55 protein-coding genes (2 of these 55 cut by a window edge) are annotated in these 55,647 nt (G+C 67.3%); 37 read left to right on the forward strand and 18 right to left on the reverse strand.

Translation table 11 applies throughout. The features are described 5' to 3' along the window. From adeC to Tchl_RS06410, 3 genes are all read left to right on the forward strand, one after another. On the forward strand, nt 1-828 hold the 3' portion of the coding sequence (adeC, locus tag Tchl_RS06400) for an AdeC/AdeK/OprM family multidrug efflux complex outer membrane factor (RefSeq protein WP_232311715.1). Its footprint begins 531 nt before the window's first position; 828 of the gene's 1,359 nt are visible here — the last part of the coding sequence; the start codon falls outside the window, past its left edge; it ends in the stop codon at nt 826-828. An 88-nt stretch (nt 829-916) separates the two neighbouring features. After that, complete coding sequence (locus Tchl_RS06405) at nt 917-1,690, forward strand: EAL domain-containing protein (protein WP_075147666.1); 774 nt, start codon at nt 917-919, stop codon at nt 1,688-1,690. A 101-nt stretch (nt 1,691-1,791) separates the two neighbouring features. Next, nucleotides 1,792-2,862, forward strand: a complete 1,071-nt coding sequence (locus Tchl_RS06410) for a CobW family GTP-binding protein (protein WP_075147667.1) — start codon at nt 1,792-1,794, stop codon at nt 2,860-2,862. 51 nt (nt 2,863-2,913) lie between these two features. Here the strand turns inward: Tchl_RS06410 and Tchl_RS06415 are convergent, their stop codons facing one another. Beyond that, nucleotides 2,914-3,387, reverse strand: coding sequence for a hypothetical protein (locus Tchl_RS06415; protein WP_075147668.1), 474 nt, complete (start codon nt 3,385-3,387; stop codon nt 2,914-2,916). A gap of 224 nt (nt 3,388-3,611) precedes the next feature. On the opposite strand from Tchl_RS06415, the gene Tchl_RS06420 reads away from it, so the two are divergent. From Tchl_RS06420 to Tchl_RS06430, 3 genes are all read left to right on the forward strand, one after another. Then, on the forward strand, nt 3,612-6,062 hold the full coding sequence (locus Tchl_RS06420) for a sensor domain-containing protein (protein WP_075147669.1): 2,451 nt from the start codon (nt 3,612-3,614) through the stop codon (nt 6,060-6,062). A gap of 87 nt (nt 6,063-6,149) precedes the next feature. Further along, nucleotides 6,150-7,628, forward strand: coding sequence for a DUF2868 domain-containing protein (locus Tchl_RS06425; RefSeq protein WP_232311672.1), 1,479 nt, complete (start codon nt 6,150-6,152; stop codon nt 7,626-7,628). Continuing rightward, complete coding sequence (locus Tchl_RS06430) at nt 7,625-9,025, forward strand: GTPase/DUF3482 domain-containing protein (RefSeq protein ID WP_075147670.1); 1,401 nt, start codon at nt 7,625-7,627, stop codon at nt 9,023-9,025. The genes Tchl_RS06425 and Tchl_RS06430 overlap by 4 nt, the downstream gene beginning before the upstream one ends. A gap of 22 nt (nt 9,026-9,047) precedes the next feature. Here Tchl_RS06430 and Tchl_RS06435 read toward each other — a convergent pair whose 3' ends face one another. The 4 genes from Tchl_RS06435 to Tchl_RS06450 are packed head-to-tail and all read right to left on the reverse strand — an operon-like array spanning nt 9,048 to nt 12,982. Then, nucleotides 9,048-9,419 (reverse strand): thiol-disulfide oxidoreductase DCC family protein, encoded by a 372-nt coding sequence (locus tag Tchl_RS06435; RefSeq protein ID WP_075147671.1) that lies wholly within the window; start codon nt 9,417-9,419, stop codon nt 9,048-9,050. Nucleotides 9,420-9,441: 22 nt separating this feature from the next. Next, nucleotides 9,442-9,735: a type II toxin-antitoxin system HicA family toxin gene (locus Tchl_RS06440; RefSeq protein ID WP_075147672.1), complete on the reverse strand. Its 294-nt coding sequence runs from the start codon at nt 9,733-9,735 to the stop codon at nt 9,442-9,444. Then, nucleotides 9,732-11,438 carry an ATP-binding domain-containing protein gene (locus tag Tchl_RS06445; RefSeq protein WP_075147673.1) on the reverse strand — a complete coding sequence of 569 codons (1,707 nt, stop codon included), beginning with the start codon at nt 11,436-11,438 and terminating at the stop codon, nt 9,732-9,734. The genes Tchl_RS06440 and Tchl_RS06445 overlap by 4 nt, the downstream gene beginning before the upstream one ends. Before the next feature lie 8 nt (nt 11,439-11,446). Beyond that, complete coding sequence (locus Tchl_RS06450; RefSeq protein WP_075147674.1) at nt 11,447-12,982, reverse strand: IS1096 element passenger TnpR family protein; 1,536 nt, start codon at nt 12,980-12,982, stop codon at nt 11,447-11,449. Between the two features lie 860 nt (nt 12,983-13,842). Between Tchl_RS06450 and Tchl_RS18435 the strand changes: the two genes are divergently transcribed. The 9 genes from Tchl_RS18435 (at nt 13,843) to Tchl_RS06500 (ending at nt 21,801) form a co-directional block, all read left to right on the forward strand. After that, nucleotides 13,843-14,904: a TetR/AcrR family transcriptional regulator gene (locus Tchl_RS18435; RefSeq protein WP_232311673.1), complete on the forward strand. Its 1,062-nt coding sequence runs from the start codon at nt 13,843-13,845 to the stop codon at nt 14,902-14,904. 8 nt (nt 14,905-14,912) lie between these two features. Further along, on the forward strand, nt 14,913-15,332 hold the full coding sequence (locus tag Tchl_RS06465; RefSeq protein WP_075149613.1) for a hypothetical protein: 420 nt from the start codon (nt 14,913-14,915) through the stop codon (nt 15,330-15,332). Continuing rightward, nucleotides 15,329-16,186: a hypothetical protein gene (locus Tchl_RS17935; RefSeq protein WP_198158995.1), complete on the forward strand. Its 858-nt coding sequence runs from the start codon at nt 15,329-15,331 to the stop codon at nt 16,184-16,186. Before Tchl_RS06465 ends, Tchl_RS17935 begins: the two co-directional genes overlap by 4 nt. Beyond that, nucleotides 16,183-16,557 carry a hypothetical protein gene (locus Tchl_RS06475; RefSeq protein ID WP_075147676.1) on the forward strand — a complete coding sequence of 125 codons (375 nt, stop codon included), beginning with the start codon at nt 16,183-16,185 and terminating at the stop codon, nt 16,555-16,557. Before Tchl_RS17935 ends, Tchl_RS06475 begins: the two co-directional genes overlap by 4 nt. Further along, nucleotides 16,554-17,990 (forward strand): MBL fold metallo-hydrolase RNA specificity domain-containing protein, encoded by a 1,437-nt coding sequence (locus tag Tchl_RS06480; RefSeq protein ID WP_075147677.1) that lies wholly within the window; start codon nt 16,554-16,556, stop codon nt 17,988-17,990. Before Tchl_RS06475 ends, Tchl_RS06480 begins: the two co-directional genes overlap by 4 nt. Then, entirely contained in the window at nt 17,977-18,615 is a 639-nt protein-coding gene (locus Tchl_RS06485) for an LOG family protein (protein ID WP_160113120.1), read from the forward strand. Before Tchl_RS06480 ends, Tchl_RS06485 begins: the two co-directional genes overlap by 14 nt. An 80-nt stretch (nt 18,616-18,695) precedes the next feature. After that, entirely contained in the window at nt 18,696-19,823 is a 1,128-nt protein-coding gene (locus Tchl_RS06490) for a lipid A deacylase LpxR family protein (protein ID WP_232311674.1), read from the forward strand. A gap of 122 nt (nt 19,824-19,945) precedes the next feature. Then, complete coding sequence (locus Tchl_RS06495) at nt 19,946-21,211, forward strand: IS256 family transposase (RefSeq protein ID WP_075147678.1); 1,266 nt, start codon at nt 19,946-19,948, stop codon at nt 21,209-21,211. A gap of 125 nt (nt 21,212-21,336) precedes the next feature. Then, on the forward strand, nt 21,337-21,801 hold the full coding sequence (locus tag Tchl_RS06500; protein WP_075147679.1) for a cytochrome c: 465 nt from the start codon (nt 21,337-21,339) through the stop codon (nt 21,799-21,801). Nucleotides 21,802-22,098: 297 nt separating this feature from the next. On the opposite strand, the gene Tchl_RS06505 is transcribed toward Tchl_RS06500, so the two are convergent. The 6 genes from Tchl_RS06505 to Tchl_RS06530 all read right to left on the reverse strand — a co-directional run bounded on the left by Tchl_RS06505 (nt 22,099) and on the right by Tchl_RS06530 (nt 29,591). Further along, nucleotides 22,099-23,766: an efflux transporter outer membrane subunit gene (locus Tchl_RS06505; protein ID WP_232311675.1), complete on the reverse strand. Its 1,668-nt coding sequence runs from the start codon at nt 23,764-23,766 to the stop codon at nt 22,099-22,101. After that, nucleotides 23,763-24,890 carry an ABC transporter permease gene (locus Tchl_RS06510; RefSeq protein ID WP_232311676.1) on the reverse strand — a complete coding sequence of 376 codons (1,128 nt, stop codon included), beginning with the start codon at nt 24,888-24,890 and terminating at the stop codon, nt 23,763-23,765. Before Tchl_RS06510 ends, Tchl_RS06505 begins: the two co-directional genes overlap by 4 nt. Then, nucleotides 24,890-26,062 carry an ABC transporter permease gene (locus Tchl_RS06515; protein WP_075147680.1) on the reverse strand — a complete coding sequence of 391 codons (1,173 nt, stop codon included), beginning with the start codon at nt 26,060-26,062 and terminating at the stop codon, nt 24,890-24,892. Before Tchl_RS06515 ends, Tchl_RS06510 begins: the two co-directional genes overlap by 1 nt. Then, nucleotides 26,059-27,825 carry an ATP-binding cassette domain-containing protein gene (locus Tchl_RS06520; protein ID WP_075147681.1) on the reverse strand — a complete coding sequence of 589 codons (1,767 nt, stop codon included), beginning with the start codon at nt 27,823-27,825 and terminating at the stop codon, nt 26,059-26,061. The genes Tchl_RS06515 and Tchl_RS06520 overlap by 4 nt, the downstream gene beginning before the upstream one ends. A 1-nt stretch (nt 27,826) precedes the next feature. After that, complete coding sequence (hlyD, locus tag Tchl_RS06525) at nt 27,827-28,879, reverse strand: secretion protein HlyD (protein ID WP_075147682.1); 1,053 nt, start codon at nt 28,877-28,879, stop codon at nt 27,827-27,829. Nucleotides 28,880-28,967: 88 nt separating this feature from the next. Beyond that, on the reverse strand, nt 28,968-29,591 hold the full coding sequence (locus Tchl_RS06530; RefSeq protein ID WP_408646122.1) for a TetR/AcrR family transcriptional regulator: 624 nt from the start codon (nt 29,589-29,591) through the stop codon (nt 28,968-28,970). Nucleotides 29,592-29,891: 300 nt separating this feature from the next. On the opposite strand from Tchl_RS06530, the gene Tchl_RS06535 reads away from it, so the two are divergent. The 7 genes from Tchl_RS06535 (at nt 29,892) to Tchl_RS06565 (ending at nt 36,402) form a co-directional block, all read left to right on the forward strand. Continuing rightward, nucleotides 29,892-31,661: a PHA/PHB synthase family protein gene (locus Tchl_RS06535; RefSeq protein ID WP_075149618.1), complete on the forward strand. Its 1,770-nt coding sequence runs from the start codon at nt 29,892-29,894 to the stop codon at nt 31,659-31,661. Nucleotides 31,662-31,823: 162 nt separating this feature from the next. Beyond that, nucleotides 31,824-32,429 (forward strand): IMPACT family protein, encoded by a 606-nt coding sequence (locus Tchl_RS06540; RefSeq protein ID WP_075147683.1) that lies wholly within the window; start codon nt 31,824-31,826, stop codon nt 32,427-32,429. 205 nt (nt 32,430-32,634) lie between these two features. Next, nucleotides 32,635-32,970 (forward strand): hypothetical protein, encoded by a 336-nt coding sequence (locus Tchl_RS06545; protein WP_075147684.1) that lies wholly within the window; start codon nt 32,635-32,637, stop codon nt 32,968-32,970. 167 nt (nt 32,971-33,137) lie between these two features. After that, nucleotides 33,138-33,674: a cupredoxin domain-containing protein gene (locus Tchl_RS06550; protein WP_075147685.1), complete on the forward strand. Its 537-nt coding sequence runs from the start codon at nt 33,138-33,140 to the stop codon at nt 33,672-33,674. 3 nt (nt 33,675-33,677) lie between these two features. Beyond that, complete coding sequence (locus Tchl_RS06555) at nt 33,678-35,177, forward strand: cbb3-type cytochrome c oxidase subunit I (RefSeq protein WP_075147686.1); 1,500 nt, start codon at nt 33,678-33,680, stop codon at nt 35,175-35,177. After that, entirely contained in the window at nt 35,174-35,788 is a 615-nt protein-coding gene (locus Tchl_RS06560; RefSeq protein WP_075147687.1) for an SCO family protein, read from the forward strand. Before Tchl_RS06555 ends, Tchl_RS06560 begins: the two co-directional genes overlap by 4 nt. Further along, a complete protein-coding gene (locus tag Tchl_RS06565; protein WP_232311677.1) occupies nt 35,785-36,402 on the forward strand; it encodes a hypothetical protein in 618 nt (205 codons plus the stop codon). The genes Tchl_RS06560 and Tchl_RS06565 overlap by 4 nt, the downstream gene beginning before the upstream one ends. A 67-nt stretch (nt 36,403-36,469) precedes the next feature. Here the strand turns inward: Tchl_RS06565 and Tchl_RS06570 are convergent, their stop codons facing one another. Continuing rightward, entirely contained in the window at nt 36,470-37,861 is a 1,392-nt protein-coding gene (locus tag Tchl_RS06570; protein WP_075147688.1) for a sigma-54 interaction domain-containing protein, read from the reverse strand. A 267-nt stretch (nt 37,862-38,128) separates the two neighbouring features. On the opposite strand from Tchl_RS06570, the gene Tchl_RS06575 reads away from it, so the two are divergent. From Tchl_RS06575 to Tchl_RS06605, 7 genes are all read left to right on the forward strand, one after another. Continuing rightward, a complete protein-coding gene (locus Tchl_RS06575; RefSeq protein ID WP_075147689.1) occupies nt 38,129-38,965 on the forward strand; it encodes a formate/nitrite transporter family protein in 837 nt (278 codons plus the stop codon). Nucleotides 38,966-39,056: 91 nt separating this feature from the next. After that, the gene (locus tag Tchl_RS06580; protein WP_075147690.1) at nt 39,057-39,809 is read left to right on the forward strand and encodes an SDR family NAD(P)-dependent oxidoreductase; all 753 of its coding nucleotides are present in this window, start codon (nt 39,057-39,059) and stop codon (nt 39,807-39,809) included. Nucleotides 39,810-39,965: 156 nt separating this feature from the next. Beyond that, nucleotides 39,966-40,721, forward strand: a complete 756-nt coding sequence (gene modA / locus Tchl_RS06585) for a molybdate ABC transporter substrate-binding protein (RefSeq protein ID WP_075147691.1) — start codon at nt 39,966-39,968, stop codon at nt 40,719-40,721. A gap of 4 nt (nt 40,722-40,725) precedes the next feature. Next, nucleotides 40,726-41,403: a molybdate ABC transporter permease subunit gene (modB, locus tag Tchl_RS06590; protein WP_075147692.1), complete on the forward strand. Its 678-nt coding sequence runs from the start codon at nt 40,726-40,728 to the stop codon at nt 41,401-41,403. Between the two features lies 1 nt (nt 41,404). Continuing rightward, nucleotides 41,405-42,490, forward strand: coding sequence for a molybdenum ABC transporter ATP-binding protein (gene modC / locus Tchl_RS06595; RefSeq protein ID WP_075147693.1), 1,086 nt, complete (start codon nt 41,405-41,407; stop codon nt 42,488-42,490). 58 nt (nt 42,491-42,548) lie between these two features. After that, nucleotides 42,549-43,448, forward strand: coding sequence for an LOG family protein (locus Tchl_RS06600; protein WP_075147694.1), 900 nt, complete (start codon nt 42,549-42,551; stop codon nt 43,446-43,448). Nucleotides 43,449-43,491: 43 nt separating this feature from the next. After that, nucleotides 43,492-44,145, forward strand: a complete 654-nt coding sequence (locus Tchl_RS06605; protein ID WP_075147695.1) for an esterase/lipase family protein — start codon at nt 43,492-43,494, stop codon at nt 44,143-44,145. A gap of 28 nt (nt 44,146-44,173) precedes the next feature. On the opposite strand, the gene Tchl_RS06610 is transcribed toward Tchl_RS06605, so the two are convergent. Further along, nucleotides 44,174-44,611 (reverse strand): YchJ family protein, encoded by a 438-nt coding sequence (locus Tchl_RS06610; RefSeq protein WP_075147696.1) that lies wholly within the window; start codon nt 44,609-44,611, stop codon nt 44,174-44,176. Between the two features lie 192 nt (nt 44,612-44,803). On the opposite strand from Tchl_RS06610, the gene Tchl_RS06615 reads away from it, so the two are divergent. After that, nucleotides 44,804-45,754, forward strand: coding sequence for an MBL fold metallo-hydrolase (locus Tchl_RS06615; protein ID WP_232311678.1), 951 nt, complete (start codon nt 44,804-44,806; stop codon nt 45,752-45,754). A 75-nt stretch (nt 45,755-45,829) separates the two neighbouring features. Then, nucleotides 45,830-46,783 carry a GlxA family transcriptional regulator gene (locus Tchl_RS06620; RefSeq protein ID WP_075147698.1) on the forward strand — a complete coding sequence of 318 codons (954 nt, stop codon included), beginning with the start codon at nt 45,830-45,832 and terminating at the stop codon, nt 46,781-46,783. A 10-nt stretch (nt 46,784-46,793) separates the two neighbouring features. Here Tchl_RS06620 and Tchl_RS06625 read toward each other — a convergent pair whose 3' ends face one another. Both Tchl_RS06625 and Tchl_RS06630 read right to left on the reverse strand, forming a co-directional pair. Then, nucleotides 46,794-47,177 (reverse strand): type II toxin-antitoxin system VapC family toxin, encoded by a 384-nt coding sequence (locus tag Tchl_RS06625; RefSeq protein WP_075147699.1) that lies wholly within the window; start codon nt 47,175-47,177, stop codon nt 46,794-46,796. Further along, nucleotides 47,174-47,446, reverse strand: a complete 273-nt coding sequence (locus Tchl_RS06630; RefSeq protein WP_075147700.1) for a type II toxin-antitoxin system Phd/YefM family antitoxin — start codon at nt 47,444-47,446, stop codon at nt 47,174-47,176. Before Tchl_RS06630 ends, Tchl_RS06625 begins: the two co-directional genes overlap by 4 nt. 130 nt (nt 47,447-47,576) lie before the next feature. Between Tchl_RS06630 and Tchl_RS06635 the strand changes: the two genes are divergently transcribed. From Tchl_RS06635 to Tchl_RS17940, 6 genes are all read left to right on the forward strand, one after another. Next, entirely contained in the window at nt 47,577-48,473 is an 897-nt protein-coding gene (locus Tchl_RS06635; RefSeq protein ID WP_075147701.1) for a ketopantoate reductase family protein, read from the forward strand. Between the two features lie 111 nt (nt 48,474-48,584). Further along, nucleotides 48,585-49,175, forward strand: a complete 591-nt coding sequence (locus Tchl_RS06640) for an RNA polymerase sigma factor (RefSeq protein ID WP_075147702.1) — start codon at nt 48,585-48,587, stop codon at nt 49,173-49,175. Further along, complete coding sequence (locus Tchl_RS06645) at nt 49,162-50,013, forward strand: FecR family protein (RefSeq protein WP_075147703.1); 852 nt, start codon at nt 49,162-49,164, stop codon at nt 50,011-50,013. The genes Tchl_RS06640 and Tchl_RS06645 overlap by 14 nt, the downstream gene beginning before the upstream one ends. A 99-nt stretch (nt 50,014-50,112) precedes the next feature. Next, on the forward strand, nt 50,113-52,536 hold the full coding sequence (locus tag Tchl_RS06650; RefSeq protein WP_198158996.1) for a TonB-dependent receptor: 2,424 nt from the start codon (nt 50,113-50,115) through the stop codon (nt 52,534-52,536). After that, nucleotides 52,536-53,666, forward strand: coding sequence for a PepSY-associated TM helix domain-containing protein (locus Tchl_RS06655; protein WP_075147704.1), 1,131 nt, complete (start codon nt 52,536-52,538; stop codon nt 53,664-53,666). The genes Tchl_RS06650 and Tchl_RS06655 overlap by 1 nt, the downstream gene beginning before the upstream one ends. Further along, nucleotides 53,663-53,815 (forward strand): hypothetical protein, encoded by a 153-nt coding sequence (locus Tchl_RS17940; protein WP_198158997.1) that lies wholly within the window; start codon nt 53,663-53,665, stop codon nt 53,813-53,815. Before Tchl_RS06655 ends, Tchl_RS17940 begins: the two co-directional genes overlap by 4 nt. A gap of 65 nt (nt 53,816-53,880) precedes the next feature. On the opposite strand, the gene Tchl_RS06660 is transcribed toward Tchl_RS17940, so the two are convergent. The 3 genes in view from Tchl_RS06660 to cysK are tightly spaced (at most 21 nt apart) and all read right to left on the reverse strand, a layout consistent with a single transcriptional unit that may run on beyond the window. Continuing rightward, nucleotides 53,881-54,558 (reverse strand): DUF2238 domain-containing protein, encoded by a 678-nt coding sequence (locus Tchl_RS06660; protein ID WP_075147705.1) that lies wholly within the window; start codon nt 54,556-54,558, stop codon nt 53,881-53,883. Continuing rightward, the gene (locus tag Tchl_RS06665; protein WP_075147706.1) at nt 54,555-54,935 is read right to left on the reverse strand and encodes a DUF488 domain-containing protein; all 381 of its coding nucleotides are present in this window, start codon (nt 54,933-54,935) and stop codon (nt 54,555-54,557) included. Before Tchl_RS06665 ends, Tchl_RS06660 begins: the two co-directional genes overlap by 4 nt. 21 nt (nt 54,936-54,956) lie before the next feature. Then, on the reverse strand, nt 54,957-55,647 hold the 3' portion of the coding sequence (cysK, locus tag Tchl_RS06670; protein ID WP_075147707.1) for a cysteine synthase A. It continues 287 nt past the right edge of the window; the window shows 691 of its 978 coding nt (coding positions 288-978); the start codon falls outside the window, past its right edge — the gene reads right to left on this strand; it ends in the stop codon at nt 54,957-54,959.

Below are 55,647 nucleotides of genomic sequence, written 5' to 3' on the forward strand. Positions count from 1 at the left end.
GCGCGCAACACGGTCGAAACCCGGCAGAAGTCCTACGAGCTGACCCGGCGCAGCTTCGAGCTCGGCGCGGTGTCGGCGCTCGACCTGCACCAGGCCGAGACCCTGCTCCAGGGCGCGCGCGCCGACGCCGCGCGCTACACGGCGCAGGTGGCGCAGGACGAGAATGCGCTCGCCCTCGTGGTCGGCGTCGCGGTGCCGGCCGCACTGCTGCCGCAGGCGCTCGGCGGGGACGTCGCCGCGGTCGCCGAGCTGCCCGCCGGGCTGCCGTCCGAAGTGCTGGCCCGTCGCCCCGACATCCTTCAGGCCGAACGTGCGCTGCAGGCGGCCAACGCCAGCATCGGCGCGGCGCGCGCGGCCTTCTTCCCGCGCATCAGCCTCACCGCCAGCGCCGGCAGCGCCAGCACCGCGCTCGACGGCCTATTCGAGAGCGGCTCGCGGGCGTGGAGCTTCGTGCCGCAGATCCGCCTGCCGATTTTCGAGGCCGGCCGCCTGCAGGCCAGCCTCGACGTGGCCGAAATCCAGCGCGACATCCAGGTCGCCGAGTACGAAAAGGCGATCCAGTCCGCCTTCCGCGAGGTCGCCGACGCCCTTGCCGAGCGCGCCACTCTGGCCGAGCAGCTCGACGCCCGGCGCCGGCTGGCGGCGGCGGCGAGGCGCAGCTTCGAACTGTCCGAGGCGCGTTACCGGGGCGGGGTGGACAGTTACCTGAGCCTGCTCGACGCCCAACGCAGCCTGTATGCCGCCGAGCTGGAACTGATCGCCACCCGCTTGTCGGATGCGACCAACCGCGTCGCACTGTACAAGGCGCTCGGCGGTGGCTGGCAGTAGAACCGTCGTCATCGGCAGGCACCGAATTCGACGCCGATCGTAGTCGGCTGGTATAAAATGCGAAGCATTCTCATTACTAGAGGTGCCCATGCATCCGCGACTGCCTGCCCAGGCGCTGCTCGAACTGATCGAGCAGCGCCGTTTCGGTGTCGAGTACCAGCCCGTCCTTGCGCTCGCCGATGGGGCGATCATCGGCTACGAGGCGCTGGCGCGCTTTTATGACGCGCACGGGCGCGCGCTCGCTCCGCAGCAGGTGTTCGATTCGCTCCACAGCAGCCCGCTGAGCCTGTTCCAGGTCGAGTACGAAATGAAGCGCCTGCAGCTCGCCCACGCGCCGCGGGAGGCGGGGCGCCTGTTCGTCAATCTCGACCCCGACGCCTTCCAGGTCGCCGCCGCCGACGAGTCCCACCCGCTGGTGGCGCTGCTCGCCGCCCGCCCCGGCGTGGTGGTCGAGATCATCGAGAACAGCAGCATCAACGATGCCGATCTCAGCGACGCGATGGTCGCCGCCTTCGCCGGCACCCCGGTCGAGCTCGCCCTCGACGACATCGGCGCGCCGCGCACGATGCTGTCGCTGCCGATCCTGCTCGCGGTCGATTTCCTCAAGTTCGACCGCTCGTGGACCCTGCACCCGGACGATCCGGTGCGCGTCGCCGCACTGCGCCACCTGGTCGCCTTCGCCCGCGAGTGCGGCAAGCAGACGGTGCTGGAAGGCATCGAGCACGAATGGCAGCGCGCGTTCGCCGCCGCGATCGGCTTCGACCACGTCCAGGGCTTCCTCTACCGTCACCTGTTCCGCCGCACCGCTTGCCTGGCCGGCGTGGCGGGGGACGGCGCAGCCGCGCTGCCGGCCGCAGCCTGATACCCTGGCGCTCGCCGGCGCATCGCCCGGAGTGTGAAAATGGCTCTGCGCTCCGCCGGGCCGCCCACCTGGCCTTTGTGCGCACCACCAGGACCCCGGACATGAACGACAACGCCCCCCGCCCCGACGACCGCCGCATTCCCGTCACCGTGCTCACCGGCTTTCTCGGCGCGGGCAAGACCACGCTGCTCAACCACCTGGTGCGCCAGCCGCGGATGGAAGGCTGCGCGGTGCTGATCAACGAGTTCGGCGAAGTCGCCGTCGACCACCATCTGGTGGAAAAGGTCGACGAGACCCTGATCGTGCTCGATTCGGGCTGCCTTTGCTGCAGCGTCCGCGGCGATCTGGTGCGGGCGCTGAAAGGGCTGTTCATGCGCGCGCTGCGGCGCGAGCTGAAAAGCCTGCGCCGGGTGCTGATCGAGACCACCGGACTGGCCGACCCGGCGCCGCTGATCCACACTCTGATGGCCGAGCCCTTCCTCGCCGAGCGCTACCGCATCGACGGCGTGGTCGCCGCGGTGGATGTGACCCATGCCCTGGCCCAGCTCGCCGTGCACAACGAGGCGGTGCGCCAGGTGGCGATGGCCGACCGCCTGCTGCTCACCAAGTGCGACCTCGCCGATGCGGCGGCGCGCGCGGCGGTGGCCGCTCGCCTCGCCCTGCTCAACCCCGGGGCACGCCAGGTGGACGTGCGCGGCGGTGCGGTCGCCGCCGCCGAGCTGTTCGACTGTGGCCTGTACGATGCCGCCGGCAAGGCGCCGGACGTCACCGCCTGGCTGGGGGAGGCGGCGGTGCATGGCGCGCTTCCGGTGCCGGGCGGCGAGGCCGTGTCGCGCCACGGCGGCGGGGTGCACAGCTTCGTCCTGCGCTTCGACGCGCCGCTGCCGTGGTACGAATTTTCCGACGCCCTGGCGCTGCTCCTCCAGCTCCATGGCGGGCGCATCCTGCGCATCAAGGGCCTGCTCGACGTCGCCGGCGACCCGCTGCCGCGGGTGCTGCAGTGCGTGCAGCACAGCGTCTATCCCGCCGCCAGCCTGCCGGCGTGGCCCTCGCAGCCGCCCTACGACGAGCGCTGCAGCCGCCTCGTCTTCATCGTCCGCGACCTGGCGCGGGACGAGGTCGCGGCGATGCTGGCCGCCTTCATCGGGCAGCAGCCGGCGACACCGGGCTGAACCGGTTCCGGCGGGCGGCGGCAGGGGCACCCGCGCCGGTGGCGGCGGTGCTCACTCGCAGGTCGCGCGGCAGGCTCCGGTGCTGCAATCGGCGGCCTGCACGGTGCAGGCCGCCTTGCTGCGCTGCTCCAGGCGGTGGTCGTTGTCGTAGTCGCAGATCAGCCGGGTCAGGTTCTTCTGGCGCTCCACTTTCATGCGCAGCGCCGGCGAGGCGCGGATCTGCTCCGGCGGAACGTTGCACGACAGATAGCCGCTGAAGCCGCCGTCGGCCGATTCCCACAGCGCGATGTTCTTCACCGCGCGGTAATTCTCGAAACTGGCACAGGTCAGCACGTCGCGGCCGTACAGGCGGGCGTTGTCCGAGCAATACCCCATGAAGGTGAAGCGGAGTTCGGCATCGGTCGGGCAGGCGGCGACCTGCACCGCCTCCTTCAGATCGGGGCAGGACAGCTCCGCGGCGTGGACGGCTGTGCCCAGGGCGGCGAACAGCAGCGGGAGGAAGGACGTTTTCAGTCGGGTGCGCATGGCGTCTCGGCAAAGGGCGGGGGTGAGGACAGGGCGTCCGAATCCGGGAGACTAGCCTCTGTTGCCGGCCGAAGAATGATCTCGATCAAGTTCTTTGCGGGCGCTGGCTGTCGCTGCCCGAGCGCGTCCTTCCTGCGCCCCTGTGGCCGCCATCCGTAGTTCGATCGCCGGATCGAATTCTGGTAGCGTAGTACCCCGTCCATCGATTTCTCCGTCGCCCGCCTATGAGTCGTCCGCACCCAGATCGGGGCCAGAGTGAGGCCGAGGTTCTCCGCCTGCGCAAGGCTCTCGACCATGTCGGGGCGCATGTCTTCATCAAGGACCTGGATGGGCGCTACACCTACGTCAACCGGATGGTGTCCGAGCTGTTCGGCGCCGCTGCGGAAGACATCCTCGGCCGCACCGACGAGCGGTTTTTCGACCTTTCGCTCTCGAAAGACCTCCGCGACCACGACCGCCGGGTGATCGAGGAGGCGGTCCGGATCGAAGGCGAGGAGCGCAACGTCGTCGCCCGCAGCGGCGAAACCCGCTATTTCCAGGCCGTCAAGCAGCCCCTGTTCGATGACGACGGCACCGTCGTCGGCGTCCTCGGCGTGTCCACCGACATCACCGCGCGCAAGCGTGTCGAGATCGCGCTCCGGGAGCGCGAATCGCTGCTGAGCGACATCCTCGACACCGCCAGCGTCGCGATCTTCCTCGTCGATCGGGACGGCGTCATCACCCATGCCAACCGCCGGATGGCGGAAATGTTCGGCCATCCGCTGGCGCAGATCATCGGCAGCGAGTATGTCGCCCATATTCATCCGGCCGAGCGCGACACCGGGCGCGAACGGATGCGGGCGTTGCTCGCGAGCAAGATCGCTGCGGTGGACCTCGAGCGGCTCTACCTGCGCGCCGACGGCAGCGAATTCTGGGGGCACCTGACCGGGCGCCGTTTTCAGGATGGGCAGGGGGCGGAGCGCGGCCTCGTCGGCGTGATCGCCGATATCTCCGCCGCCAGGCGTGCCATCGAGCGCCATGCAAGCGTGATCAATCTGGCGATGGATGGATTTCTCGCCGTCGGCGCGGACGGACGGGTGCGCGAATGCAATGCCGCTTTGTGCACGCTGACCGGCTACCTCCGCGAGGAAATCCTCGGCAGCAGCCTGAGCCGCTTCGAGGCGCAGGAGTCCGCGGATGAAGCCGCCGCTCACACCCGGCGCATCTTCGCCACCGGCAACGACCGCTTCGAGACGCACTGGCGGCGCAAGGACGGCAGCGTCGTCGAAGTCGAGGTGACGGCGACCTGCCTGCGCCGTGATGAGGAAATCGGCGTCTTCGTGCGCGACATCGCCCAGCGCAAGGCGCACCAGGACGAACTGCGCTACATCGCCAGCCACGACCTGCTCACCGGTCTGCCCAACCGCGCGCTGCTCTTCGACCGCATGCGGCAGGCCGTGGCCCAGGCCGACCGTGCCGGCACCCTGCTCGCGGTCTGCTATCTGGATCTGGACGGCTTCAAGCCGGTCAACGACCGCTTCGGCCACCAGGAAGGGGATGGCGTGCTGATCGAGGTCGCCCGCCGCCTGAAGGGCTGTGTGCGCGGTGACGACACCGTGGCCCGCATCGGCGGCGACGAGTTCGTGCTGCTGCTGCAGGGGCTGGGCGACACCGGCGCGGTCGAGGCCGCGCTGCGGCGGGTCCTCGTCGCCGTGGCGCAGCCGCTGCGGGTGGGCGGCAGCGAAGTCGCGGTTTCGGCCAGCCTGGGGGCGGCGCTGTATCCGCGCGACGACGCCGATACCGACACCCTGCTGCGCCATGCCGACCAGGCGATGTACCTGGCCAAGCAGGGCGGGCGCAACCGCTTCCACGTCTTCGACACCGAGCACGACCGCTGCGTGCGCGAGCGCACCGAGCGCCAGGCGCGGATTGCCCAGGCCCTGCGCGACCAGGAACTCGTCCTCCACTACCAGCCCCAGGTCGACATGCGTTCCGGGCGCGTGCTCGGCGCCGAAGCGCTGGTGCGCTGGCTGCATCCGCAGCGCGGCCTGCTCGCGCCGGCCGAGTTCCTCCCCCTGATCGAGGACAGCGACCTGATCGTCGAACTCGGCGACTGGGTGATCGCGACCGCGCTTGCCCAGCTCGAAGCCTGGCGGCGCGAGGGGCTCGAGCTGCAGGTCAGCGTCAACATCGCCGCCCGCCACCTGCTGCGCACCGACTTCGTTTCCCGGCTGTGCGCACATCTGGACACCTGCCCGCAGCTGCCGCGCCATGCGCTCAAGCTCGAAGTCGTCGAGACCGCGGCGCTGGAGGATCTGGCGCACGTCTCCGCGCTCATCCGCGAGTGCCGCGAGCTGGGGGTGGCGTTCGCGGTCGACGACTTCGGCACCGGCTATTCCTCGCTGTCCTACCTCAAGGCCTTGCCGGCGCAGGTGCTGAAAATCGACCAGAGCTTCGTGCGCGACATGCTGGTCGATGCCGAGGACCGCGCCATCGTCGAGGGCGTCATCGGCCTGGCGCGGGTGTTCGGCCGCACGGTGATCGCCGAAGGGGTCGAGACCGTCGAGCACGGCACGATGCTGCTGGCGCTGGGGTGCGAACAGGCGCAGGGCTACGGCATCGCCCGGCCGATGCCCGGCGCCGAACTGCAGGCCTGGGTCGGGCACTGGCGCCCCGACCGGGCATGGGAGGGGTGACGCCGGGGCGCACCGCCTGGCGCGCTGGCGCTGCAGCGCAGGGCGCAGGTTGTTATCCTGTCGCCATTGCCCTGCCGCCGTATTGCCTTGACCTTGCCTGCCTCCCCCTCGCCGCCCCTCTCCCCGTTCGAAGCCCGCTGGCTGGCTGAAGTCGTCCGTCGGCACGAAGAACAGCATGGCCTGCTCGAAGATGCGGCCGAGCCGACGGCGGCGCCCGCTGCGGCGCCCGATTTCGAAGGCCGCATCCTGCTCCGCGCCGACCGGATCGGCGCGCGCGAGGGCTGGCGGGCGGCCCTGCTGGCCTGGCAGCGGCGCGCCCGGCTGCTGTTGCTGGCCGCGCTGGCGCTGGCGCTGGTGCTGGGCTTCGGTACTGCGGCGGGCGTGCTCGGGGACGGCTCGCGCCCGGTCAATGTGGTGTGGACGCTGGGCGGGTTGCTCGGGGTGCATGGCCTGAGCCTGCTGTTGTGGCTGTCCGGCATGCTGCTGTCGGGGCGGATGCGGGGAGGCAGCGGCATCCATGCCGGCGGCGTGCTCGGGCGGGGCTGGCTGCGCCTGGTGGCCGTCCTCGACCGCAGCCGGGCGGCGGCGGAGCTGCCGCTGGCGCTCGCCGGCCTGCTCGGGCGCGGCCGGCTGGCGGCCTGGGGCGTCAGCGCGGTCAGCCATGCACTGTGGCTGGCGGCGCTGCTCGGCGCCACGCTCGGCGTGCTGCTGCTGCTGGCGACGCGGCGCTACGGTTTCGTCTGGGAAACGACGATCCTGCCCGCGGACAGCTTCGTCGGCCTGAGCGCGGCGCTCGGCGCCCTGCCCGCGGCGCTCGGCTTTCCGGTGCCGGATGCGGCGATGGTGGCGGCCAGCGGCGAGGCCCCGTTGCTCGAAGAGGGCGGCCGGCGGGCCTGGGCGGGCTGGCTGCTGGGGGCGCTGGTGGTGTATGGCGTGCTGCCGCGGCTGCTGTTCGCCCTCGGCTGCGCCGCGCTGTGGCGCCGCGGCCTGCGCCGGCTGCGGCTGGACCTGTCGCGCCCCGGCTATGCCCGCTTGCGTGCGGTGCTGATGCCCGACAGCGCGCGCATCGGGGTCAGCGACCCCGCGCCCGCGGCCCTGCCCTGTCCGCATCGTCCGCCGCCGCCGGCAGGCCACGGTGCCGCTGCCGTGGCGGTGGCGATCGAGCTCGGCGACGACCTCGCCTGGCCGCCGGCCGTTGCCGAGGCGGCGGAGACGGGGGCCGGGCGCATGCCCGGCGGTGGCTGGGAGGATGGCGGGCGGCTCGACAGCCGCGAGCAGCGCCGCGCCGCCCTCGGCCGGCTGGCGGCGCGGCCGCCGGCGCGCCTGCTGGTTGCGGTCGATGCGCGCCAGACCCCCGATCGCGGCACCCTCGGCCTGGTCGCGGAGCTCGCCGAGCGGGCGGTGGCGACGCGGGTGTGGCTGTGCGCCGGCACAGGCGCGCCGGCCGGGCGTGCCGCGCAGTGGCGTGCGGGGCTCGGCCGCATCGGGCTGGATGCGGCGGCGCTGTTCGAGGACGCGGCCCGCGTGCGAGCCTGGCTGGAGAATCCGGAGGCGGACGAGGCATGAGCGAAATCCTGCGCGTGGCCGTGGTCGGCCACACCAATACCGGCAAGACTTCGCTGTTGCGCACCCTGGCGCGCGACGTCGGCTTCGGTGAAGTGTCCGATGCCGCCGGCACCACCCGCCATGTCGAGGGCCTGCAGCTGATCGCCGACGGGATGCCGGCGCTCGCCCTGTTCGACACCCCGGGCATGGAGGACGCGATCGCCCTGCTCGAATTCATCGACGGCCTGGTGGCCCCCGGCGAGCGCGTCGACGGCCCCGAGCGCATCGCCCGTTTCCTCGCCACCGCGCAGGCCGGCACCCGCTTCGAGCAGGAAGCCAAGGTGCTGCGCCAGCTGCTGGCGAGCGACGCCGCGCTCTACGTGGTCGATGCGCGCGACCCGGTGCTGCCCAAGCACCGCGACGAACTGGAACTGCTCGCCGCCTGTGCCCGGCCATTGCTGCCGGTGCTCAACTTTGTCGCCGCCCCCGCCACCCGGGCCGCCGACTGGCGCGCAGCGCTCGCCCGCCTCGGCCTGCATGCGGTGCTCGGCTTCGACACCGTGGCGCCGCCGCTCGACGGCGAGCGCGAGCTGTTCGACACCCTCGCCACCCTCGTCCACGGCCACCGTGACGCGCTGCAGCGTCTGGTCGAGGCGCGTGCGCGCGAGGCCGGCGAGCGCCGCAGCGCCGCCCGCCGGCTGGTGGCCGAACTGCTGGTGGAGCTCGCGGCGCGGCGCGAGCCGGTCGCCGGCGACCACGAGGCCGCCCTGCAGCAGGCGGTGGCCGCGCTGCGCGACGAGGTCCGCGCGCGCGAGCAGGGCTGTGTCGATGCGCTGCTGCGCCTGTACCGCTTCCGCGCCGACGACGCGCGCGCCGGCGAGCTGCCGCTCACCGACGGGCGCTGGGACGACGACCTGTTCAACCCCGAGGCCCTGCGCCAGATGGGCATCCGCCTGGGCACCGGAGCGGCAGCGGGCGCGGCGGCCGGGCTCGGCATCGACCTGGTGGCCGGCGGCCTGACCCTGGGGGCCGCTGCCGCCCTCGGTGCAGTGGCGGGTGGCCTGTGGCAGGCTTTCGGCCACTACGGCGAGCGCATCGCGGCGAAACTGCGGGGCCATCGTGAGCTCACCGTGGACGACGCCATCCTGCGCCTGGTCGCGCTGCGCCAGCGCACGCTGCTGATCGCGCTCGAAGGGCGGGGCCATGCGGCGATGACGCCGATCGCCCTGGCGCTGCCGAGCGCAGGCAACGCCGCCGCCGGCCCCGGTGCCGTGCAGCGCTGGCGCAGCGGAGCGCTGCCCCCGGCGCTGGTGCGCGCGCGCGCCCACCCGGAGTGGAGCGCGCGCGCGGGCCGCCCCGGCGAGGGCGGCGGGGAACGGGACGCGGCGGTCGAAGCGGTCGCCGAGGTGCTGTGCTGAGCGAGTTGCGCCCGCCGCCGTGCTACAGCCGCCCGCTCGCGCGCAGGCGGTGGAGCACGGCCGTGCGGTACAGCCACGACAGCAGCGGGCGGATCACCGGCAGGCCGATCAGCCAGGCCAGCGGGCGCAGCTGCGGCGTGCGTGCCATCAGCACGATGTAGGCATCGAGCTCGCGGTGGACGCGGCCGTCGGCGTCGGCCACGTGCAGCTCCCGCAGCGCCGCCCGCGGATCGATGCCGCGGCGGCGCAGCTCGTCGTCGCGGCCGCTGATGTCCACCCAGCAGGTGTCTGCGGCGTGCTCGCCGGCCAGCCGTTCGTAGCGCGCGCGGTCGCGCACGCAGCGCGGGCAGGCGCCGTCGTAATAGACGGTGAGCGGGTTCCGCTCGGCAGCCATCGAACGCTCCTCCCCGCCGTGCTCAGGAACCAGTCTCGTGCGCGCGCTCGGCGTCATAGCGCGCGGGCGTGACTCCGGCGTCGGCGAGGAACTCGCGCAGCTGCTTGACCGCCTGGCGGTTGAACTCGTTGCCGTGATGCGGGTGGTGGAGGAGGAACTCGTGGCGGTTGAGGACGACGCGAAAGCGGGCGCCGTGGCCGGGCTCGACGAGGGCGCCGAGGTGGTGGAGGAGGGATTCGACCTCGCGCCACTGGATCCCGGCCGGCGGCGGCTCGCGGAACAGCGCCTCCAGGACATTGCGGTGCTTGTTGCTCATGATGGGCCTCGGTGCGGGAGTTCCGATGCTTCCATCTTAGCTGCTGCGGCGGCGTCCGGCGCGAGCCGGGCGGCGGCGCGCTCCGACGCGACCAGGATCAGCTTCAGCGTCGCCCGGGTGGCGCCGACGAAGAGCTTGCGCAGGGTGGGCTCGTCGATCGCCTCGAAGTCGATTTCGGTGAACAGGATGCAGGGCGCGGACTGGCCCTTGAAGCGGTATACCGAATCGATCCGCAGTTCGCCCGGCGAGTGCTCGGGCTCGCCGAGGAGGTCGTAGCGCCCGGTGAAGGCACGCAGGCGATGCGGGCCGAGCTGCGCGAGCGTGGTGAAGCGCGAGTGTTCGCGGCCGCGGAAGGTCAGCAGCACGATCTCCTCGCGGCGAAAGCCGAGGCCCAGGGCGCGGGTGATCGCGCGCTTGGTGGCCTCCATCAGCCCGGCTTCGTCCCGCCAGGCGAGCACTTCGGGCGCGCTGTCGGTCACCGGGCTGCCGGCGCGCACCGGTGCGGGCAGCGGCAGGCAGGCGTTGAGCAGGGCGAGCACGTCCGTCGGGCTGCGGTAGTTGGTGTCGGCGCTCAGCCCCGCCCAACCCGGCAGCGCCACCGGCGGGCGGCCGTAGAGGTTCTGCAGCGGGTCTTCCAGCCACCAGGCGCGGCCGCCGGGCTGGAGCAGGGCGAGGAGGGCATCGCGCCAGGTTTCGGTGAAGTCCTGGCCCTCGTCGACGATCAGCTCGTCGAACAGCCAGGCGGGGTCGGGCTGGTCGTGCGCGAGTGCGGCGAAGTCGGCTTCCATGCGGCGGAATGCGCCGGGCGCGCCGAACGCGGGCTTGCGCCCGGCGTCGCGCAGGCGGCGGTCGCAGAGCTGGTGGTAGGTCGCCACTTCGCCGCCGGGCGGGGCGATGCGCGCGAAGTGGTCGGCGAGCGGGCGGTTGTAGCACACGTAGAGCGGCCGCCGGCCGGCGGCCAGGGCGTCGGTGTAGGCGGCCAGCGCGAGCTGGGTCTTGCCGCTGCCGGCGGTGGCGGTCACGCGCAGGCGGTGCGGTGCGAGCGTGATCCGGCGCGCCCATTCGGTGAGTCCGCCGGCGAGCCGGGTGGTGAGCGCGTCGGCCTGGCCGGCGTGGGCCTGCACGTCGGGCACCAGTTCCAGCAGGTCGGCGAAGAAGCGGTGCAGGGCCTGGCGCTGGGCGGGGTCGAGCACCGGGTCGCCGTCCTGCGGCCGGGTCAGCGCGGCGACGCGTTCGGGCAAGGCGTCGCGGCGGGCGGCGTCGACGATCCGCGCCGGATCGAGCCCGGCGGTGCCCGGCTGGCGCACGGTGTGGTCGGGGCAGTGCAGCAGCACGTCGAGCACCGGTTCGGCATCGCCGAGCAGCGGGCGCAGGCGGGCGCGCAAGGCGTCGGCGTTGCGTGCCAGCGCCATGCTGATGCTCTGCGTGCGCCGCCGCCCGGAGGGCACCAGGCCGGCGGCGGTTTCGTCGAGAAAGCCGGCGTGCTGCTCGATCAGCAGCACCCGCCCGCCCGCGCCGACGACGGCGAAATCGACCGCGCCGAACACCGCCGTGTCGCCTGCTGCGCGCGTCCAGTGCAGGCCGTGGTAGATCGTGCTGTCGTCGGGCAGCGCCGCGGCGAGGCGGGCGAGAGTGGCGAGTGCGCGTCCGCGCGCGCCTTCGGCGGGAAGCAGGCGCCAGCCTTCGGGGTGGGTGCGGGCCATGGCGGGCTTCAGCGGGTGCGCCTGAACAGGGCGTCGATCCGCTTCTGGTGACTGGCGAGCTTGAAGGCCTCGGGCTGGTACGGGCCGAGCCATTGGAGCAGTTCGCGGCTCTCGGCGCTGCGCGGCGTGCGCTTCGCGTCGAGGATGCGACTGTAGCCGTAAACGCCGCCGCAGTCCTCGGGCGGGCAGGCGCGCGCGCCGTCGATCAGGGCGGCCGGCCTGCGCAGGGGATCGCTCGGCAGGCGTTTTTCGATCGTGATGCGATGGCGCCAGTCGTCGCCGAAGTCGTACACATAGGTGAAGCTTCTGCGGCGGCCGATCACCTGGCCGAGTTCGACTTCTTCGCCGGGCAGGACGGTTTCGCCGTACGGGTTGTCGTATTCGGCGATATTGCCGATGCGGTAGCCGCCGACCTCGAATTCGTGCAGGTGGGCATCCTCCCAGCCCATCGCGGTCTGGATCAGGTTGTGGAGCGCGGCGAAGCTCAGCGTGTTCTCGACCTCGAGGCGGCGCCAGATCGGCGGCTCGATGTCCTCCAGCGCGATGTGCAGCAGCAGGCGGCGTTCCGCGTAGTCCTGCGGCAGCTGCTCGAGCAGGTCGCCGATCGCATCGCCCTCGACCAGGGCGTGCAAGGCCTCGATCAGGGGGCGGTGGTCATAGTCGGGGTCGCGTGCAAGCTTCGCGGACCAGAACTCGACGCGCGCCCGCGCTTCGTCGCGCCGGCCGTCGGCGAGTAGCAACAGCACTTCCAGGTGCGACAGCGTCGGGTCATCCGGGGTGAGGCGCTGCGCTTCCTTGAACGCCTGCCAGGCGCCGGCGTGGTCGCCACGGTCGGAAAGGATCACCGCCTCGCGCTGCAGGGCGGTGCTGCGCAAGATCCGGTCCGGAGCCTTCTTCAGGCGCGCGAGCAGATCGTCGCCCTGTTCGCGCCGCTGCAAGGTGAGGTAGCTGTTGAGCAGGATGTTGGCCGCGTGTTCGGCACGCTCGTCGAGCTTCGCCGGGTCGGCGAAGAGCGGCTCGAGCAAGGCGACGACGTCATCGCAGCGGTGCTCGTCGAACCAGCGTTCGGCGACCAGGCCGAGCACCTGCGGCGGCGCGCCGACGTCGGCGAGGCCTTCCCGGGGCAGATGGCCGAGCACGCGCGCGAGCATCTCGTCGGGCGGCAGGACCAGCGGCGGGGTATCCACGGCGCCGCAGCACTGCTTGTACTTGTGCCCGGAGCCGCAGGGGCAAGGGGCGTTGCGTTCGGGGCGGGCGAGCTTGCGCGGGCGGAAGTGGTTGGCCGGGATCGGGGTCGTGTTCCACAGTTCGAACGCGATGTGGGTGGCCAGGCCGCGGGCGGCGCGCTCCACGTCGCCCGGTGTGGCTTCTTCGGCCTCGGCGGCGAAGGCCGCGGCGAGCGGGCGCAGGGCCTGCTGCAGGTGGGCGAGCAGGGTGGGAAAGTCGTTCGATTCGAGGATCACGCCGACACCGTGATCGAAGATGCGGTTCATCGCCCCGAGCGGATCGATGACGTGCGGGGTGGAAGCGTTCGTTTCGGTCATGGGGTGAGGGAAGCGGGGTTCGTTGATGGAGTGGTCCGCGCGGGTGAACCTTCGGCGGCAAGCCGGATTAAACCCGATTCCCGCCGCGGCAGGGGCATTGTTCACCGCCGTGCCGCCGAAGTCGGGGAGCGATGCGCTATCCTCGCCCGTCGGTCTTGCGCTGGCGCACTCCGCGCCGCCGCAGGCTGCGGCTACAATGACATTAACATTGACGCGAACATTTCCCGCCCATGCCCATCCTCGACTGGCTGAACAAGCGCCAGGCCCTGCAGGCCGCCGCCGCCGTGCCCTGCCGGCATCGCACTGGGCAGCGATGCTCGTCGGCCAACTCTCGCTGATCGCTACGCCGTAGCGATTGTCGCCTGCACGGATTCCGCCGTGCCATGTGGGCAAAACCATCGTCGCATGCACGAAACAGGCCAATCTTCACACACAGGGAGCTGTGCCCTGCGGTGGTCATCTCGCCGACAACGGTCCGCTTCGCATCGGCCACCAGCATCCGCACCATATTTGACCTTGTGAGCATTGGCCTGCACCACAGCGGTGATCGGAACGTCGGGCTACCGGCAAAACCCAATCACTGCGGCCCTGAACTCAGGACCATGCCGGGACCAACGGCGGCGATCCGGCGGTCTCGATGAGTGAAGTGTCCAGGTGTCCTCCTGAAGCTATCCGGACATGAGGCTGTCACCCCAGGCCAGCCGACTCGAGACAGGTTTGCCAGACACATACTGACATCATCGATAACGCCCCTTGCGTTTTTCTTTCGCGCGATTAAGATAGTAAGTAATCACTAGCTTAACGAAGGCGCCATCTTGGATGCGTATTCGAAGCATCTCCCGACGCATGAACGGCGGGCCGTGACCATCAAGGCTGTCATCGAACTGGCCGGTTTGCAGAATCCCAGCGAAATCACGACCGCCGCTATCGCCAAACATATGAATCTGACGCAGGGGGCCTTGTTTCGATATTTCCCGAACAGGGACGCCATCTGGAAAGCCGTCATGGAGTGGATTGTCGAGCACCTCTTGGCGCGCATTGATCGTTCAACCCAGGGGGTTGAATCGCCCCTGGCAGCGATGGAAGCCATGTTCATGAGCCATGTCGATTTCATGGCTGAGTATCCTGGTGTGCCGAGGATGATGTTTGGCGAACTCCAGCGCGCCGAATCAACGCCCGCGAAGCGCATGGTGCAGGCCCTCATCCAGCGCTACGGCGAGCGCCTGAATCAGCTTATCGAGAACGGAAAGGGTGCGGGTTTGATTGGCCAAGAAACCATAGGAGCGGAGACAATGACGAACGACAGCATGAATTGGTCCGGGCAGGAGCACCTCAAGCGGTGGTGGGAAACCACGCGCTACTACCTGCGCGCAGATATGGAATATCTGGCCTCAGTCGGCGCCATAGCCGACGATGGGTGGCCGTCTCCACAGACAGACAGTTGCCGTGGCCGGAAACGGCTCATCGCCAGAGTCAGAGGCCGGCTGTTTCGCTCAGTGAAGTGCGGCGGTGAAGACGACCCGCTACGGGAACTGGAGAGCGTATTGCACCGGCAGTTGAAGTTCATCGCTCGACACCCCGCCGTCCCCTTGCGCCTTTTGTCTTGGCTGGAGCAGGACGGGGAGCTGGGTGTTCAGCGGCGGGTCCGGATGCTTATCAGCTACTACGCTACCCGCCTAGCCCAAATCATCGCACGTGCTCAGCGGCATGGATTGATAAGAGCCGATGCCAAACCGTATGGGGTGGCCTTTTCACTTGTCGGCCTGATCCAGAAACTGGTGCTGGAAACAGGTCCTGCACCCCAGCAAACCGAATCGTTCCTGAAGAAGGCGGCCGACGCTTTCGCCCTTTACTTCGCCGCACTGACGGTTCCTCCGAAAGGAATGAGGGCGGAGGACTTCTGGGGAATGAAAAAAACGTGAGGATAACAATGCGCAATAACAGATTCGGTATCCGGGTGACTTCACTGGTCGCTGTCGGCTTCGGCCTGCTGACCATTAAGGAAGGCGGCGTTACCTTGTTCGGAGGCGAAGCGGCGCAAGTTTCTGCGGGAAACTACGTGCCGTTCGTCCTCTGGTTCAACTTTCTGGCCGGTTTCGCCTACGTTATTGCTGGCATCGGATTGTGGCTGAGACGTCATTGGGCTGCATGGCTGGCAACCGTCATCGCCACAGCGACTGCTTTTGCCTTTACTGCGTTCGGCGCGCACGTTTATGCGGGCGGGGCGTATGAAATCCGCACAGTCATCGCGATGAGCGTCCGAACGCTGGTGTGGCTAATGATCGCATTCATTTCCTGGCGTGCCCTGTCGTGCAGGAGGTCTGTCATAGCAGCAAGAGAAGTGAGATGAGCCTGAAGAAGCGTTTCGTCGCAGTGCCATGGCTCAGTGTGGCATTGACCGCGCCACTTTCACCGGCGCAAGGCCTTGTCGTCGGCGGTGTCGCGAGTTCGATCACTGGGGAGGCGCAGGAGGATGACGGCGTGCCTGCAGCCGAGGCGATCCGCGGCGCTGAAGCGCAGTGTCGATCGGCTGGCACAACTCATTGGGCGTTATATCAGTGCCTTAGGGATCGGAGCACGCCTGTATCACCGCCGAGGCCGAATTTTTCGGGCAATTGGTTCCTCAACACCACGATCAGCGACGACCCGCACGAGAAGGCCAAGGAGGCTACCCAGGCATCAAGACATCCCATGGACAGAGGGCGCGGGATGCCTGACGGCTCCGGACGAATGGGACAGGGCGGCGTGGGTATGGGTGCCGGGCGCCAAGGCCGTATGGATGGGGAGGGAGGAAGCAGTGATCTGTCCTCCGGGGAACTGTCCTTGCTGACCCCTGCGCAAGAACTTCATGTCACCCATCAGGATCCGATGCTGCTGATCGCCGACGAGAGCGATCGACGTCAGCGTCTCTTCACCAATTTTTACGGCGCCAATGTCTCCGCCAGTGGCGGGTTTGAGCAACGAATAGCCGTCGCGGGCTGGGAAGGTGCGGAGTTGGTGGTCGAGACGACCACATTCGGAAGAAAACTCATCCAGAACTATCAGATCGATCACGGGACCGGACAACTCGTCATCTCATGCGCGGCGAAGATTTCGGACGGACAGACAATTTCTTACCGTCTCGTATATGACCGGCTCAAACCTAGTCCAAGCGAGCAACAGGTGAGCCTGACGGCAAGCCCTGGACATGGAGGAAACCGATGAACATGCATCGCATGGAGCACATCACGTTTGCAGGGGGTGAGCGCATTGAGGACAGGACTCAGTGCGTCCGGCAGGAGCTCGGTGCGGCGCAGGCCAGTCGCAGCACGGACTGCGCGAACTCGACCTTCTTCTGCTACGAATGGAGGGTCGGTTTACAACTGCACTCGGAGGAAAACCTGGGCAGCGCACAACGGCCATTCGCTTACGGCGCCAACAACCTCGTCCAGGGCCACAACATCCAGATGTTTCACGAAGTGCATGCAGCCGTAACACGCCTCGACGCCATCAATTGGCTCGCGCGTGACCTGCGCAACGGGCGGGCGGCGGACTCGCCGGATCTGACCAAATATGCGGGCGGGAACACGGAATGAACATCACCTTTCTCGGCGCGGCGCGAGAAGTCACCGGCTCGTGCTACCTGGTGGAGACCGCGGGCACGCGCTTTCTGGTGGACTGCGGCATGGTGCAGGGTGGACGTGAGGCACCAGCGAGAAATCATCAGCCGTTTGCATTCGACCCGAAATCCATCGATTTCGTGCTGCTGACTCATGCGCACATCGACCACAGCGGGCTGCTGCCCAAGCTCACCCGTGCGGGCTTCCAGGGGGCGATTCACACTACGATGGCGACCTCAGATCTGCTCCAAGTGATGCTTCCAGACAGCGCCCACATCCAGGAGGGCGATGCTGAGCGGGCGAGGCATCATGTCAGATCGGCTCCCGATCGAGGTGTGGGACCCATCCCTCTGTACACGCTGGCGGATGCGCAGGACTGTCTGGATCAAGTGCAACCGATCCCATATGACCAGGAATTCATCCCGCACCTCGGAGTGCGCTGCCGCTTCCGGGATGCGGGCCACATCCTCGGTTCAGCCATCATAGAGGTCTGGATCATTGAACACGGCCAAACCACGAAGCTCGTTTTCAGTGGCGATCTTGGCCAGCCGGGGCGTCCGATCCTGCGCGATCCTACGCCAATTGAGGAGGCGGACATCGTGATCATGGAGTCCACCTACGGTGATCGCGCGCACAAGAACATGACATCGAGTGAGGACGAACTGGTCGAGATTATCGACCGCACCTTGCATGAGCAGGGAGGCAACGTGATCGTGCCCGCATTCGCGGTCGGCCGTACCCAGGAGGTCTTGTACCACCTGCACCGTCTCACCCGCGAAGGCCGGTTGCGCGATCTGAAGGTGTTCGTCGATTCGCCCATGGCCACAGCAGCCACGCGCATCACCCGCCAACATCTGGAACTGTTCGACGATGCCGCGAAACATCTCGCAGACTGGCACGCGCTAGGCAAGGGCCTGCCCCATCTCCAGTTCACCGCGAGCACCGATGAGTCCAGGGCCCTGAACCAGATCCGCTCGGGCGCCATCATCATCTCCGCGAGCGGCATGTGCGATGCTGGGCGCATCAAGCACCACCTCCGCCACAACCTACCCCGACGCGAATGCGGAGTGCTGATCACCGGATTCCAGGCGCAAGGCACGCTTGGCCGGCGTCTCGTTGACGGCGCGAAAAGAGTGCGCATTTTCGGCGAAGAAGTCCCCGTACGCGCGGCGGTCCACACCGTGGGCGGGCTGTCGGCGCATGCTGATCAGCCTGCATTGTTGGCTTGGTCGGCCAGCTTCCGTAGGCCTCCAGCCCGAACCTTCATAGTGCATGGCGAGGCCCGTACCGCGTTCGCATTCGCCGAGCGGCTGCGCGCCGAACGCGGTTGGGACGTGGAAGTGCCGGAGCCTGGCACGCGGGTGCAATGGACCAGCGGGGCTGGAGGTGGTGGACATGACCGATCCTGAGCAACGCAAAGCGCTGCGCGGGGCGCTCATGAATGGACGGGCGTATCGGCTGGCGCATGAGGACGTCGACTTTCTCGCCCAGGACGACCTGCGTCCGCTGCGCCTGCAACTGGAGTTGCTCAAGCTCGAACACGAGCTGCGCGAGCAAGGGATTAGGTCGACTGTCGTCGTCCTCGGTAGCGCACGCATCGTTTCTCACGCAGAAGCGCAGTTAGGACTTGCTGGTCTCAAGGCGTGCCCGGCAACCCCACAGTCCGGCCCGAAGCGGGCACACGCTGTTATCGCAGCAAGGCGCCGGTTGGACCATACGCGCGACTACGAAGAGGCGCGGCGCTTTGCCCACCTGTTCTCGTCCCGTTTTCAACAGGAAGGACGCCGCGACTTCGTCGTCGTCACCGGCGGTGGTCCCGGGATCATGGAGGCGGCCAACCGCGGCGCATTCGAGGCCGGTGCGCGTTCCATCGGCCTCAATATCACCCTGCCACAGGAGCAAGAGCCTAATCCCTTCATCAGCCCACAGGATGTGAAACTATTCGCGCGTGCGGATACGGCCGACGAAATCGTGGCCATCCTGGAAACCTTCTATGGCGGCAAGCCGCCAGGCTGCGGATCGATGGATGTGTGATCGAGCATGTACGCACCTCCCCCTTGAGCGTGAAGCGGTTCGTCAAGAATGCCCTGCGACGAACTATGTTGGCGCTGGGGATGAATGCTTTCCTTCTCTCACCGACTCTCGCAGAAGGCGCCAACAAAGGTCCTGCTGATGTCCGGGATTGTGAAATCGAAGAGTCACTCAGATTCCGCGGCGGCACGCTAAGGGTGGAAAACGACCTTTTTACCGGCACTGATCAGAACTACACGAATGGTGTCGCGCTCACCCTGATTTCGCATGACATTCCTGGCAGGCTGCGTCTCGAGTGCATCCCGGCGCCGGTCCGCCTGCACGCGCAACTCATACAATTTGTGAATCCTGGATTCTGGGCCGACACGACCAATTCGGCAGCTACGCAGAACGCGGTGGTCAGATTCGGTCAATCCATGTACACGCCAGGCGATTACACCAGGGCGGACTTGATTCACGATGATCGGCCCTACGCGGGATTGCTCTACATGGGCTTTGCTTGGAACCGACGAAAGCGTGAACCCGAGCCTAATCGTGAAGTGCTCGATACGCGGGAGGTCACTCTCGGCGTGATCGGCCCTTTGTCACTTGCCGAACAATCGCAGAACATTGTGCACGACGTGCGGCGCATCGACAGATTTGATGGCTGGCAGCACCAACTGAAGAATGAGCCGGCCTTTCAATTCGCCTTGGACCGCAAATTCAGGGAGTTTCGTGGGACAGGGGCAACCATCCCTGGATTTTCTGCCGATTCTATACGTTCGCTGGGACTCCGGCTCGGCAACATCGAGACATCGGCCACGTTCGGCGTCGAGGGGCGCATGGGCTGGAATCTACCGAATGATTTCGGAAGCTACCCCCTCAGGCCGGGCGCCGAAAACCGTCCGCCATCAGCGGCGTCTATTCGCAGCAAATCCAACTTTCCTGTTCCGGTCTCCAACCGGCCACGCCCTGGCGTCCATCTTTTCGGAATACTTGAAGCAAAGGCTGTGGCCTACGACTTTTCCCTCGACGGGAACCTTTTCCGCTCCAGCCATGGTGTCTCGCGTCGCCCGTGGGTTGCCCAAGCCGCAGTGGGCGTCAGCGCACAAGGCATTCTGGAAGGACACGGCGTCAGATTGGCCGTGATGCATGTTTACCGCTCGCGAGAGTTCGAGGAACAGAGCACAAACCAGTCCTACGGCTCCGTTGCCCTCAGCTTCGAATTCTAGAGGGAGATATAGTCAAGACTGGTGTATGACCAGATCCTGATAGATCGGCTTGATGAGGCGGCGTGCCTCTGCTGAGAATTGAGTTGTCGAGACCAAATTTTCAGCAAGCAAGGAGGCACGCCTTGAAGAAGGATACGAGCGAGCAGTCGGTCGAGCAATCGGAAGTGGGGCTGTCGCTGGATGAGTTGATCCGGCGTGGCGCGCGCGATCTGATCCAGAAGGCGATCGAAGTGGAGGTGCAGCAGTTGTTGGCCGAGTACGAGAACGTGCGGATGCTGGGCGGTCAGCGGACGGTGGTGCGCAACGGCCACCTGCCCGCGCGCGAGGTGCTCACGGCGGTCGGCAACGTCGAGGTGCGGGTGCCCAAGGTGCGTGACCGCTCGGGCGGTGGCGTGAAGTTCAACTCTGCGCTGGTGCCGCCCTACGTGCGCCGCTCGGCCCGGGTGTCGGCGGCGCTGCCGTGGCTGTACCTCAAAGGCATCTCGACGGGCGACATGCGCGAAGCGCTTACGGTGCTGCTGGGCGAGCAGGCCCGTGGGCTCTCGCCCAACGTGGTCAGCCGCCTGAAGGCCGAATGGGCCGCCGAGTACGCGCACTGGATGAAGCGGGATCTGGCCGCCAGTCGCTACGTCTACTGGTGGGCAGACGGCGTGCACGCCAGTCTGCGCGGCGAGGACGACGCTCGCCAGTGCCTGCTGGTGATCATCGGCGTGAAACTCGATGGCACCAAGGAGTTGGTCGCGATCTGCGACGGGCACCGTGAATCCAAGGAATCCTGGCTCGACCTGCTGCGCGACCTGAAGGCCCGTGGGCTCGAAGTCGGTCCGCGCCTGGCTGTGGGCGACGGTGCGCTCGGTTTCTGGGCGGCGCTCGACGAGATCTATCCTGAGACCGGCCGACAGCGCTGCTGGGTGCACAAGACGGCCAACGTGCTCAACGCGCTGCCCAAGAGCCTGCAGGCCAAGGCGAAGGCGCAGCTTCACGAGATCTGGATGGCGCCGACGCGCTCCTCCGCGATCGATGCCTTCAACCGATTCGTGCAGACCTACCGAGCGAAGTACCCGAAGGCGGCCGACAAACTCGTCACCGACCGCGACGCGCTGGTCGCCTTCTACGACTTTCCGGCCGAGCACTGGATTCACCTGCGCACGACCAACCCGATCGAATCGACCTTCGCCACCGTACGCCACCGCACCACGCGCACGAAGAACTGCGTGTCGCGCGCAACCTTCCTGGGACTGGCCTTCAAGCTCGTGCAGGAGGCCGAGAAGTCCTGGCGCCGGATTCGCGGTCACGAGCGCATTGCCGAACTGATGGACGGCGTCGTCTTCAAGGACGGCGAACCGGAAGAAAACGAAGAACAGGAGCAGCAGCGGCACGCCGCCTGATCAGCTATGCCAGATTGGCTCATACACCAGACTTGACGATAACTCTTCTAGAGGAGTGCGGGGAGCATTACACAATCTGAACACTCTCCCACGAAAAACTGGACAATCATCTCAAAGGAGGCTTCATGCAATATCCGCACTACCCCAAGAAATATTCCATTATCAAACTTGTTAGTATGCTTCTAACGGTTACTTGCTTGCAAGCCTGGGCTGATGACGGGAGCAAGACCAAACCGCTGGTGCTACGCAAGATCATGCAAGACATGGGCAAAAACATGCAGGCCATTACCGATGGAATTTCTCGCGAGGACTGGGAAGCGGTGGCGAGAGCAGCGCCCCTGATTGCCGATCACCCTCAACCGCCGCTGACTGAGAAGATGCGCATCCTGAGTTTTGTCGGCTCCGATGCCGGCAAGTTCAAGAGCCACGACGAAAAAATGAAAAGAGTGGCGCGTACACTGCAGGATGCTGCTTTACGCGACGATGGAGAAGCCGTAATCGCGTCCTTTGCAACACTGCAAAGCAGTTGTCTGATCTGTCATCAAAGTTTCCGGAAACCGTTCCTAGAGCACTTTTATATGCGACGGTGAGGCGATGTGTGTGTCAATCGACACGAGGATTCAATGCGTGAGATCAATTTACGGTTTCGACTGACGTGCACGATCGCCACTGTTCATACGAATGCTCAGGATGGGCCCATTTTCCCCACTCACTGCACTGATTGCCGTAGAAATGTCGTTCGCCTACGATGAGGTCGGCTCGCCCCCCATCGGCCGACGGTTTCTGACCAGTCAACCACAAAGTGGAGCCTTTTGTGACGACGCAGATGGCCAGCGTCGTGACCACGGTTGTAACAATGAGGGAGCGCTGCGTAGAGGTTTTGTTTTTCAAGATAACTCTGGTCTGGATCGAGGCTCAGTGCTCGGACTTTTACATTCCACCGCCCATGTTGATCGGTATGATGATTTATCCATTGGATAGGTTGTTCTGTTGTAGTTATGACAACGACTCGATATCTCCACTGAATGAGGCGGGAGACGCGTCGCCCGGATCAGGTTTCGGGCTAGAGGTGGCCGGAGGCGTCGTAGGCGCGCCCCAACTCCCCCGAGGGCCTTGTAAAGCGCCACCAGTTGAATCGATGCGTTCGTGTGCGCACGTACGACGCCACTTTCAGCCTCGTAGAGGCTACGCTCGGCCGCCAGCAGGTCCACCAAGGCGATATCGCCTGCTGTGTAGCGTGTCTTGGCGTGTGCGTGACTGGCGCGCGCCGCATTCAGAGCCATCCCGCGGCGTTCAAGCGTAATGAGCCCCCCGTGGTAGTCAGCAAGAGCGCGCTCAGCGTCGCCCAGTGCTGCCAGGACGGCCTGCTCGTAGGCGAGCGCGGCCTGCTGTTCGGTCGCTTCACGGGCGCGAATTTCGGCGCGTACGCGTCCGCCGTCGAATAAACGCCAGGAAACAAGCGGCAAGATGGAAGAGCGCGTACTGGATGGATCGAACCAGTCTCCCGTACTGAGCGCCTGAAACCCGCCCCCGATTCCAATGGAGAGCTTCGGAAACAACTCGGCCGTGGCAACCCCGATATCGGCTGTGCTCGCCGCCAGGCGTCGCTCCGCTGCCAACACGTCGGGGCGTCGGCGCAGTATGTCGGCGCGCTCGCCCACCGGTAGCAGCCTCAACGTGAGCGGCGCCAGTGGGCCATCCAGTAGGGCCAGTTCACGCTCCGGCGTTGTTCCCAGGAGCACGCCCAGGCTGAGCACTGCCGCACGCTGGCGTGTCTGAATATCCGGCAAAAGCGCGTTGGCGTTTGCCCACTGCGTGTATGCCGTGTCCACATCCGCGGCCGATGCATCGCCCAATGCCTGCCTCAGGCGCACCAGCTCCAGCGTATGCTGCAGTGAGGCCAGTGTGGCCTGCTGCGTCCGCAACTCATAGCCTGCACCAACGGCCGTGAACCACGTGCGCGCAACCTCGGCGACGATGCGCATACGTACACCTTGTGCTTCGATTTCAGTGGCCTGCAAGCGGGCGCTTGCGCCCTCAAGCGCCCGTTGTTTAGCCCCAAAAAGATCGACCTCCCAGGTGGCATCGAAGCCTGCGTCGTAAATAGTCTGTGTGGCATCCAAACCCGGAATGGAACCGATGGGCAAGGGGCCGTTCTCGCTTTGCCTGCGTCGGTTGACGCTGGCGCCTGCGCTGGCGGTGGGCAGCCGTTCGCCGGCTATCCGATCACGCAGCGCGCGAGCTTCCTCGATACGCGCCATGGCTTGGCGCAGGTCGAGGTTCTGTGCCTGCGCCGTGTCAATCAGGCGATCGAGCACCGGATCTCCCAGCGCAGACCACCAATGTGCAAGCTCTGCCGGATCGGCCTCGCTGGCCAGCGGCAAGGTCCACCCGCTGCCCAGATTGACTGGCGGTGGTTCGCGGTATTCCGGGCCGACGGCTGCACAGGCCGTCAGCAGCAAGCAGGACAGGGACAGTGCCACCGGACGCAAGCGTCGAGGGGTCAGGCCCTTCGCTGCTGCGCGAAATAGGAGGTTACGGGCGTTGGATTTCATTGCAGGCGTCCTCGGACGAAAACAGTGGCCATTGTCAGCGTCGTCAGGGCGATGACCGCCAGCGGCCACAGGCTGGCGAGAATGTCAGCGGGTGGCATGGCCTTGAGAAAGCTGCCTTCGACGATGATGAGGAAGTGGGTCAGCGGAATGGCTTGGGCCAGCCATTGCAGGAACACGGGCATGTTTTCAACCGGTGTGGCAAAGCCGGACATCAGTACCGCTGGCACGCCAATGGCGAACGCCCCAAGGATGGCCTGCTGCTGTGTCATGCTGACGGCGGAAATCATCAGGCCGATACCGACCACCGACAGGATGAACAGCACCAAGCTGACCAGCAACAGGCCGAACGAGCCGGTAAACGGAATCCCGAACAGAAACACGCCGGCGCTGACCATGAATAGACCAAGCAGGCTACCGATCGCGAGGGCCGGCAGCGACTTGGAAATAATGATTTCCGGCGTCGAGGTGGGCGACACCAGCAACTGGTCAAACGTCCCCAACTCTCGCTCGCGTGCAATCGAGAGTGAGGTGATCAAGAGCGCGCTGAACAGCGCCAGGATGCCCGTGAGCCCGGGCACGATGAACCAACGGTAGACCAGATTCGGGTTGAACCAGTGGCGCACGACCACAGGGGTTGGCGCTTGCTCATCGGGAACGACCTCGGCGCCGACCTCGGCCGCGATGGTGGATAGATACGCGACAGTGATCTGGCCGGAGTTGCTGCGTCGCCCGTCGACCAGCACCTGCGCACGGCCAGTATCGCCGACGGCAATCGTGCGTGAGAAGTCCACCGGAATAGCGAGCGCAGCGATCACCTCGCCACGGTCGATCAGATCGTGCAATTGTTGCCTGCTGTCGATGTGCCGCACGCGAGTGATGAAATCTGAACTGTCGAGTCGCTGCACCAATTCGTGCGACCAGCGCCCCGCGTCCTGGTTGTACACCGCGATATCAACATTGCGCACTTCCAGCGTCGCGGCAAAGGCGAAGACCAGTAGTTGCAGGATCGGGGGCACGAAGACCACCATACGGCTGCGCGGGTCGCGCAGGACGCTGAGCACTTCCTTGATGAATTGTGCGCGCAAGCGCGTCAAGGCGAAGCTTCCGGATTGTTGCGGCATCATCAGGCCTCCAGGTTCTTGCGCGTGGCCCGCTTGGCAAGCATGAAGAACAGCGCCCCGATCGCAGCCATGGCAAGAAGATTGGGAATGAACACGGCCCAGATGTCGCCGGCCAGAAACACCGTCTTCAGCGACTCGACGAAATAACGCGCAGGAATCAGCTGCGTGATCGCGCGGATCGGAGCCGGCATGGCATCGATCTCGTACAGGAAGCCTGAGAGCATGAAGGACGGCAAAAAACCGGTGAACAGCGCAATCTGCGCCGCCAGAAACTGGTTGCGTGCCAGCGACGAGATCAGCAGCCCCTGGCCGAGCGCCGGCACCATGAACATAGCCGACAGCAGCAGCAGTGCGGCGAGCGATCCGCGCAAAGGCACGTCGAAGACGAAAATCGCCAGCGCCGCAGCACCCAGCGTCGACACCATGCCGAGTACGAAGTACGGCAGCAGCTTGCCGATCAGGATTTCCGCCACCGACGCAGGCGTCGACATCACCGCCTCCATCGTGCCGCGTTCCCATTCGCGCGCCACCACCAGTGCAGTCAGCATGGTGCCGATGATGGTCATGACGATGGCAATGGCGCCGGGCACCAGTGCTCGGCGGCTTTCCAGCTCGGCATTGAACCAGTAGCGAGGCTCCAGAACGACGGTCTGCGGCAGTGCCCCGACGTCGAGTCCGGCGCGCCAGGACTGCACCACACCCTTTGCGTAGTTCTCGACGTAGTTGGCAGTGTTGGGATAGGAGCCGTCAGTGACGATCTGAACCAGCGGTTCACTGCCCCGCAGTGCAAGGCGCTGCTCGAAATCCTGCGGAATGACCACGTAGCCACGCAGCTTGCCCGACACCAGCTTGTCGGCCACCTCTCGGCGATCATGGGCAAAGCTGGCGTCGAGATAGTCGGTGGTAGAAAAGGCCGCGGCCAGCGTTTGGGCGGAAGCACCCGGCGACTCCAGTACCACGCCGATGCGGATGTTCTTTGCATCCAACGATACCGCATAGGCGAATAACAACAAAAGCACTACCGGCAGCACAAAGGCGATCAGCAATGTCGATGGATCACGCAGTGCTTGAAGGCTTTCCTTGTAGATCAATGCCCGCAGGCGTTGCAGATCGAACCGGCGCACGCCCAACATCCGTGCCGAATCCCTGTCCTTGCGCTGGGTGGCGATGGTCATGCGTTCACCTCGTCGCCTTGGTCAGAGGACTCCACCAGATGAATGAATGCATCCTCCATCGTCGGATCAGGTCGATCCGTACTCGCAGCGGTTCTCTTGAGCGCATCCGGCGTATCCAATGCAATCAGCCGTGCTCGCGAGAGCATGGCCACCCGATCGCAGTATTCGGCCTCGTCCATGAAGTGAGTGGTGACCATGATAGTTACCCCCCTGCGCGCCAGACCGTTGATATGTGTCCAGAACTCGCGGCGTGTGATCGGGTCGACCCCTGACGTCGGTTCGTCCAGAAACAGCACCGGCGGACGATGCATCAACGCACAGGCCAGCGCCAGGCGCTGCTTGAGTCCCAATGGCAGGGAATCCGGCGCTGCAGACAACCAGTTGCCCAGATCGAAGGTGTCGATCATTTCTTCGATGCGCTCGTGTCGCGTCTGTCCTTCCAACTGATATACGCCGGCCGAGAATTCCAGGTTCTGGCGTACCGAGAGCAGGCCGTAGAGCGAGAACTTTTGCGCCATGTAGCCTAGGCGGCTCTTGGCCGCACCGGTTGCCCGCCTCAAGTCGTGCCCCACCACTTGTGCCTCGCCCGCGGTAGGTTTGAGCAGGCCGCACAGCATCTTGAAGGTCGTCGACTTCCCGGCGCCGTTGGGCCCAAGCAGACCGAAGATCTCGCCTTTCTGAACATCAAAAGTGACGTTATCGGTAGCGGTGAAATCGCCGAAGCGCTTGGTCAGGTTTCTGCATGAAACTGCAATATCCGAGTCGAGTTCAACTGACGGCAGGCGTTCGGCCAGGGCCGAAGTGCCGCCGGGACCCCCGCCGAGCAGATCGATGAAGGCATCCTCGAAGCGAGCGGGCACTCGCGCCAAATGTACCTGTGTCCGATCCGCTAACACCTGGATCTGATCAGGCTGTGCGCCTTCCCGCAGCACTACGCGCACACCCGCCCCCTGGATCACGCCATCGCTCACGCTGTCGAGATCCAGCGCTTCGGTAAGGACCGCCCGGCGCTCGACACCGACGTCTTCCAGGCGAAAACTGCGGCCTTCAAGTTGCGCGGTCAGGTCCTGAGGCGGGCCATCGAACAGGAGTTGCCCCTGGTTCAGCAATATCACGCTTTCGCAGCGCTCGGCCTCGTCGAGATAGGCTGTGGACCAGACCACGGCCATGCCCTCGTCGGTGAGCGCCTGCACCATGCGCCACAGATCCTGCCTGCTCACCGGATCGACCCCCACTCCGGGCTCGTCCAAGAGCAGAACCTTTGGTCGCGCCATCAGCGCACAGGCCAAGCCCAGCTTCTGTTTCATACCGCCGGATAGCTTTCCGGCCAGGCGCTTGGTGAAGGGACCAAGCCGCGTGAATTCGAGCAGCTCGGCAAACAGATCAGTGTTGCTGTCGGCGTCCATACCGCGTAATTGAGCGTACAGGCGCATGTTCTCCATCACCGACAGGTCTTCGTACAGGCCAAAGCGCTGCGGCATATAGCCTGTGGCGACGTGGATGGCGTCGTTGTCGTCCACTACGTCGTAGCCGGCCACGGTGATCCGGCCGGCGTTGGGGACCAGTAGGCCCGTCATGATCCGCATCAGGGTAGTCTTGCCCGCGCCGTCCGGGCCGACCAAACCGGTGAGGCGTCCGTAGTGGATGCGCGCGCTCAATGAACGCAAGGCTTGTACGTGGCCGAAATGTTTGTCCACACCGTCGATGACGACGGCGGAGCCTTCGCTCGAACCCTCAGGCACGACGACAGGGCTCGCCTGCATCTCAACTCTCCCTCCCCGCTGAGCCGATATCTGACGTCATGCGTGTTGTTGCGTCGATCTCGATCGTTACCGGCATACCCTGGCGCAGCGCGGCATCGCGGTCGGTTTCGTCGATGACGATGCGCAGGCGATACACCAGATCCGTGCGCAGATCCGTGGTTTCCACCGTCTTGGGCGTAAATTCGGCCCTAGGCGAAATGAAGCCGATCTGACCCCGGTACACCGTGTCGGAGGTATCGCTCTTTACGCGTACCGTAGTGCCGGGCGCGATGCGCCCCAAGTCCGGCTCCCCCACATAGGCACGCACGTAGACCGGTTTGTCGAGGCTCAGGCTATACACGGTGCTTTGGCTCGCAACCATGCTGCCAGGCTCGCGCACCCGTGCGATCACCGTTCCATCGCTGGGTGCCAGTAATTCGGCATCCGTGAGGGCGGTGACGGCTTGCGCCTTCGCCGCTTGTGCGGCCGCAAGACGAGCCTCTGCAGCAGCAATGTCTTCCTTGCGAAAGCCTTCGGATGCCTGTGACAAGGCTGCCTTGGCTGCCCCGACGCCCGCGACCGATTGGTCTCGTATCGCGCGGGCGGCGTCGACCGTGCGTTGGCTGGTAGCGCCTGACGCAAGCAGGCTGCTCTGGCGCTGATAGTTTCGCTCGGCGTCGGCAGCGATGGCCTGGGCCTGCTTGAGCGCCTCACGCGCCTGTGTGACCTCCTGCGGTCGCAAGCCGTGTCGCAGCTTGGCGAGTTCCGCCTGCGCCATCTGCACCGAGGCTTCCGCGGCAGCCAGCGCTTCCCGATAAGGCTGGGCATCCAGCACCGCCATACGGGCGCCAGCCTTTACGGCGTCGCCTTCGTCGAAGGACATCTCAGCCACACGTCCAGGCTGGCGGAACGCCAGTTGTACCTCGCGGATGTCAACATTCCCGTAGAGGAGCAACAGGTCTGTGTTGGTCTTGGTGCGCTGCACCCACAAGAACGCGACGCCGACGCCCAGACCAAAAATCGCCACGATGATGATCAACAGTTTCACACCGCGAGATGAAGTGATTCTGCTCATTGCACGCCTCCCATGCGGCGAGTCGATATGGGTGTGGTGGTGCTCTGGTTCGACGTTGCCACGCCGAACGCATGGATGCAGGCAGTTCTCATCGATCTGCTCCAATCCCACGGCGATAAATGGCAAACACCGCTGGTGCGTCACGGCGGATCTGACGAACCGTGCCCGCCAGGAGCGATTGCATTACCAGACCCTGGATGGTGCCGATGAACAACACGGCAGCGGCATCCACGTTCAGATCGGCATCCAACTCCCCCTGCGTCTTGCCGGCTTCCATCAGACGGTGCAGCCGCTGCTCATACTGACGAATCAAGGTTTGCACCATCCGCCTGGCGAGGGTCTCACCGGAGCGCTGCAACTCCCCGAACATCATGCGTGGCACGCCAGGATGTTTGGCGACGAAATCGATATGTGCCATGAACATGGCTTCGAGCGCTGCCACAGGGGACGCAGCGCTATCGGCCGCCTTGTCGATGCGGGCCAGCAGGCGCTCGCCGACCCAAGACATAGTTGCTTCGAGGATTGCGTCCTTGGTCGGGAAATGACGAAACAGCGCACCCTGCGTCAAGCCCATCCGATCGGCAATCGCCGTGGTCGTGATTTCCGCAGGATTCTGTTCTGCAGCCAAGTCAACAACGGCCTGTACCGTGGCGGCTCGCCGCTCTTCGGCGGGCAGATATTGGGGCCGTTCAGTCACTGTCTGGATCTCCATAAAGTAAGTGATTTGTTACTATCGTAGCACGCAAAATGATCCATGTGGAAGAGGGACATCTGATCGATCGCTACAGAACGTCGCCTGACCTTGGCGGCAAGAAATCGTTGGTCGGCTTTAACGGGAGGCCGGTGGCCTGAGGCGCCCTGGCTTGTGCGTCAGGGATATTTCCATCGTCAGCCAGGAACCAAGCACCGAAACGTCGCTGCGAGGACATAGCCTCTTTACCAGTGAGGGTTGCGCATTTTTCTGCATGCGATAGGCTAGTAATAACTCACTTTCTCAATGGGCGATGTAGAGATGAAACCTGTTGCCACCACAATCGACGAATTTGCGCCGGTGCCGCCTGAAAGTAGCCCTCCCGATGCCTTGGATGTGCTCGCGAACGCGTTGCGGGCACGCGGTACCGGCGGGCTGTCGCCGGCCGCGGCCTTGCTTGCTTGGTACGACTGGGCGTTGCATCTGCTTCTGTCGCCGGGTAAGCAGCGCAGCTTGCTGGAAAAAGCGCTGCAGAAGCAGCAGCGCTTCACACGCTATGCCTTGCGCGCAGCAAGTGCGCGTACCTGTCCAACGTGTATTGAGCCGCTTGAGCAGGACCGGCGTTTTGCCGACCCCGCTTGGCAACACTGGCCCTTCAACGTGATTCATCAGGGCTTTCTGCTACAGCAGCAATGGTGGCATAACGCTACAAGCGGCGTGCGCGGCGTATCTCTTCATCATGAGAACATGGTCACATTCGCCGGGCGGCAGTGGCTGGACATGTGGTCGCCGGCCAATTTCATGTGGAGCAATCCCGAGGTGCTGCACGCCGTTGCGGCGAGCGGTGGCGCCAACTTATGGCGCGGTGCCATGAACTTCTTCGATGATGCGCGGCGTCTAGCCCTTGACGATGCCCCGGCCGGGGCTGAAGGGTTCGTGGTCGGCAAGGACGTAGCGGTTACCCCCGGCACGGTGATGTTCCGCAATCGCCTGATCGAATTGATCCAGTACACCCCCACGACGCCCGAGGTGCATGCAGAGCCGATCCTTATCGTGCCCTCCTGGATCATGAAGTACTACATCCTTGACTTGTCGCCACACAACTCGATGGTGAAGTACTTGGTCGAACAGGGGCACACCGTCTTCATCGTTTCCTGGAAGAACCCGACGGCGGCCGATCGGGATCTCGGCCTGGACGACTACCGGTCACTGGGGATCATGGACGCACTGGACGCGGTAACGGCGATCGTTCCCGGGCGTAAGGTGCAAGCGGTCGGTTATTGCTTGGGTGGAACCCTGCTGTCGATCGCCGCCGCAGCGATGGCGCGGGATGGCGACGAGCGGCTGCAAAGCCTGACACTGCTGGCAGCAGAGGTGGATTTTCGAGAATCGGGTGAAATCGCGCTTTTTATCGACGAGAGCCAGCTCGCATGGCTCGAAGCTGGAATGTGGGATAAGGGTTATCTTGACGGCAACCAGATGGCCGGCGCGTTCCAAATGCTCAACTCACGTGATCTGATCTGGTCACGGCGGGTGCGCGAGTATCTGCTCGGCGAGCGGCAGACATTTAATGATCTGATGGCATGGAACGCGGATGCTACCCGCATGCCGTATCGCATGCACGGTGAGTATCTCCGGCGCTTGTATCTGGGCAATGACCTGGCCGAGGGGCGCTACCACGTTGGCGGAAGGCCGGTGGTGCTTGCCGACATCGACGTTCCGATGTTGATCGTCGGCACGGTGCGTGACCACGTAGCCCCCTGGCAATCGGTGTATAAGATGCACCTGCTCAACGATACGGAGCTGACTTTCGTGCTCACCCGCGGCGGACACAACGCCGGCGTGGTGAGCGAGCCGGGCCACCCGCGCCGCAGTTTCCAGATCGCCACTCGCGCTGCGGGGGCACGTTATGTCGATCCACAGCGGTGGCGCGCCAAGACCCAGCTGCGTGAGGGATCCTGGTGGCCAGCCTGGCAGGAATGGCTGGCACGACGCTCATCCGGGCGCGTTGCCCCCCCCGTTACGGACGGCATCCCAAATGCTTACGTTGCGCTTGATGATGCGCCTGGAACATACGTGGCGATGAGATGACGTGACGTTCCCTGCGATCGGATCATCGAACCTATCCCGCCAGCCCTTTGAGAGCCGTTCCAGGATCCGCCTCCACGCGGTAACGGATGGGCTGGACACAAAAAGCCGCATCACGGGGGCGAGTCGTGAGGGTGCGAGAAATGCGGGCTAGAATCCCGCCCCATGCCGCTCACCCTCGCCGCCCCCGTCCATAGCGAACTGATCATCAAGAAAAGCCGCTTCATCGGCTGCGTGCAGCCGATGGCCGACCGCGCCGGGGCGCAGAAGGTGGTGGCCGCGCTGTGGGCGCAGCATCCGGGCGCGCGCCACGTGTGCTGGGCGCTGCTCGCCGGCGGCCAGTCGGCGGCGGTCGATGACGGCGAGCCGAGCGGCACCGCCGGGCGGCCGATGCTCGACGTGCTCCGCCACCAGGACCTCGAAGGCGTGCTCGCCACCGTGGTGCGCTACTTCGGCGGAGTCAAGCTGGGGGCGGGCGGCCTCGTGCGCGCGTATACCGACGCGGTGGCGCAGGCCCTGCTCGGCGCGACCAAGGTGCCGATCGTGCGCCTGGCGACACTGCGCTGCGCCATCCCCTATGCGCTCGAAGGCCTGCTGCGGCGTGAGCTCGACGCCGCCGGCGCGCAGGGGCTGGAGGTGGCGCACGGGGCCGAAGTCGAGCTGTGCTTCAGCCTGGCCGAGGATGCGGCAGCGGCGCTGGTCGCGCGCCTGAACGAGGCCGGCCAGGGGCGGGTGCGCTGGCAATCGGACAGCGTTCTTCCGGGACGGTAGGCGTAGCGTAACGAGCGTTCATTGTGGACGAAATTTGAACGTCCATAATGGACGTCAAGGCCGTAGTTAACGGCCGCATTTCTCCATTGAGAATTTGTTTTCCAATAAAAACAGCAAGTTGCAAAAGTGGTACGGAATTTGCCTCAAAGGATGATGTAAGCAGCGCATGGTGTGCTGGTTATCGACAAACTTAGAGAGGCTCACAATGAAAAAGCAATTCCTGACCATCCCCGCACTCGTCCTCGCCCTCGCCGCCGTTGCGCCGGCCCAGGCCAAGATCGCGACTTCCGAGGCGATCGTCACGCTCGGCGCCGAGCGCCTGGTGGAACTGACCAACCAGGGGCAGACCACCCTGAAAGTGCTTGTCCGCACCGGCCACGGCGTGGTTTCCGAAGGCAATCCCGACGGCAACGATATCGCCGAGTACTTCGTCGAGCCGGGCCAGGCAGTGCTCGTCAAGGGCCGCTACCAGGCCTACGAATACGTCCCGACGCCGGACTCGGCGAAGGTGTTCGAGGCGATGTATGCGCCCGGGCACTGAGTGCCGGGCCAGGCCGGTGATGGCGCCATGCGCCACCCGGCCCGTGATCCCGCCAGGCCGGCCCGGATCGGTGCACTCCGCTCGCCGCCCGGCGGGCGGGCGCCACCGGGGCGGCGAGCGGGGCGCGTGGCGGGACCACGCCTGAAATCGAGGAAAGGGGAGAAAACATGCTGCAAGACATTGTCTGGATCATCTCGCTGGCGCTGATGGCCGTGGTCGGCCTCGGCTGGGGGTTCGCGCTGCTGAATTCCGGCGCGCGCGAAGAGAATTACGCCCCGCTGCAACAGCGCGCCTACCGTTTGCGGGCGCGCTTGTTCTGGGGGCTGGTGGCGGTGTTCGGGGTGCCGATGGTGCTCACCCTGAGCGACCTGCCGTATGACGCGGTCCGCTCCGCGCAGGCCGGCGGCGAGGCCCAGGTGGTCGACGCCACCGCCTACATGTGGCGCTGGGAACTGAGCGAGGAGCGCATCGAGGCCGGCCGCCCGGTGGAGTTCCGCGTCCGCAGCGCCGACATCAACCACGGTTTCGCGATCTACGACGAAGAGCTGAAGATCGTCGCCCAGGTGCAGGCGATGCCCGGGCTCACCAACACCTTGCGCCACACCTTTACCCGGCCCGGCACCTACCGCGTGCTGTGCCTCGAGTACTGCGGCCTCGGCCACCACAACATGTTCGCCGAATTCACCGTCGAAGAAAGGAGCTGAGCGATGGCAGCCTACAACTATCATCCCGCGCCGGACCACGGCGCGAAGGCCGGCGTGCTCGCCTACCTGGTCACCGCGGCGGCGGTCCTGCTGCTGCTGATGGTGTTCGGCCTGTTGATGCGGATGGAGCAGGGGGAGCTGATCGAGCTCGGCCCGAACTGGTTCTACCAGCTCATGACCGTCCATGGCGCCGGCATGGTCGGGATTGCCGGCATCGGCGGTGCGGCGGTGATGTGGCATTTCCTCGGCCACTACGTCGCGCTCTCGGCGCGCCTGCTGCTGGTCAACCTGGTGCTGTTCCTGATCGGGGTGGCGATGGTCCTGGGCAGCGTCTTCCTGGGCAACTTCCACGCCGCGTGGACCTTCCTGTATCCGCTGCCGAGCCATTCGATGGGCTTGTGGAGCACCGGGGCGGCGGCGCTGTTCCTCGCCGGGATGCTGGTCATCGGCACCGGCTTCCTGCTCTTCCACCTCGACATCGCGCGCGCGCTGATCGCCCGCTACGGCAGCTTCGCCCGCGCCCTGGGCTGGCCCCAGCTGTTCGGCCGCGACGACGGCAACGCCCCGCCGCCGACCGTGGTCGCGAGCGCGATGGTGACCATCGTCAATGTCGTCGGCCTGGTCGTCGGCGCCAGCATCCTGGCGATGATGCTGGTCAATCTGTACGCGCCCGAGTTCGCCATCAATCCGCTGCTGGCGAAGGGCATGATCTACTTCTTCGGCCACGTCTTCATCAACGCCACCATCTACATGGCGGTGATCGCGGTGTACGAGATCCTGCCGCGCTACACGCGCCGGCCGTGGAAGGCGAACAAGGTCTTCCTCGCCTCGTGGACGGCGTCGACGCTGATGGTGATGTTCATCTTCCCGCACCACCTGCTGATGGATTTCGCCTTCCCGAAGTGGATGCTGGTGATGGGCCACATCATCGGCTACCTGAACACGGTGCCGATCCTGGTGGTGACCGGCTACGGCGCGCTGATGATCGTGTACCGCTCGGGGATCCGCTGGGACATGGGCACGCGGCTGCTGTTCCTGTCGATGCTGGGGTGGGCGGCGGGGGCGATGCCGGCCTTCATCGACGGCACGATCCGGGTCAATTACGTGATGCACAACACCCTGTGGGTGCCGGGGCATTTCCACACCTACCTGCTGCTCGGCATGGTGTCGATGCTGTTCGGCTTCATGTACTACCTGACCAAGCCGGCGAAGGATGGGGTGGGGGCGGCCGAATCGGCCCTCGATCGCCTCGCCTACTGGGCCTACCTGGTCGGTTCGCTCGGGTTCACGCTGACCTTCCTCTATTCGGGCAAGGAAAGCGTCGCCCGCCGCTACGCCGAGCATCTGCCCGAATGGGTGCCGTACGACCGTGTCGGTTCGTTGTTTGCGGCGCTGATCGTTGCTGCGGCGCTGGTCTTCGTGCTGCGCTTCCTGACCCGCCTGGGCCATGCCGGCAGCAGCCACATGCGGGCGAGCGTGCCGGCCGGAGTGGTTGCGGCATGAAGTCCGGGGCGCGGAATTTCGCTGCCGCGGTGGCGGTCGCCGTACTCGGGACCACCACCCTGTGGTGGGGCAGCGACGGCTTCACTGCCTTCACCAGCGAGGCGGCGCGCCGCCTGAGCGTGCTGGAAAATCCGCGCCCGCTGCCGGCCGTCGCCCTCGAAGACCAGGACGGCCGGCGGTTCACCCTGCAGGACTACCGCGGGCGGCTGCTCGCGGTGGAGTTCATCTACACCCGCTGCGAGACGATCTGCTACAGCCTGGGCACGGTGTTCAGGCAGATCCGCGAGCAGGTCCCGGCCGCCGCCCTCGGGCGCGAGTTCGCGCTGCTGAGCATCAGCTTCGACCCGGGGCACGACGAGCCCGCCCGCCTGCGCGACTATGGCCGCCGCTTCGGCGCGGACGGGGGGGACTGGCGGATCGCGCGCCCGGCCGACGCCGACGGCCTGCGCGCGCTGCTCGCCGCGTTCGGCGTGGTCGTCATCCCCGATGCGTTCGGCGGCTTCGAGCACAACGCCGCGCTCCACCTCGTCGGCCGCGACGGCCGGCTCGAAGAGATCCGCGACCTCGACGCAGTCGCGCCGTTCGTCGCCGCGCTCGGAGCCCGGCTGTGAGTCCGCGGCGCATTCCCCGCAAGCCGGCGGCGCTCGCGCTCGCCGCCATCTATCTGGCGCTCGCCCTGCCGCCGGCGCGCACCTGGCTGGAAGCGTCGATGGTCGGCCACATGCTGGTCCAGATCCCGCTGCTGGCCGCACTTGGGGCGGGCGCCGGCCTGCTGCTGCCGGCGCCGCGCCGGGCCGCGTTGCGGGCGGCGCTGGGCGGGCCACTCGCCTGCCTCCTCGCGGCCGCATTCGCTTCCACTTACTGGATGCTGCCGCGGGCGCTCGATGCGGCGGTGCTCGATCCGCTCGCCGCGCTCGCCAAGTTCTCGAGCCTGCCGCTGCTCGTCGGCCTGCCCCTGGCGCTCGCCTGGGAGAGGCTCGGCCTGATCGGCCGGGGCTTCATCTGGACCAACCTGATCAGCATGCTCGGGTTCACCGGCTGGCTGTACCTCGCCGCCCCGCTGCGGGTGTGCAACACCTACCTGGTCGATGAGCAGGCGCGCGTCGGCTGGTGGATGATCGAGCTCGCGGTGCTGCTGTTCGCCCTCTGGCTCGGCGGGCTGTTCGCCGGCCGGCGTCCGCCGTGCGCCGCTCCCGGGCGCTGCGCCGACGGGCAGCCGGCCTGAGCGATCCGCTCCGGCGCGCTGCGGCCGGCCTGGAACAACCGACCCGGAACGACCCGCAACGAGCAGCTCAGCGCGCGGAATCGAGTTCGGGGTAGCGGGCCAGCCGCTTCCACAGGGTGGTGCGCGAAATGCCGAGGCGGCGTGCGGCTTCGGCCTTGTTGCCGCCAGCGGCGCGGAGGGCGTCGCGGATCGCGGCGCGCTCCTCGTCCGCGGACGGTGGCGGTGCGTAATAGCGGGTCAGGGGTTTGGCGGGCGGGGCGTGGATCGGTGCGTTGTCCGCCGCGGGGGCGGCGGCGGCAGAGAGCTCGGCCAGTTCCGGCGGCAGGCTTTCGGGCGGGATCAGGGCGCCATCGGACTGCACCACCGCGTACTCGAGGCAGTTGAACAGCTGGCGGGCGTTGCCGGGCCAGTCGAACGCCTCCAGCCGGCGCATCGCCTCCGGGGACAGGCGCAGCGGGGGGCGGGCGTAACGGGCGGCCAGGGTCGCCAGCATGTTGCCGACGAGCAGGGGGATGTCCTCGCGCCGCTCGCGCAGCGCCGGAATGTGCAGCGGCAGCACGCACAGGCGGTAGTAGAGATCCTCGCGGAACAGGCCTTGGGCGATCATCGCCTTGAGGTCGCGGTGGGTGGCGGCGATGATCCGCACATCGACCTTGCGCGCTTCGTTTTCGCCCACGCGCACGATTTCGCGCTCCTGCAGCACGCGCAGCAGCTTGACCTGGGTGGCGGGCGAGATCTCGCCGATTTCGTCGAGGAACAGGGTGCCGCCGTGGGCCGCCTCGAAGCGCCCGGTGCGGGCCGTCAGGGCGCCGGAGAAGGCGCCGCGCGAATGGCCGAAGAGCTCGGTTTCCTGCAGCGTCTCGGGCAGGGCGGCGCAGTGGACGGCGACGTAGGGGCCGCCCGCGCGCGGCGAATTGTCGTGCAGCGCGCGCGCGGCGAGTTCCTTGCCGACGCCGCTTTCGCCGCTGATCAGCACGCTCGCATCGCTTGCCGCGGCGCGCAGGATCTTCTGGTAGAGGTCCTGCATCTGCACGCTGCGCCCGGTCAGGCCGCCGAGCTGCCAGTGCTCGCGCACTTCGGCTTCGAGTTCGCGCTCGCGCGAGCAGTCGCGCAGGATGATCGTGCAATGCACGCCGGCGGCGTTGTGCGGCACCCGCATCGCCCACACCCGCAGGGCGCGTTCGCGGCCGTCGGCGTTTTTGATCAGCACGTCCTGGATCTTGCGTTCCTCGCCGTCGTCCGGGGTGAGCGTGCACAGGCCGCTCGTTCTGCAGTGGTGGGCGCAGGGCATCGCGGGGAACAGCGACGGACAGGGGCGGCCGACGAGCTCGCTGCCTTCGCGCTGGAGCATCGTGCTCGCCGCCTCGTTGTTGGCGAGGATGCCGAGCTGGGCGTCGAGCAGCAGCACGCCTTCTTCCAGGGTGTTCAAAAAACTGCTGCTCATCAGGAAATCGGACATCGGGCTTTTCCTTCGGGGACGGTGGGCGCAGTGTAACGGGCGTTCATTGCGGACGCAAGCTGAACGTTCATGGCGGACGTTAACGCCGGGGCGGGCGGTTGCGTTCCCTCCGCATGAATTTGTTTTTCAGCAAAAACAGTGAGTTGCAAAATTGGTACGGAATTTGCATCATGGAATGATGTAAGCGATGCCCGGTGCCGGGCCGGTAATGGCGGTATGCGCCACCCGGCCGCCCGAAACTGAAACGATGTTCGCGGAGAAATCGCGATGGACCATTTTTCTTCCTCCCGGCTGATGGACGAGATCGCAGCGACCAGCCGCAACAAGGCCGCGCTGAGCATCGCCGGGATGCTGCTCAAAGGCTTTCTTTCCGGTGCCCTGTTCGCCTACGCCACGGCCTTCGCCTTTACCGTGTCCGAGGGCCTGCCGGCAGGGGTCGCCACCCTGGTGTCGGCGGCGGTGTTTCCCGCCGGCTCGGCGATCATCGTGCTCCTCGGGCTCGAACTGGCCACCGGCAACTTCGCCGTCCTGCCGTTCGGCCTGGCGCGCGGCAGCAACCGGCGCGGCGCGGTGGTGCGCAACTGGAGCTGGGTCTATCTGGCCAACTTCCTCGGCAGCGTCTTCGTCGGCGGCCTGCTCACCTTCGCCCTGACCAAGGGCTTCACCGAGAGCGCCGGCGCGCTCGGGGCGAGAATCGTCGCGGTCGCCGAAGCGAAGACGCTGGCCTACCAGCACGCCGGCGCCAGCGGCTGGTTCACCGCGCTCGTCAGCGGCGTGCTGTGCAACTGGATGGTGGCGCTGGGCACCGTGCTCGGCCTCGGTTCGACTTCGTCGATCGGCAAGGTCACCGCGGTCTGGCTGCCGATCTCGATGTTTTTCGGGCTCGGGCTCGAGCATTCGGTGGTCAATATGTTCGTCGTGCCGACCGCGATCGCCCTCGGCGCCGACATCGGTGTCGGCCAGTGGCTGTGGTGGAACCAGCTTCCGGTCACGGTCGGCAACCTGATCGGCGGTGTCGTGCTCACCGGGCTGCTGCTGCACTTCGGCCATCCGGCCGCGGCGTCGGTGGCAGAGCCGGTCGTGCTTGCCGAAGAGACGCTGTAACCGCGCCCGGCGTAGGGCACGATACGGGGCGGGTGCAGGTCGAAAGCTTGCCTCGGCGGAGGTCGATTTTCCCATTTTGAAGGAGCACATCATGGACCACAGGCTGGAAGGAAAAACTGCCGTGATCACCGGCGCAAGCAGCGGGATCGGGCGCGCGATCGTCGACCACTACGTCGCCGCGGGGGCGAAGGTGGTGGCCTTCGCCCGCAACCGGGCGGCGCTCGAGGCGCTCGCCGCCGCCCATCCGGGGGCGGTGCTCGCCGTCACCGGCGACGTCACCCGCCCCGCCGACCTGCAGCGCCTCGCCGACGAGGCGGTGAAGGCGTTCGGCGGCGTCGACATCGTAGTGCCGAATGCCGGCATCGCCCGGGTCGTATCCTTCGAGGACAGCACGCCCGAAGCCTTCGACACCCAGTTCTCGGTGAACCTGTTCGGCGCGGTTGAGACCGTCCGCCGCCTGCTGCCGCATCTGCGCAAGGGCGGCTCGGTGCAGTTCATCAGCACCTTCCTGACCCAGGTCGGCTTTCCCGGGCTGGCGATCTACAGCGCCAGCAAGGCGGCGCTGAAATCGATCACCCAGACGCTCGCGGCCGAGCTCGCGCCGCAGGGCATCCGGGTCAATGCGATCGCCCCGGGGCCGATCGGCACGCCGCTGTGGGGCACGGTCGGGCTGCCTGCGGACGTGCTCGACAGCGTCGCGCACAAGCTCACCGCGCGCCTGCTGCCGGGCGCCTTCGGCCGCCCGGAAGACATCGCCGCGACTTCGGTGTTTCTCGCCTCCGACGACGCGCGCAACATCTACGGCCAGGAGATCGTCGTCGACGGCGGATATACGGTGGGCTGAGCGGCGGCGCCCGCGCCCGCGCCCGCGCCCGCCTGCGGTGCGGGTGCGGGTGTAAGTACGAATGGCGGGTGCGGACGGCTTTACACGGTGGTGGGGAGTGAAGTAAAAGCGGGGCTGCCCTTGCCGGCCCGCCCCGCCTGCTCCTGAAGGAAATCCATGCTCCTGCGCCTCCTCGCCGCCGTCCTCGCCGCAATTTGCCTGCCCTTGTCCGTGCCGGTGCACGCGGCCGAAGTGCAGGTCGCGGTGGCCTCCAACTTCCTTGCGCCGATGCAGCGCATCGCCGCCGCCTTCGAGCGCGACACCGGCCACCGCGCGCGCCTGGCCTCTGGCGCCACGGGCAAGTTCTACGCCCAGATCCGCAACGGCGCGCCGTTCGAGGTCCTGCTCGCGGCCGATGAGACCACTCCTGCGCGCCTCGAGGCGGAAGGGCGGGCGGTGGCAGGGACGCGCTTCACCTATGCGATCGGCCGCCTGGTGCTGTGGTCGCCGCGCGCGGAGTACGTCGATGCCGAGGGGGCGATCCTGCGCCGCGGCGGTTTCGCTCATCTTGCCGTGGCCAACCCGCGCACCGCGCCCTATGGCGCGGCTGCCGCCCAGGTGCTGGCGGCGCTCGGCCTCGGGGATGCGCTCGCCGCCCGCCTGGTGACCGGCGAGAACATCGGCCAGACCTACCAGTTCGTCGCCTCGGGCAATGCCGAGCTCGGCTTCGTCGCCCTCTCCCAGGTGATGGCCGACGGCAAGCTGGCCGGCGGCTCGGCCTGGCCGGTGCCGGACGAGTTGTACCTCCCGATCCGCCAGGATGCGGTGCTGCTCGAGCGCGGCGCGGACAACCCCGCCGCCGCCGCGCTCCTCGACTATCTGCGCGGCGACGCCGCGCGCGCGCTGATCGGCGGCTACGGCTACCGCTTCTGAGCCGATGCTCGACGCCACCGACCTCGCCGCGATCCGCCTGACGCTGGAGCTGGCCGCGCTGTCCACCGCGATCCTGCTGGTGCTGTGCACTCCGCTGGCGTGGTGGCTGGCGACCACCCCTTCGCGCTGGAAGGCGCCGATCGACGCGGTGGTGGCGCTGCCGCTGGTGCTGCCGCCGACCGTGCTCGGCTTCTACCTGCTGGTGGCGATGGGGCCGGAGGGGCCGATCGGACGCTTCACCACCGCGCTCGGCCTGGGCACGCTGCCGTTCACCTTCGCCGGGCTGGTGGTGGGCTCGGTGATCTATTCGCTGCCCTTCGTCGTCCAGCCGCTGCGCCAGGCCTTCGCCGCGGTCGGGCGGCGCCCGCTGGAAGTCGCCGCCACCTTGCGCGCGGGGCCGTGGGACAGCTTCTTCAGCGTCGTCCTGCCGCTCGCCCGCCCCGGTTTCGTCACCGCCGCGGTGCTCGGTTTCGCCCACACCGTCGGCGAGTTCGGCGTGGTGCTGATGATCGGCGGCAACATTCCGGAGCGCACGCGGGTGGTCTCGGTGCAGATCTACGACCACGTCGAGGCCCTCGAGTACGCCCAGGCGCACTGGCTGGCGGGCGGCATGGTGGCGTTTTCCTTCATCGTGCTGCTGCTGCTGTATTCGAGCCGGCGCCTCCGCCCGGGGTGGAGCTGAGATGGGCAGCGACGCCTGCATCGAGGCGCGCTTCCGGGTCGCCTACCCGGGGTTCACCCTCGACGTCGACCTGGTGCTGCCGGGGCGCGGGGTGAGCGCGCTGTTCGGCCACTCGGGTTCGGGCAAGACCACCCTGCTGCGCTGCGTCGCCGGGCTGGAGCCGGCGGCGCAGGGGCGGCTGACGGTCAATGGCGAATGCTGGCAGGACAGCGCGCGCGGCGTGTTCGTGCCCACCCACCGCCGCGCGCTGGGTTACGTGTTCCAGGAGGCGAGCCTGTTCCCCCACCTGTCGGTGCGGCGCAACCTCGAGTTCGGCCTGCGCCGGATCCCGCCCGCCGCGCGCCGGGTGTCGTTCGCCCAGGCCACCGCCCTGCTCGGCATCGACGCCCTCCTCGAACGCATGCCCGCCCACCTGTCGGGCGGCGAGCGCCAGCGCGTGGGAATGGCGCGCGCGCTGCTCACCAGCCCGCGCATCCTGCTGATGGACGAGCCGCTGGCGGCGCTCGACGCGCGGCGCAAGCAGGAGATCCTGCCCTACCTCGAACGCCTGCACGACGAGCTCGACATCCCGGTGCTGTATGTCAGCCACTCCCCTGAAGAGGTGGTGCGCCTCGCCGACCATGTGGTGATGCTGGGCGAGGGCCGGGTGATGGCCTCCGGCGAACTGCACGCGACGATGGCGCGCCTCGACCTGCCCACCGCGTTCACCGAGGATGCGGGGGTGGTCATCGACGGCATCGTCGCCGAGCACGACGACCACTACCACCTGACCCGGCTCGACTTCCCCGGCGGCGCGGTGTTCGTCGCCCGCCAGGGGGTGGCGCCGGGGCAGCGGATGCGCTTCCGGGTGCATGCGCGCGACGTCAGCCTCGCCGACCACCGCGTCGACGGCAGCAGCATCCTCAACCTGCTGCCGGTCACGGTGCAGGAGGTCGTCGGCGCCGACACCCCCGCCCATGTCCTCATCCGCATGGACGCCGGCGGCACGCCGCTGCTCGCGCGCATCACCCGGCGCTCGAGCGAGCAGCTGATGGTGCGCCCGGGGCGCACGCTGTGGGCGCAGATCAAGTCGGTGGCACTGCTGTAGCAAAACGGGGCGAGGATGCGATGATGCACGCCCCGCAATCAACCGAGAGCCTTTGTCGATGAGTGAAAAACCCCACCTCCGCGCCCGCAACTTCCCCTCCGCCGAAGACGAGGCGCGCGCGGTCCAGCCCCACGGCCGCTACGACGGCCCGGGCAGCGCCTTTCGCATGGCGTTTACCGACACCGAGTTCCTGCTGCGCGAGGAGCTGCGTCCGGTGCGCCTCCAGCTCGAACTGCTGAAGGCCGAGCTGATCCAGCAGGAGCAGGGGGTGGAGTCGAGCGTGGTGGTGTTCGGCAGCGCCCGCTTCAAGGCTCCCGAGGTCGCCGCCGCGCTGCTCGCGGACGCGGTCGCGAGCGGCGACGAGGAGGCCATCCGCCGCGCCCGGCAGATGGTGAGCAATGCGCGCTGGTACGAGGAGGCGCGCCGCTTCGGCGAGCTGGTGACGCGCGAGTCCGAGGCCCTCGGCGAGCCGGTGATCGTCGCCACCGGCGGCGGGCCGGGGATCATGGAAGCGGGCAACCGCGGCGCCTTCGAGGCCGGCGGGCGGAGCATGGGAATGAGCATCTTCCTGCCCTTCGAGGAGGCGCCCAACCCCTACATCACCCCCGAGCTGTGCTTCCAGTTCCACTACTTCGCCATCCGCAAGATGCACTTCCTGATGCGCGCGGTGGCGCTGGTGAGCTTTCCCGGCGGCTTCGGCACCCTCGACGAGCTGTTCGAGGTGCTGACCCTGACCCAGACGCGCAAGATCCGCCGCCGTCCGATCGTGCTCATCGGGCGCGATTTCTGGCAGCGCCTGATCGACTTCGAGGTCCTCATCGAGCACGGCGTGATCAGCGCCCAGGACGTCGAGCTGTTCCACTACGCCGAAACCGCGGAGGAAGCCTGGGCGGTGATCAAGGCCGCCTACAGCGGCGACAACCCGGCGCTGGTGGCGCGTCAGATGAAAGGCAACTGAGGACAGGCCACCGAGTGCCGCGCGCCGGACCGGAGGAGGGCCGATGACGACGCCGGGCGACATCGTGCTGGTGCATGGGCTGTGGATGCACGGCTGGGTGTTCGCGTTGCAGCGCCGGCGTCTGCAGCAGCGGGGCTGGCGCACCCATGCGTTTTCCTATCGCTCGGTGCGCGGGACGCTGGACGGGGCGGCCGACGCGCTGGCCGAGTTCGTCGCCGCGATGGGGGACGGGCCGGTGTACCTGCTCGGCCACAGCCTGGGCGGCCTGGTCGTGCTCGACATGCTCGCCCGCCGGCGCCCGCCGCAGGTGGCGCGCGCGGTGCTGCTCGGCGCGCCCTGCCAGGGTTCGCACAGCGCGGCGGTGCTGCTGCGCCTGCCGCTGTTGCGCGGGCTGGTCGGGCGCGGGCTGGCGCAGTGGCTGGCGCGTCCCCTGCCGCAGGTGGATGGCGCGGTCGACATCGGCACGATCGCCGGCAACCGCCCGCTCGGCAGCGGACGCCTGCTGCCCGGCCTGCCGAGGCCGAACGACGGCATGGTCGCGGTCAGCGAGACGCACTGGCCGGGCGCGCGCGACCACATCGTGCTCAAGGTCACCCACAGCCAGATGCTGGTGTCGCGGGCCTGCCTCGAGCAGGCGCAGCATTTCTTGCTGACGGGGGCTTTCAACCACCGCGCGGCGGGGGCCCCGCTGGTCTAACCTGCGTTGCTCGACCCCGCGATCGGCTTCACCGCCTCCGCGTCTGCGCGCCGCTCGGCGGCGCTTCGTGGAGCACGCCGTCCACGTAATACCAGCGCTCGCCGTCGCACACGAAGCGGCTTGTTTCGTGCAGCCGGTGCGCGCGTCCGCCGACCTTGTAGCGCGCCACGAACTCGACCGTCGCCGCGTCCGCGCCGCTCGTCTCGTGACCCCGCAGCTCGAGGCCCAGCCACCGCGGCGTGTCCCCGGCGTCGAGTTCCAGGCGGGCCGGCCGCGTCGTCGCGTGCCAGGTGGCGAGCAGATACGCTTCGTTGCCGAGCACGTAAGCGGTATAGCGCGACCGCATCAGCGCCGCGGCGTCGGGCACCGCCTCGCCGGCGTGGTAGCGGCCGCAGCAGTCGGCCAGCGGGCGGCCGCTGGCGCAGGGACAGTTTGTTGCGGCGGGGGAGGGGGAGCGTTTTTTCACGTTGGGCAAGTCCTGGGACGGGGGGAGCGTTGACGCCAGAATTGCGCGGGAACCCGGTGCCGTCAATAAAGCTGGCCCGATCCTGTCGTTATTTGTCCTGCGGGCCGGTTTTCCCCGGCTCCGCTTGCCGGGAGAATCTGCTCTCGAAGCCGGACCCGGTATCCGGGCCGGATGCCCCGCCGCTTCCGCCATATGAATCCCGTCCTCGCGCTCTGTGCGGGGCCGCGTCAAAGGACTGCCATGAAGCTTCTCACCCTTTTCCGCAACCTCGCTGCCGTTGCCGGCGTTCTCTCGCTGGCGGCGTGCACCGGCGCACCCACCCGGAACGCCGCCGATACGACAGCCGCTACCCCGACTTCGGCGGTCAAGTTCCAGCAGATCCGTAACGCCACGATCAAGGTGGACTACGCGGGGACGACCTTCCTGATCGACCCGATGCTGGCGAAGAAGGGGGCCTATCCCGGCTTTGAGGGAACGTACAACAGCCATCTGCGCAATCCCCTGGTCGAGTTGCCGATGCCGGTCGGCGAAGTGATGCGAGCCGACGCGGTGATCCTGACTCACCTGCATCCGGATCACTGGGACGAGGCCGCGAAGCGCAACTTGCCCAAGGACATCCCGATCTTCACGCAGAACGAGGCGGACGCCCAGGCGGTCCGCAAGGACGGCTTCGAGGACGTGCATGTGCTCAGCGAAAACACCGTCTTCGAAGGCACCCGCCTGAGCAGGACATCGGGCCAGCACGGAAGCGATGCGATGATGCAAAGCCCGCTCGGCGAGATACTCGGCACGGTATCCGGCGTCGTTTTCCAGCGCCCGGGCCACAAGACCGTCTATGTTGCGGGCGACACGGTCTGGAACAATCACGTCGAAGAGGCCATTCGTGGCTACCGGCCGGACGTCATCGTGCTCAACGCGGGCGATGCCCGGGTGCTCGGTTTCGACGGCTCGATCATCATGGGCAAGGAGGACGTATACCGTGCCAGTCAATTTGCGCCCCGGGCAATCCTGATTGCCAGTCACATGGAGGCGGTCAACCACGGCATGCTGACGCGCAGGGAATTGCGCGACTACATTGCCGAAAAGCAGATCAACCCGCAGCGCGTTCGCGTCCCTGAGGATGGGGCGTCCTACGTCTTCTGACCATCCGCCGGGGCGGGGCGATTTTCGGGTGCCCCGCGCGGGGCACCCGGCGCCTACCTTCGAAGGACCGAGCGCATGACGATCCCTGCGGTAGCCGTCGTGGCCTATCCCGGCTTCAGCCCATTTCATCTGTCCGTGCCGTGCATCATTTTCGGCGATGTTCTGCCAGGGCAGGCCCTGTTCCGGCTGGAGATCTGTGCCGCCGAGCCTGGCCCGATCCGGTCCGTCCATGGGCTAAGTCTTAGTCCCGCGGCCGGCGTCGAGGGTTTGGCCGCGGCCGACATCGTGATTGTGCCGGGCTGGGACGATCCCGCTCTGGCGCCCCCTCCTGAACTGGCTGAAGCGTTGAGGGCCGCGCATGCACGAGGCGCGCAGGTGGTCGGTCTGTGCCTGGGCACTTACGTCCTGGCGTACGCGGGTCTCCTTGACGGACGCCGCGCCTCCACTCACTGGGAGTTCGAGCAGGACTTTCTTCTGCGCTTTCCGCAGGTGCGGCTGGACACCAACGCGCTCTACGTCGACGAGGACCGCCTGATCACGTCCGCCGGCACCGCAGCCGGTGTGGACTGCTGCCTTTACCTGGTTCGCCAACATTACGGCAGCGTCATCGCCAACAAGATCGCCCGACGCATGGTGGTGCCGACCTATCGCGAAGGCGGTCAAGCACAGTTCATCGAAAAGCCCGTGCCTGCCAGCACCCAGGATATCCGCATCAACGAACAGTTGGACTTCCTGCGGCAGAACCTGAGCGTCAGTCACTCGCTCGACACCTTGGCGGCACGGGCGAACATGAGTCGCCGCAGCTTCACCCGTTACTTCCAGAGGGCGACGGGGATGTCGGTGGGGGAGTGGGTGCTGACCGAGCGCCTGCGACGCACGCAGGAGTTGCTGGAGGTCGGCACCCAACCCATCGAAACGATTGCCGAACAGGTCGGCTTTGGCACTGCCGCGTCCTTGCGGCAGCACTTCAAGCACGCATTCGGTGTAACCCCGGTCGAGTGGCGAAAGAGCTTCAGGACCGCGGAGTGACGGCCTCTGTTCAGATGACTCGGACCGTGCTTCCGTAACGCCCGAGCCTGCCGTCCACCGTGAGGAGAATGAGTGGCTCACTCATCGACTGGGCAACCAGCAAGCGATCGAAGGGATCGCGATGGTCGTCGCCGGCCGGCAAGGTGGAAAGCTCGAGGATGTGGGCGTTCCGGATCGGCAGCCAAGTGAAGCCCATTGCTTCGACCTGTGCGGCGAAAGTGGACAAATCGATGCGGACCTTGCCCAGGCCCGCCTTGATCGTCAGTTCCCACAGCGACACGCTGCTGACGAAGACTTCGTCGGCAGATTCCACCACGCCGCGGACTTCCTCGGTGATGCGTGGGTCGCCGGTCTGCCACCAGAAGGCGAAATGCGTGTCGAGCAGCAGCCTCACCGGGCGGTTCCCGGGATGCCGGTTTCGCCTTCCGGTTCTTGCAGGCAGGAAAACAGCTCATCGACCGGCGCATCGAAATCGTCGGCCATCCGCCAGTCACGGCCTTTCATGCTCCCCGGTGAAGCAAGCCTGCGGCGCACCGGACGATAGGCGGTCAGCGTGGCAACGGGGCGGCCGGCACGCGCAATGACGACTTCCTCGCCACGCTCGATCGATTCGAGCAAGCGCGACAGATGGGTCTTGGCTTCATGGATGTTGACGACCTGCATGCTTGACTCCGGCTGGAGTGGACTAAGGCTTAGTCTAGCTCAGTCGGATCCCGATGTGCACCGCAGGCGTGGTGCCGATATGCTTCGGGCGCAGACGGATCGAATGTACGGATTGGTGGAGGCGGAGGATATGAAGATTGCAGTGATGGGCGCCGGCGCGGTCGGCTGCTTCTATGGTGGGATGCTGGCGCGTGCCGGCCACGAGGTGGTGCTGATCGGGCGCGCCCAGCATGTCGAGGCGCTGCGGCGCGACGGTCTGTTGATGGAGATGGCCGCCTTCACCGGACACGTGCCGGTCGGCGCGAGTACCGCGGCCGAGGCGGTGCGCGGCGCGCGCCTGGTGCTGGTGTGCGTGAAGTCGACCGACACCGAGGCGGCCGCGGCGCAGATCGCGCCGCATCTGGCGCCGGAGGCGATCGTGCTGAGCCTGCAGAACGGCGTCGACAACGCCGCCCGGCTGCAGGCGCGGCTCGGCCGTGAGGTCGGGCCGGCGGTGGTGTATGTCGCGACCGAGATGGCCGGGCCCGGCCACATGCGCCACCATGGCCGCGGCGAGCTGGTGATCGGCCCGCTGGCCGGCGCCGCCGAGCTGGTCGCGCTGTTCGGCGGCGCCGGCGTGCCGGTCGAGGTCTCGGACAACGTCGCCGGTGCGCTGTGGGCGAAGCTGATCCTCAACTGCGCCTACAACGCGCTCTCCGCGATCACCCAGCTGCCCTACGGGCGGCTGGTGCAGGGCGAGGGCATCAAGGACGTAATGCGCGACGCGGTGGCCGAGTGCCTGGCGGTGGCACAGGGCGACGGCGTGTGCGTGCCGGGCGAGATGTGGGCGGCGGTCGAGGCGATCGCGCACACGATGCCGACGCAGACTTCATCCACCGCGCAGGACCTCGCACGCGGCAAGCCGAGCGAGATCGACCACCTCAACGGCTACGTGGTTCGCCGCGGCGCGGCGCTGGAGGTGGCGACGCCGGTCAACCGCACGCTGCATGCGCTGGTGAAGCTGCTCGAGGGGGGTGCGGCAATCTGAATTGCATGGGCTGAGGCAGCGAGGGCATCGCCCCGCGTTTGCACATAGCAATAGTAATAATTATCATTCGTTGGAGATTCGACCGCCCCGACCTGCACTGGACCCACCGCCTTGCCTCTCGCCGCCACTTCTTCGCAATGCCCCGCGGCCGGGGCCGGAGTCCGCACGCTGCTGGCTGCCATTACCCGCCACTACGACGAACTGGTCGCCCACGTGCGCCAGCACATCGGCCGGCGTGGCGGCGATCGCAGTGAGGCGCACGATGTGGTGCACGACGTCTGTGTCGAACTGATCGAAACGCCGCCGCGCGGAGAGATCCGCGTGCCGCTCGCTTTCCTGCGCGAGGTCGCCTCGCGGCGGGCGATCGATCGCTACCGCGTCGACCGCGGCCGCCGCGCGTGGGTGGAGTCGGCGGCGGAGCTGCCGGAGGTGGCCGACGACACCCCCTACGGCCGCGATCCGGCCCTGCTGTGCGCGAGCCGGGAGTATCTGCGTGTGCTGGTGTGCGCGATCGAAAACCTGCCGCCGAGCTGCCGCGACGTCTTCGTGATGCACAAGATCCACGAATTTCGCCAGGCCGAGGTGGCCGCGCACCTGGGGATTTCGCTCAAGACCGTCGAGAAGCACCTGCGCATCGGCATGGCGCGCTGCCGCCAGGCGCTCGACGAGGCCTTCGCCGACACGCTCGATGCCGCCGCCTGAGCGTTCGCGCACGCCCGAGCGCGCATTCGAGCAGGCCCTGGCCGAGGAGCGCGAGGCGCTCAAGGCGCGCTTTCCGTTGCCGCCACCGCGTCCCACCGCCAATCGGCGCGGCACGCCCAGCCCCAAGACGACCGCCGCGGCGATCGTGCTGGTGCTGCTCGGCGGCGTGCTGTGGCTTGATCCGGCCTATCGCAGCGAGCACCACGCCAGCACGGTCGGCGAGCGGCGCGTGGTCGTGCTGGCCGACGGCAGCCGCATCACGCTGGATACCGACACCGCGCTCGATGTGTCCTGGCATCTGCGCAGCCGCCGCAGCACGCTCGAACGAGGGCGCGCATCGTTCGACGTCGCGCCGTCCGTCGTGCGCCCCTTCGAGGTCGCGGCCGGCGCGCTCAACGTGCGCGTGCTGGGCACGGTGTTCGACGTGCGCCGCGATGCACGCTCGGCCAGCGTCACGGTGCTCGAAGGCCGGGTACTCGCCGGCACGGCCACCAGCGTGGCGACGCCGCTCACGCCCGGCCAGCGTCTGACCGCCGTTACCGGCCAGGCGCCTGCCGCCGAACACGTCGATCCGCGCACGGCCGCGGCCTGGCAGGCCGGCCGGCTGGTGTTCGAGCGCACGCCGCTGCGCGAAGCGCTCGCCGAGCTCGCGCGTTATCGCAGCGCGCCGCTGCGCCTGGCCGACGAAGCGTTGGGCACGCTGGCGGTCTCGGGCGTGTTCGATGCCGCCAACACCGACCAGCTGCTCGAGCTGCTGCCGCGCATCCTGCCGGTGCGCGTGGTCCACGCCACGGACGGGGCGATCACGATCCACGCTGCCGCACCGGTCGGGCGCTGAAACCGCGAGCCGGGCACAATTTTTTTCGCCCGGCGGGTAGGGTTTGCACCCCACCGCTTCGACAGGGTTCCTGAAGCCCTCTTTGTTCAAGGAACCCACGTGCCCCGACTCCAAGCCCGCGCCGCCTTCGGCGCCCGCCTTTCCGCCCTCGCCGCCGGCGTCCTGTTTGCCTGCGCCGTTCACGCCCAATCGGCGACGATGCGCTTCGACCAGCCAGCCGAGCCGCTCGAACGTGCCGTCAACGAGGTCGCCCGCCGTGCCGGCATCCAGGTGTTCTTCGCCTCCGGTGTCACCGAAAGCCGAATCGCCCCCGCGCTGCAGGGCGAATTCACCGCACGCGAGGCGCTCGAGCGCCTGCTCGCCGGTAGCGGCCTGCGCCTGCGCGCGCAGGACGAGCGCACCTACACGATCGAGGCGGGCGCGACCGGCGAAGTGCCGGCCCGGCTCGGTGCAGTCGTCGTCAGTGCCAGCGCCGACGCCTCGGCCGGCGGCCTGCCGCCCGCTTATGCCGGCCACCAGGTCGCGCGCGGCGGGCGGGTCGGTATCCTCGGCAACCAGGACATCATGGACACGCCGTTCACCAGCACCGCCTACACAGCGGAGCTGATGCAGGACCAGCAGGCGCGCAGTGTCTCGGACGTGGTGCAGAACGACCCGTCGGTGCGGGTGGCGCGCGGCTTCGGCAACTTCCAGGAGCTGTACGTGATCCGCGGCTTCCCGGTGTTTTCCGACGACGTCGCCTACAACGGCCTGTACGGCCTGCTGCCGCGCCAGTATGTGGCCGCCGAGTTCCTCGAGCGGGTCGAGGTGTTCCGCGGCGCCAATACCTTCCTGAACGGTGCTGCGCCCGGCGGCAGCGGCGTCGGCGGGGCGATCAACCTGCTGCCCAAGCGTGCGCCCAACGAAGCCCTGACCCGGCTCACGATCGGCGCCGAGCATGGCGGCCACGCCCATGTGGCGGCCGACCTCGGGCGCCGCTTCGGCACCGACGGGCAGTTCGGCGTGCGCGTGAACGCCGCCCGGCGCGACGGCGAGACTGCCGTGGACGACGAAAAGCGCCGCCTCGACATGTTCGCCGTCGGCCTCGACCAGCGCGGCGAGCACTTTCGCCTGTCCGCCGATGTCGGCTACCAGGACCACGACATCGACGCGCCGCGCCCGAGCGTCACACCGAGGGGCGGCATCCCGGACGCACCCGACGCCAACGACAACTTCGCCCAGCCGTGGACCTTCTCGCGCGAGCGCCAGGCGTTCGGCACCTTCCGCGGCGAGCTCGACCTCGGCGAAACGACGACCGCCTGGCTGGCGGCCGGGGTGCGCGAAGGCGCCGAGAAGAACCGCCTCGCCAACCCGCGCTCGGACGCGGCCGGCGTGACCTCGTCCTACCGCTTCGACAACGTCCGCGACGAGGACGTCGCCACCGGCGAGGCCGGCATCCGCGGCGCCCTGCAGACCGGCGCGGTATCCCACCAGTGGGTGGTCTCGGCCAGCGCCTTCCGTCTGAAGGCACGCAACGCCTACGCCTTCTCGAGCTTCGCCGGCTTCGCCGGCAACCTCCACGATCCGGTCGATGTCGCGATGCCCGCGGCCGACTTCTTCACCGGTGGCAGCCTCGATTCGCCGCACGTCACCGAACGCACCCGCAACTCCAGCGTCGCCGTGGCCGACACCCTGGGTTTCGCCGACGAGCGCGTGCTGCTCACCCTGGGTGTGCGCAACCAGACCATCGAAGCGCGCACCTACGACTACAACACCGGTGCGCGCGCCTCGGCCTACCGCGAACGCGCCAACACGCCGATCGCCGGCGTCGTGTTCAAGGCCAGTCCGCGCACCTCGCTGTACGCCAACTACATCGAGGCCCTGGTCAAGGGCGATGTCGCGCCCGCCACCTTTGGCGGCCAGCCGGTGCTCAACGCCGGCGCGGCGCTCGACCCGTATGTCTCCAAGCAGACCGAGGTCGGCGTGAAGTACGACGGCGGTCACATCGGCGGCAGCCTGTCGCTGTTCACCACCCGCCGGCCGTTCAGCGTGGTCGACAACGGCGTCTTCGGCGACGGCGGCCAGCAGCGCAACCGCGGCCTGGAGCTGACCGTGTTCGGCGAGGCGGCGCGCGGCCTGCGCCTGCTCGGCGGCGCGACCTTCCTCGACGCCCGCCAGACCGACACCCAGGGCGGGGCCACCGACGGCAAGCGCGCCATCGGCGTACCGCGCGCCCAACTCAACGTCGGCGCCGAATGGGACGTTCCCGGCATGCCCGGCCTGGTCCTGACCGGCCGCGCGGTGCACACCAGCAGCCAGTACGCGAACGCCGCCAATACGCTGGAAGTGCCCTCCTGGACGCGTCTGGACGTCGGCGCGCGCTACATCACCGAGGTGGGCGGCGAGGTCGTCACGCTGCGCGCGCGCATCGACAACCTCGCCGACCGCGACTACTGGGCGTCGGTGGGCGGCTATCCGAACGCCAACTACCTGGTGCTGGGCGCACCGCGCACCGTGACCATCAGCGCCTCGATCGATTTCTGATGAGCGCACTCGCCCTGCGCCGCTGGGGCTGGATCCACAAGTGGACCAGCCTCGTGTGCACCGTGTTCATGCTGCTGCTGTGCCTGACCGGCCTGCCGCTGATCTTCTCGCACGAGATCGACCATCTCGCCGGCGACGAGATCGAGGCCCCGGCGATGCCGCCCGGCACGCCGCGCGCCGTCCTCGACCGTGTCGCGCAGGCCGCGGTCGAGGCCCATCCCGGGCGGGTGCCGCTGTACTTCTTCGCCGAAGAGGACGCCCCCGACCTGTGGTACGTCAAGCTCGACACCCGGGTGGACACCGACGAGACGGCTTCGCGCCTGGTCCTGGTGGACGCCCGCAGCGCCGGGCTCCTCGGCGAGCCGCGCTTCGGCGAGGGCTTCATGAGCGTGATGTACCGCCTGCATGTCGACCTGTATGCCGGCCTGGCGGGCAAGCTCTTCCTCGGCTTCATGGGGCTGCTGCTGGTGCTGTCGATCGTGTCCGGCACGGTGCTCTACGCGCCGCTCATGCGCCGGCTCGACTTCGGCACCGTGCGCCGCGAGCGCGCACCGCGCACGCGCTGGCTGGACCTGCACAACCTGCTCGGCATCGTCACGCTGGTGTGGGCGCTGGTGGTGGGCTTCACCGGCGTCGTCAACACCTGGGCCGACCTGATCTTCAAGGCCTGGCAGGCCGAGCAGGTGGCGGCGCTGCAGGCGGGCGACACGCGCGTGCTGCTCGCCCCGAATGCCGCGGACGCCCCGGCCGCCGACGGCAGCCTGCAGCGCGCCACCGAGCGGGTGCTCACCGCCTCGCCGGGCATGGAGGTGGCGATGATCGCCTGGCCCGGCACGCTGCGCGCGACACCGGAGCACTTCGCCGTGATGCTGCGCGGCGACACCCCGCTGACCTCGCGCCTGACCCGCGCCCTGCTCGTCGACGCGGATGATGGCACGGTGCTCGAGGCCAGCGCCCGACCGTGGTACGTGACCGTGTTCCAGCTCTCCGAGCCGCTGCACTTCGGCGACTACGGCGGCCTGCCGCTGAAGCTGCTGTGGGCGCTGCTCGATCTGATCACCATCGTTGTGCTCGGCAGCGGGCTGTACCTGTGGCTCAAGCGCAGCGCTGCGCAAGGAGGAGGCGCATGATGCGCATCTGGGGATGGCCGCTGGTCATTGCGCTGCTGAGCGCCGTCGGCCTGATTGCCGGCCTTGTCGCCGACGGCGCCGGCGACGTGCTGAGTTGGGCCGGGCTGGGCGTTCCGGTCCTCGTCGTGCTGCGTTGCGGTCTGCGCTGAAGGGCCGCCGCTGGGCAGCAACGAACGGACGTGCCGAAAACGGCGCCTGCCGTGCAGGGGGGGTGTCAGGAATGCGGGTCCGGCCGGTCAGCGCGCTCACCGCCGGCCGGTAGCCGGTAGCGCTCGCCGAGCTGGCGGTCGTGGCGGCGTGCGAGCAGCGCGAGCGCGGCGCCGGCGCCGATCAGGGCCCAGAACATGTCGGCCTGGGTGTCCCAGGGGTCGCCCTGGGTGCCGAGGAAGTCGACCGCGCCGCCGCCGAGGACGAGTGCCGCCCACCATTCGATCAGCTCGTAGACGGCGCTCACCGCGAGGGCGACGCAGATGCACAGGAATGCAGCCATCGCGCCGCGCCGGACGAAGGCGCCGCGCAGCAGGATCTCGCGCGCCACCATCGCCGGCACCAGGCCCTGCATGAAGTGGCCGATCTTGTCGTAGGGATTGCGTGCCAGCGCCAGCGCGTCCTGCAGCCAGAAGCCGAGCGGCACGCGGGCGTAGGTGTAGGTGCCGCCGTAGATCAGCACCAGGGCGTGAAGCGCGATCAGCAGGTAGAGCAGCGGCGTCAGCGGGAAGCGCTCGCGGGTGGCATACAGGATGGGCGCGGCGATCAGCACCGGCGCGACTTCGAGGAACCAGGTGGCACGGTCGTGGGGGGCGATGCCCGAGGCGATCAGGGCGGCGCCCACCACCAGCGCCAGTCCGCACTGCAGGCGGAGAAGGGCGGGCTCGTGGCTGCTGGCGCTCATGGCGCCGCGGCGGTGTCGTCGTCTGCGGCTTCGAGCCAGGCGCGCAGCGCGACCGCGTTGTTGTGCTCGGGGTCGCGGGCGGCGTAGAGCAGGGTCAGGACCGGGTGGCGGGCGCGCAGTTCGTGCAGTTGGGCCAGCGCTGGCGCCGGCCCTTCACCTTCGAGCTCGGCGGCGTAGCGACGGCGGAATTCGTCCCAGCGCGCCGGATCGTGCCCGAACCACTGGCGCAGCGCGGTCGATGGGGCGAGCTCGCGCAGCCACAGGTCGACCGCCGCGCGCGCTTTCGTCAGCCCGCGCGGCCACAGCCGGTCCACCAGCACCCGACAGCCGTCGCCGGGGGCGGCGGCGTCATGGATGCGCTTGACCAGGATCGGCATGCGCCGGCCCGTGCCGCGAGCTCAGATCGCCAGCCCGCTGGTGTCGAACAGGCCTTCGAACAGGATCGAGCTGAGGTAGCGCTCGCCCGAGTCGGGCAGGATCACGACGATGATCTTGCCGGCGTTTTCCGGCAGACGGGCCAGCCGTGCTGCGGCGGCGACCGCGGCGCCGCAGGAGATGCCCGACAGGATGCCTTCCTCGCGGGCCAGGCGCAGGGCGTATTCCACCGCTTCCTCGTTGCTCACCTGCTCGACGCCGTCGACCAGCGACAGATCGAGCACCTTGGGCACGAAGCCCGCGCCCAGCCCCTGGATCTTGTGCGGTCCGGGCTTGAGCGGCTCGCCGGCGAGGGTCTGGCTCAGCACCGGGCTGGCTGCCGGCTCCACCGCGATCGAGCGGATCGCCTTGTCGCGCGTGCGCTTGATGTAGCGCGACACGCCGGTGATGGTGCCGCCGGTGCCGACGCCCGATACCAGGATGTCGATCGCGCCGTCGGTGTCGTTCCAGATTTCGGGGCCGGTGGTGGTTTCGTGGATCGCCGGGTTGGCCGGGTTCTCGAACTGCTGCAGCAGCACGTAGCGTCCGGGGTCGGAAGCGACGATCTCCTGCGCCTTCGCGATCGCGCCGTTCATGCCCTTGGCGCCTTCGGTCAGTACCAGCTTGGCGCCGAAGGCGACCAGCAGCTTGCGCCGTTCGATGCTCATCGTCTCG

This window comes from Thauera chlorobenzoica, assembly GCF_001922305.1.
Classification (GTDB): Bacteria; Pseudomonadota; Gammaproteobacteria; order Burkholderiales; family Rhodocyclaceae; genus Thauera; species Thauera chlorobenzoica.

Bases quoted from the DNA above. Each gene is read 5' to 3' on its own strand.
- Tchl_RS06405 (WP_075147666.1), top strand. From the start codon at position 917: ATGCATCCGCGACTGCCTGCCCAGGCGCTGCTCGAACTGATCGAGCAG.
- Tchl_RS06410 (WP_075147667.1), top strand. From the start codon at position 1,792: ATGAACGACAACGCCCCCCGCCCCGACGACCGCCGCATTCCCGTCACC.
- Tchl_RS06415 (WP_075147668.1), bottom strand. From the start codon at position 3,387: ATGCGCACCCGACTGAAAACGTCCTTCCTCCCGCTGCTGTTCGCCGCC.
- Tchl_RS06420 (WP_075147669.1), top strand. From the start codon at position 3,612: ATGAGTCGTCCGCACCCAGATCGGGGCCAGAGTGAGGCCGAGGTTCTC.
- Tchl_RS06430 (WP_075147670.1), top strand. From the start codon at position 7,625: ATGAGCGAAATCCTGCGCGTGGCCGTGGTCGGCCACACCAATACCGGC.
- Tchl_RS06435 (WP_075147671.1), bottom strand. From the start codon at position 9,419: ATGGCTGCCGAGCGGAACCCGCTCACCGTCTATTACGACGGCGCCTGC.
- Tchl_RS06440 (WP_075147672.1), bottom strand. From the start codon at position 9,735: ATGAGCAACAAGCACCGCAATGTCCTGGAGGCGCTGTTCCGCGAGCCG.
- Tchl_RS06445 (WP_075147673.1), bottom strand. From the start codon at position 11,438: ATGGCCCGCACCCACCCCGAAGGCTGGCGCCTGCTTCCCGCCGAAGGC.
- Tchl_RS06450 (WP_075147674.1), bottom strand. From the start codon at position 12,982: ATGACCGAAACGAACGCTTCCACCCCGCACGTCATCGATCCGCTCGGG.
- Tchl_RS06465 (WP_075149613.1), top strand. From the start codon at position 14,913: ATGCGCAATAACAGATTCGGTATCCGGGTGACTTCACTGGTCGCTGTC.
- Tchl_RS17935 (WP_198158995.1), top strand. From the start codon at position 15,329: ATGAGCCTGAAGAAGCGTTTCGTCGCAGTGCCATGGCTCAGTGTGGCA.
- Tchl_RS06475 (WP_075147676.1), top strand. From the start codon at position 16,183: ATGAACATGCATCGCATGGAGCACATCACGTTTGCAGGGGGTGAGCGC.
- Tchl_RS06480 (WP_075147677.1), top strand. From the start codon at position 16,554: ATGAACATCACCTTTCTCGGCGCGGCGCGAGAAGTCACCGGCTCGTGC.
- Tchl_RS06485 (WP_160113120.1), top strand. From the start codon at position 17,977: ATGACCGATCCTGAGCAACGCAAAGCGCTGCGCGGGGCGCTCATGAAT.
- Tchl_RS06490 (WP_232311674.1), top strand. From the start codon at position 18,696: ATGAATGCTTTCCTTCTCTCACCGACTCTCGCAGAAGGCGCCAACAAA.
- Tchl_RS06500 (WP_075147679.1), top strand. From the start codon at position 21,337: ATGCAATATCCGCACTACCCCAAGAAATATTCCATTATCAAACTTGTT.
- Tchl_RS06505 (WP_232311675.1), bottom strand. From the start codon at position 23,766: ATGAAATCCAACGCCCGTAACCTCCTATTTCGCGCAGCAGCGAAGGGC.
- Tchl_RS06510 (WP_232311676.1), bottom strand. From the start codon at position 24,890: ATGATGCCGCAACAATCCGGAAGCTTCGCCTTGACGCGCTTGCGCGCA.
- Tchl_RS06515 (WP_075147680.1), bottom strand. From the start codon at position 26,062: ATGACCATCGCCACCCAGCGCAAGGACAGGGATTCGGCACGGATGTTG.
- Tchl_RS06520 (WP_075147681.1), bottom strand. From the start codon at position 27,825: ATGCAGGCGAGCCCTGTCGTCGTGCCTGAGGGTTCGAGCGAAGGCTCC.
- hlyD (WP_075147682.1), bottom strand. From the start codon at position 28,879: ATGAGCAGAATCACTTCATCTCGCGGTGTGAAACTGTTGATCATCATC.
- Tchl_RS06530 (WP_408646122.1), bottom strand. From the start codon at position 29,591: ATGGAGATCCAGACAGTGACTGAACGGCCCCAATATCTGCCCGCCGAA.
- Tchl_RS06535 (WP_075149618.1), top strand. From the start codon at position 29,892: ATGAAACCTGTTGCCACCACAATCGACGAATTTGCGCCGGTGCCGCCT.
- Tchl_RS06540 (WP_075147683.1), top strand. From the start codon at position 31,824: ATGCCGCTCACCCTCGCCGCCCCCGTCCATAGCGAACTGATCATCAAG.
- Tchl_RS06545 (WP_075147684.1), top strand. From the start codon at position 32,635: ATGAAAAAGCAATTCCTGACCATCCCCGCACTCGTCCTCGCCCTCGCC.
- Tchl_RS06550 (WP_075147685.1), top strand. From the start codon at position 33,138: ATGCTGCAAGACATTGTCTGGATCATCTCGCTGGCGCTGATGGCCGTG.
- Tchl_RS06555 (WP_075147686.1), top strand. From the start codon at position 33,678: ATGGCAGCCTACAACTATCATCCCGCGCCGGACCACGGCGCGAAGGCC.
- Tchl_RS06560 (WP_075147687.1), top strand. From the start codon at position 35,174: ATGAAGTCCGGGGCGCGGAATTTCGCTGCCGCGGTGGCGGTCGCCGTA.
- Tchl_RS06570 (WP_075147688.1), bottom strand. From the start codon at position 37,861: ATGTCCGATTTCCTGATGAGCAGCAGTTTTTTGAACACCCTGGAAGAA.
- Tchl_RS06575 (WP_075147689.1), top strand. From the start codon at position 38,129: ATGGACCATTTTTCTTCCTCCCGGCTGATGGACGAGATCGCAGCGACC.
- Tchl_RS06580 (WP_075147690.1), top strand. From the start codon at position 39,057: ATGGACCACAGGCTGGAAGGAAAAACTGCCGTGATCACCGGCGCAAGC.
- modA (WP_075147691.1), top strand. From the start codon at position 39,966: ATGCTCCTGCGCCTCCTCGCCGCCGTCCTCGCCGCAATTTGCCTGCCC.
- modB (WP_075147692.1), top strand. From the start codon at position 40,726: ATGCTCGACGCCACCGACCTCGCCGCGATCCGCCTGACGCTGGAGCTG.
- modC (WP_075147693.1), top strand. From the start codon at position 41,405: ATGGGCAGCGACGCCTGCATCGAGGCGCGCTTCCGGGTCGCCTACCCG.
- Tchl_RS06600 (WP_075147694.1), top strand. From the start codon at position 42,549: ATGAGTGAAAAACCCCACCTCCGCGCCCGCAACTTCCCCTCCGCCGAA.
- Tchl_RS06605 (WP_075147695.1), top strand. From the start codon at position 43,492: ATGACGACGCCGGGCGACATCGTGCTGGTGCATGGGCTGTGGATGCAC.
- Tchl_RS06615 (WP_232311678.1), top strand. From the start codon at position 44,804: ATGAATCCCGTCCTCGCGCTCTGTGCGGGGCCGCGTCAAAGGACTGCC.
- Tchl_RS06620 (WP_075147698.1), top strand. From the start codon at position 45,830: ATGACGATCCCTGCGGTAGCCGTCGTGGCCTATCCCGGCTTCAGCCCA.
- Tchl_RS06630 (WP_075147700.1), bottom strand. From the start codon at position 47,446: ATGCAGGTCGTCAACATCCATGAAGCCAAGACCCATCTGTCGCGCTTG.
- Tchl_RS06635 (WP_075147701.1), top strand. From the start codon at position 47,577: ATGAAGATTGCAGTGATGGGCGCCGGCGCGGTCGGCTGCTTCTATGGT.
- Tchl_RS06645 (WP_075147703.1), top strand. From the start codon at position 49,162: ATGCCGCCGCCTGAGCGTTCGCGCACGCCCGAGCGCGCATTCGAGCAG.
- Tchl_RS06655 (WP_075147704.1), top strand. From the start codon at position 52,536: ATGAGCGCACTCGCCCTGCGCCGCTGGGGCTGGATCCACAAGTGGACC.
- Tchl_RS17940 (WP_198158997.1), top strand. From the start codon at position 53,663: ATGATGCGCATCTGGGGATGGCCGCTGGTCATTGCGCTGCTGAGCGCC.
- Tchl_RS06660 (WP_075147705.1), bottom strand. From the start codon at position 54,558: ATGAGCGCCAGCAGCCACGAGCCCGCCCTTCTCCGCCTGCAGTGCGGA.
- Tchl_RS06665 (WP_075147706.1), bottom strand. From the start codon at position 54,935: ATGCCGATCCTGGTCAAGCGCATCCATGACGCCGCCGCCCCCGGCGAC.